Here is a 57,671-nt window from a genome sequence, read left to right on the forward strand (position 1 = left end):
CATATATACTCGCAACGACCATTATATTTGAGGAACTAGAATTCATAATTTGCTCAAAATTAAATCAATATTTTCTTAGGCACATAAAAAACAGACCTAAGTTACCCTAGGTCTGTTGCACAATCTTACCAAGTTTACTTCACAAGTTTACGAAGGTCTTGGCTAAGATCTAAATATTTATCTGCTTCAAATGCAGCTTGTTTGCTAATCAATTTTTTAAGATGACGCATTTCTTTAGCCGCATTTACTGTAATACCACCAACAATAATACCGTCAGTCACACCGAACAATACAAATGAAGATTCTGCGCGTAGCTCAGGATTGATTTCACCACGTACTAACCACTCAGCTGCTGCCATATCACCTACGAATTGGTAGTTAATGTCCAACTGATCTGTCCAAAACCATGCTGGATTAGGAGTAGGATGTTCTACACCCATCACATGGCGTGCAAAGATACCTGCTTGAAGATTAGCATTTTCCCAAGTCTCAACACGACGGTGGTTACCACAGTCACGAAGTTGAGTTGCCACATCACCTGCCGCATAAATATCAGCATTTGAGGTTTGGCAATTTTCGTTTACTTTGATCGCGAGATCAACGTCAAGACCAGCGTCAACTGCCAACTGCGCATTTGGCACAATACCGATACCATAAACCACAGCATCCGCACGAAGTTCTTGGCCATCGGCTAAAGTCACCACGATTTCTTCACCATCAAGCTTGCAGTCTGCAATTGAGGTTGAAAGACGGACATCCACACCTGCCAATTTTTGCTGTTCAAGCAAGAATTCACTCAAGATACGTGGCGATGAACGACCCATCACCATTGGACCCATTTCAATGACAGTGACTTCACACTCTTTGAAACGCGCAGATGATGCAAGCTCAAGACCGATTACACCACCACCAATCAGGATAATACGTTGACCTTTTTGTAACACTGGTACAAGGGCTTGTGAATCTTCAAGATTACGCAGCGTGTAAACATGTTTGCCAAGTGCATCGAAGTTTGGAAGACGACGTGCTGCACCGCCAGTTGCAATCAGCAATTTGTCATAAGCAACAACATCACCATTTTGAAGTTCGACAGTTTTGGCTTCAGCGTTGATTTTCACGACACCATTACCGCGAATTGCTGTCACACCAAGATCTGCTAATTTTTCTTCAGATAAAATTTCAATCTTGGTTTCTTCAGGTTTTAAAATCACGTCTTTAGACAGTGGTGGACGCTCATAAGGAAGATGCGTTTCATCACCAATTAATGTGATTTTACCTTCATATTTGTTTGCACGAAGCTCAAGGATCGCACTTGCGCCTGCTTGACCCGCACCAACGATGACGATGTTGTTTACATTGCTCATGGGATTAACCTTTTAATTCCGCAGATACGATACCGAAGCCCGCAATCCACTCACTAATATCTTCATAGCAGTGAGTTGTCATTTCATACTCACCAACTTCGCTCAGTGCAGCAAATGCTGCCATCCAGCAACGCACTTCTTGACCACCACGACCACCTTCGACACGAATTTCTGCCTCAGTCATCGCTTCCATTGCAGCAAAATCTGCTTGTTTAAATTTCTCAAGCAATGCGATATCCCACTCAGGGCTCAGCGGTACTGCAACTGATGTATCTCCAGCAGCAAGTTTCTGACCAACTGCAATAATTTTCGCTTGACGCGCATTACGTGCTTCTTCAGTTGGATTACGGCCAGCAATTAAAAACTCTTCAACTTCTGGTGGCACTGAACCCATTTGAGGTGTTGGTGGATCATGAGACAAACCACCTGTACCCAATACAAGTACACGCTCATTTTCAAGATTAAGTGACTTAATATATTGTCCAACCGCACGGCCTAAAGCAATGGTACGCTTTGTGGTTGGCATTGGTGCGGCAGCGCCATTAATAAATATTGGAATCGTTTTATAACGATCAAGTTTTCCATCACAAAGGAAGTGTAATGGTTGAGTCACACCATGGTCAGCCTGCATACGATATGAGTATGCAACATCAATACCTTCATCTAGAACTTGACGCACAAGTGCCAAAGCCTTGTCTTCAGGAACATCGATTTTATTGTCAATTTTACCGTAATCCCAGTCACCAGCAGCCGTAGCACGGATACCGACACAGAAACTTGGCATAAGGTCGTAGAAAAAACCGTTAAAATGGTCTGGACCAAAAGTAATGATCAGTGTTGGATCGTAAGCTTTTACTTCAGCAGATAATTGTTCAAAAGCAGCACGTACTTTTTGCTCTTTTGACTGATCTTGAGGTGAAGCAAATTCCATTAAAGGACTGTGCGAAGCACAAATAAGTTTAACGGCCATGAGAGACTCCTTAAAAGGAAGGCAGCCTTAGAACAGGCTGCCGATAAGTCCATTTTTTAGACTAGATTTTATTCGTCAAAGAAACCAGCACGTGGTTGACGTAGACCACGAATACCCAAACCACATTCTGCATTGATCAGAACACCAGTTAAAGGTCGGTTATTTTGACGAGATGCCAAGAGCACATAAGAACCTGTCATTTCTTCAGGCTCAGGTAAGAAGTTCAACGGCATACCACGCGCGATTTTCTCAGGATCACGCGCATCTAAAAGACCTAGATTTTCTTGGCCTAATGATGCAGCACCTTTAATGTTTACATTCATACCTGACGGCGCAACAGCATTCACACGAACTTTGGGTGCAAGCTCGTACGCCAATTCCTTCATGATGCCTACGCCAGCATGCTTAGATGCTGTGTAAACTGGACCACCACCCGCAGAATATAATGCTGAGTTAGATAGTGTGAAGATTATCGAACCTTCAGATTTTACTAACTCATCAAGTGCAGCTTTAGCACCTAGAATTAATGCTTTCGTATTAATTCCCATGATTTCGTCAAACGCTTTATCAAGTTGCTCACCTGAAGTATTGACGATATCTGCGTAGTGATCCCAGATTCCTGCATTACCAATAAAGCAATCAAGCTTACCAAAACGCTCAACAGTTGCTTTTACAGCACGGACATTGTCTTCATAGTTGGCAACATCACCAGCGATTGCAACAATTTGATCACCAAAGCGTTCTTTTAAAGCATCGACTTTAGATTGTGAACGTTGTAACACCCCAACGTGCGCACCTTCTTCAAGGAAGCGTTCAACTAAAGCCCAACCTAAACCAGAACCACCACCTGTGATCAGTGCAACTTCGCCTTTAAGCCAACCCATGATTACTCTCCTGCCATCTCAACGTATAACGCACCATCTTCAACAATCACTGGGAAAGTTTGAATTGGATCTGTCGCTGGTAAACATAATGCTTGACCGGTTTTTAAACAGAAGCGAGCTGAATGCAATGGACATTCGACAGTGCCATCATCTTCAAGATAACCTTCTGACATTGAAGCATTACCATGAGAACAACGGTCATTCATTGCGAAGAACTCACCACCATTGTTAAACACTGCAAGCGCATCGATACCGTTAACGCCGCAATCTACTTTCAACGCTTCGCCTTCGTCTAATTCGTCAACTTGGCAAACAAAAATCTTATTCATTAGAAGAACACACTCAGGTTGTGAGAGTTATAGGTAACTTGATCAAGCGTGATCTTACGGTTGAAAATTTGGAAGCCTAAGCCACCTTCAACTTTACGGATCTTGTCATGACGTTTACCACAGTAAATCGTGACATCTTTCTCTTTTTGTGTACGGTACAAAAGATATGTAACGTATACATCGTATTCGCCTTCCACTTCAGTAGCTTCTACGATCACGTTACTCACCATATGAGTTGTACGTGATGGAGGCTCTTCAGCCCAAGCCATACCTGTTTCAAGACGAGCAACACGACGCTCTAAAAGATCTTTCGTATCATTGAACACCCAAGTTGTAGGTGGTTCAATTGAACGACGACGGTCACGTGTTTGAGCATTTGGTGTTGTACGTAGCGTGTAAGAAATATCTTCAGCTAACGTATCTAACCAGTCGCGGAATTTCCAATCGTCAAGCAATTTCGCTTCACGATAGAGGAATTGGCTAATTTGATGGTGAAGTTCTAAACTCACTTGACTCATTTCATAAGCTCCTTCTCATATTCGTCAGCTGCTTTCTCAACATCTTCCCATTTTTCATGGATTAGCAAGTCTGCCCAACGACGGTACATGCCGCGTGCCGCAGTTTCTGAGAAAATATAGTTAGTGATACCAGGGATACCATCTTCACGAATTTTCTCGTTACCAAGACCCATTTCCATAATGAGTTTGTTTTGACGCGCTTTGTAACCACGTAAGACTTTTTGAATTTCGATCCAGTTTTCAGAGTCATCTTGCTCTAAGAAACCAGCTGGACCAAATGCACGTGTCGCAGAACGTTCAAACGCTTCTTTCACTTCTTGTGACGCTTCAGCATCCGCAATACAGAACGCCCATACTTCAGTTTTGTTTGGACCACGTGGATGCCATACGCGAAGTGTTGCTGTACCGTTTAACCAAGACAATGTTGGGAACATAGTGTTATGACCCGCAAGACGTAACGCACGGATTTCACCAAGACGCTCTTTAACTTCTTCGTAAGTTTCGCGGAAATAGTTTGCTACTTCACCATCAACCCATACGTTTGCATCTGGTTTCTCTGTAAAGAAGAAGCCTGAACCGTGACCACGTGAACCATATTGGATTGCGTCTTTCGCAGTTTCCCATACAGGACGTGCAGTTTGCGCAGCACCTAATTTCTTAGTAGATTCGTCATCAGGTTTAGCACCTAATACTTGAATCGCAGATGCGTGAGAGAACAATGCATGATATTGGTCAGATGCAAACTGTTCAGCCGCAAATTTCCAGTTACATTCGATTTCCCACTTATGAACACCACCGATGATCTCAGTACCACCTGGACGACGATCTAATACGCCATCTAAGTACCAAGCGATATCACCCATGTATTCTTCAAGGTCTGGAGTTGTTTCATCCCAACAACCGAAGATTAAGCCTTTATAAGACTTCACACGGTTTACTTCGATCAAACTCCACTTCTCTTTACATGCGCCTTGAGGGAATGCACGATCTTCAAGAGGAATATCTTTAAGAGAGCCGTCTACGCCATAAGACCAACCGTGGTATGGACATGTAAATGCACGAGTGTTACCGCAGTCAGCAAAGCTCACGCGCATTGAACGGTGACGACATTGGTTTAACAATGCTTTGATTGAACCGTCTTTTTGACGTACCACGATGATCGGATCTTCACCCATATAGGTATTGAAGAAATCACCAGCCTTTGGAATTTGGCTTTCATGGCAAAGGAATAACCATGTACGACCGAACACACGTTCAAGTTCTAGTTCATAGATATCTGGATCTGTATAAATAGATGGCGTGATACGTCCATTTTGTGCATCGACTAAAGCATCGATTTCGCGCACATCAATTTTCCCACTCATGAAAAGCTCTCCTGTGACTAAATTAGACACAAACTAATAGACTCAACTTTGCAGAGATAATGAGTTTTGAACGAGTTTTGGGGAAATATTTTTTTTGTTTGAATCAAGATGTTTTATCGATAAATTAATCAATCGCTCAATACGTGAATTTTACCACATTTTAATAATAACGTTGATATTTCAATATGCTCAGCCCCACTTCACCGAATATCCATTTGTGAACTATACTCGCACTTGATCATATTTAGACATTATATGAATCAATCTTTGGATGATTTTTTTATGGAACTACGACACCTACGATATTTCATTGCTGTGGCAGAAGAACTCAACTTCACCAAAGCAGCCTTGCGCCTTTATACTGCTCAGCCATCATTGAGCCAGCAGATTAAAGATCTTGAAGATGAAATTGGCGTCCCTTTGCTTTATCGTACAAAACGTAAGGTAGAACTCACTGAGGAGGGTCAAGTCTTCCTTGAACAAGCTCGCCTCACGATAGCCCAAGCAGACAAAGCAGTCGCAATGACTCGTCAGATTGCCAAATCTAAACAGCAATTGTTACGTATCGGCTTTGTTCCTGTAGTTGAAATGAAAATTTTTCCTTACGTTCTCCCTAATCTTCGTGTTCAAAACCGGGATTTAAAGATTGAATTGTTAAGCTTAAACAACTCCGATCAGTCAAAAATGTTAAAAAAAGGCGAAATTGATATCGCTTTTACTCGTCAAAATCTATTTAGTGATGAAATCGAAAGTCAATTTGTTTTACGAGAACCTTTGATTTTCTTACTCCCCAAAGATCATCCACTCGCTAAATACGATCGCATTCCAGTAAAAGAGCTCGATGGAATCGATTTCATTATTCCTTCTGAACAGCAATCTCAAACCCTAAATAAGATCATTCTAGATTTTGCAAAATACCATCAAATCAATTTAAATATTGTTCAAACTGCAGACAATATCCTCTTTAACATTAATTCTATTGGCATGAACCTGGGCTGTACTTTTCTACCTGGATATATCGCACCACTGACGATGAACAACACCGTGATTCGCCCGCTAGACGTGGAATTACCTTCAATCGATTTATTTGCAAGCTATAGAAAAAGTACTAACTCAGAAGGCGTCAAAAAATTTATGGACTTACTGAGCTCTGTTTTTTACCTTGATATTAATCGTCATTAATTAATTTTTTTTCAAATTAATGATCACCGTTAAACATAGCGGTGATTTTTATTTTTTATTTCAACCATCAGTCTTAGACTTTAGTCTAATAAAGTTTTACGAATATCATCATAAATTGTATGAATTCAGGCTTTAGAATAGACTAATTTTTAAACAACCCATTAACTAACTAGACTTGCTCTACCACTTAAGTCTAATGAATTAAAACAGATCAATGCTCAATATTGATTATCAATATGCAGATTTAAACGTATTAAACACATGTTCTGTATTTTCAGTTTTAAAAAAGAGGATGATTAAATCATCCTCTTTTTTAGTTTTTTAGGATCTGAAATTATTTAACACCATGAACTGCTAGATAATTTTTGATCACCGTATTAAATTCTTCTGCTTTTTCAACTTGTGACCAGTGACCGCACTGACTGAAAATATGTGCATCAGCATTAGGAACGATATTTAAAATGTCCCAAGTACGAGACACAGGAATCACCACATCTTGAGTACCATGAATCAATAATACAGGAACTGTAATATCTTTCATTTTTTCAAAGTCTAATGGGAACTCGAAACGATCACGGTCACGCGCACCCACAACATCCATTAAACGATCAGATGCATAGTCATTCGCCGCAGAATCAAAACGTACTTTTACCAGCTCATCTGTAATTAAGTCTTTATTTACAACGAACATTGAAAGTGTCTTACGAATACCTTCTTCTGTTAAAACTGGGTTTGCATGCGCTTTTAGGGCTGCAGTTTGTTTTGCACCACCTGTACCCATTGAAACAATACCGAGTACACGCTCTGGATAATCAAGTGCCAATTGGAATGCTAACCAACCACCTAGCGAATTACCTACTAACCATGTTTTTTCAATACCAAGTGCATCAAGAGTACGAATTGCATGATCAACCCATGCACGGATACCGTATTGAGTTCCTGGTGCAACGACAGTTTGACCATAACCAATGGTATCAATTGCGATACAACGCGCTTGCTCACCAATTGCAGGTAAATTCAACCACCAGTTAGCAGCTGCTGATACACCAGTACCAGAACCATGAAGGAATAAAATAGGCGTGCCTTCACCAATTTCATGATAATGGGTTAACTCACCTTCAGCAGTTTCGATCCATTTATCTTCTAAACCAAAGAATGAATCCGTTTTATATTCTGGAATTTGAACAGTGCTCATCATAGTCCTCTAACTGTCTATAACTGATCATATATTTGTGAAACAATCATCAGTTGATGTTTACAAATGATAGTTTTACAGTCTTATATTAACTGCTCTGTACCTTTCAACTGATACAAATTTACGATTGCATCCATCTTTTTACCAATTAAATAAATTACTGTTTTTTCTTATTTTTTTAAAATCAATATTCACCCTCTAATATGACTTGATAAGATCTCGATATGATCCTTGCTCATCATATCGAGATCAATTTCATTTTTTAGAATTTATAACTATAACTTAACGCCACACGATGCTCTTCTAAATCACTCAAGGTACCTGGAACATTGATGTTGTTATAATTAGTATCAATGAACATATAGTTGAAACCAAGACCTTTATACTTACCTTCTGGCACAACATAGTTCACGATGATGTTATTTTCATTCTCGCGACCTCGACCTGGTGTTGCCGTATCAATATTCCAACCTTGGAAATGACGTACAGTGGCAGATAATCCTGGTACACCCATTTCTTTAAAATTATAGGTATAACCTACACTCCAAGATTTCTCATCCTTACGGATAAAACTCGCGACTGACCAGTTATCTAAATAAGGTTGTGGCACCCAACCACCCAATGTTGGGAATAGTGTCGCTTTATCTCCATGCTCGCCAAACATCTCTTGATAACCCAATTGAACAGTATGCATACCATGATTGACTTTCGCCCCCATAGAAATTGCTTGGCTATCAATTTCACCAAAAAGTTTATCGCCAGTTTCACTGTTATCGAAGTAACGAATATGTGCATCTAAATTCGTTTTTTCATCAAGTTTAGTTTTATAGCTTGCAGCAACATAATGTTGCTTGAAGATGTCAGTTAAATCAGCGAACCAATAACTACCACCAATCTTTGATGTAAACTGGTGATCAACACCAACAATATACATTCCATCATCAGTTGTGAGACCTTGAGCTTCTGCCTTCGCAAAATCATTGTTTGGGAATAAGGTCAAATCTTGATACTGATTATCGTAACGCGCATTAATACCATCAATATAAGCTAAGGTTAATTTAGTATCCTGAATATCTTTCGACTCTAACCATGCACCACTATAAGTAGTTAATAATTGGCGTGATGGATCGAAGAAAATAACTGGTGACATCGGCAATAAATCACCTACTTTAAGTTCAGTTTCAGAAACTTTAACTTTTAAAGTCGCGCCGAATTTAGCATTATCGCGTTCTGTACGACTTTGACTGTTATCATATGGCATATGAATGTCATTTACAGAATCACGCGATTTCAATCCAATTGCATATTGAGCCAAGAGATCTGCACCAACTTGAATGCCTGCACCAATATCGTGATAACCCGATTTAGCATCTAAAGTGATTGCTTGCGTCCAGTTACCATAATCTAGATTTGGTGCTGTATCGTAATTACGTTCTAAATAGAAATTTTTAAATTTAAGCTGAACATTTGAATCAGCCACAAAATTCGCGTGAGCAGCAGTTGTCCCTAGAGTTGTTGCAGCAATCATTGCTAGCCATAATTTTTGATGACGCATGGCTTCATCCTATACTCAAATCAGCGTTGATGAGCATATTGCTAAATTGTGCACTCTGAAGAAATCAGACTAGAGTCTAAAAAAAATTTAGACTTTTCCGATGAAAAACAATACTTTAAAAACTCTCATTGTTATAAACAATTAATAATAGCTCAGTAACTAAGCAAATTAACTTTTACTATGGATAATTTATTATATTTTAATATCTTACAAATTAACCCAGAAGCATTTTGCCATTTTATTTAATAGTTTTTAAGTTTAACAATGACGATACGCTCTACACCAAATCACTCAATATAAGCACCCAAACATCTCACGCAATTGTTTTTTTATATGTATATTTTCTAAATTCATAAAAAAAGCACTCCTAAGAGTGCTCTTTCAAATCAATTTTAAATTATGCGTTAAGTTCTTTTGCTTTCGCCATAGTCAAAGCTAGATCTTCAATCATGTCTTCCTGACCACCAACCGTACCACGGCGACCAAGCTCCATTAAGATTTCACGCGCAGATACGCCATATTTCGCTTCAGCACGTTTAGCAAACAATAGGAATGAAGAGTAAACACCCGCATAACCCAAAGTTGCCGCATCACGGTCTGCACGAATTGGGTTGTGCATCATTGGAATCACGAGATCTTCAGCAACGTCTTGTACTTTGAACAAGTCAACGCCAGTGTCCATACCCATACGGTTAGCAACAGCAATAAACAATTCAAGTGGCGTGTTACCTGCACCAGCACCAAGACCAGCAGATGCTAAATCCACACGCACTGCACCAGCTTCAACAGCAGCAACAGTATTTGATACACCCATACCTAAGTTGTGGTGACCGTGGAAACCCAACTCAATGCTTGGGTCCAAGTGTTGACGTAAGTGACCAACGCGATCAATTACATCTTGAGGAAGCATGTAACCTGCTGAGTCAGTCACATAAATACAGTTTGCACCGTAAGACACCATCTTCTTCGCTTCTTCTAAAAGACGCTCTGGAGATGCCATGTGAGCCAACATTAAGAAGCCCACTGTGTCCATTTCTAATTTACGCGCAGCGGTGATGTGCTGTTCAGAACAGTCAGCTTCAGTACAGTGAGTTGCAACACGAATCGTTGATACACCGATTTCATGTGCCATTTTCAAGTGGTCAACCGTACCGATACCAGGAAGAAGAAGTGCAGAAACTTTTGCATTCTTCATACGCGGTACAACAGCAGACAAGTATTCTTCGTCAGTCGCTGCAGCAAAACCGTAGTTTACTGATGAACCACCAAGGCCGTCACCGTGAGTGACTTCAATTAATGGTACGCCTGCATCATCAAGTGCTGTTGAAATTGCAATCATTTGCTCAACAGTCGTTTGATGGCGCTGCGGATGCATACCATCACGTAAAGTCATATCATGAACAATAATCTTAGACATGCGGTTGCTCCTTAAGCTTCTTCTTTGTTGAATACGTGTTCAGCAAACATTTCTGCTGTACGAGCAGCTGCAGCTGTCATAATGTCGAGGTTACCTGCATATTTCGGCAAGAAATCACCCAAACCTTCTACTTCCAAGAAGATAGAAACACGGTTACCATCAAAAATTGGACCATTTACAAGTTTGTAACCTGGTACATATTTTTGCACTTCTTTAATCATCGCGTGAACTGATTCAGTGATCGCAGCTTGATCTGGCTCACCTTCAACAAGACAGTGTACTGTGTCACGCATCATAAGTGGTGGCTCAGCAGGGTTAATGATGATGATCGCTTTACCTTTTTTCGCACCACCAACTTTCTCAATAGCACCCGCAGTTGTACGTGTGAATTCGTCGATGTTTTTACGTGTACCAGGACCTACAGATTTTGTAGACACAGTCGCGATGATCTCACCATATTCAACAGGTTGAACACGTGAAACTGCTGCAACCATAGGAATTGTCGCCTGACCACCACACGTTACCATATTCACGTTAGGCACTTCACCTTCTGCAAGTAAAGCTTCTAAGTTCACAGGTGGAACACAGAAAGGACCAATTGCAGCAGGTGTTAAGTCAATCATCAGTACACCAAGTTCATTTAACTTGCGGCTGTTTTCAGCATGTACATATGCAGACGTTGCATCAAAAGCAATTTTGATATCATCTTCAATGACGTGAGGAAGAAGACCATCAACCCCTTCTGCAGTGGTTTTTAAACCCATTTTCGCAGCACGAGCAAGACCTTCAGAAGTAGGATCGATACCCACCATCCAAACTGGCTCTAACCATTCGCTACGTTGAAGTTTGTAAAGCAAATCAGTACCAATGTTACCTGGTCCGATCATTGCACATTTAATCTTTTTCATTAACGTACTCTCTCAAAATTCCGACTTATTCAGCAGCGAAAGCAGCAGTCACTGAACCAAAGCCTTCAATCTCAACTTTGAATTCATCACCTGGGTTTGCTACAACCATAGGGCCTAATGCACCTGTTAAAATAATGTCACCAGCTAACAATGGACGACCACGACGTACCATTTCATCAGCAAGCCAGACAGCTGCATTTAAAGGGTTTGCTAAGCAAGCCTTACCAACACCTTGAGACACGACTTCTTCACCACGTGTCATGATCATTTTACAATTCACTAGATCAAGGTTATCGAGTTTTACAGGACGTGAACCCAATACAAATGCAGCTGAAGATGCATTATCTGCGACAGTGTCAATCAAACTGATCTTCCAGTTTTCAATTCGACTATCCACCACCTCAACAGCAGGAAGTGCATAATCAGTCGCGCTGATAATGTCAGCATAAGTGTGTTTTTCTTTCGTTAAATCTTGTTTGATCACCAAAGCGATTTCCGCTTCTACTTTAGGTTGGATCAATAGACCTGCAGGAATCGCCTCTCCATCACCATAAGCCATGTCTGCAAACAGCATACCGAAGTCAGGTTGATCTACACCGAGTTGTGCTTGAACCACTTTTGATGTCAAACCGATTTTACGCCCAACTAAACGACGACCTTCTGATAAGGCACGCGCTGTATTCACTTCTTGTACAGCGTAAGCGATATCTACATCAGCAGCTTCACCACCCAACGTTGGGCGAATTGGTGCGATTGCACTTTGTGATAATTCAGCAGTTCGTAACGCTTGTGCTACTGATTCAACTACAGCAGAATTAGACATCAAGACTTCCTTCAACTTCATTCGATGATCTATTTGACCTTAGGAAATTGCTTGAAAACAACCTTCTAAAGGACAAATTCTTTTAGAGAGATACCTGCATCTCTGATGAGAGCTAGAATGGAAAAATCTTGACCTATATGCCAATACTTATTTTCTTTATGACAATAGTTTCAGACTATAAATAATTTATCAAATCAAGACACTATCTTATTGTTTTACATGTTTTTAAAATTTTATTATTTAAATATACAGAATGTTTAATCTATTTCTAATACTACTTATTAGACCATTGATAATAGAATTATCCATCAATTACAAATTATTAATGCACTAATCCAAAGACAAGTTATATTCTTTTATTGTTCAACTACAATTCAATTAAAATACATTTTAAAAGCCTTGTTAAGGCGACTTAAGTCGTAAAATCGGTGTTGAATATTACAATTGCTACTATCTCATCACCAAATAATCACATTTTCTCTCCATCAAAAAAGATTAGAATATTCTGTAGAATATTCATCAGGTGAAGATACAGAGATAACAATGAAATTATTAAAACTGCCACTATTGATCTTAGCTACCGGGATTAGCTTTTCGGTACTTGCTGACACAGAACCTAAAACTAATATTATTAATCTTCAAGCAGACGCTTCTAAACAAGTCTCTAATGATGAAATGCACGCCATTCTATTTATTGAAAAAAGTAATAAACAGCCTGCACAACTTTCAACACAAATGACCCAATTGATGAATCAGGCCATCAACATCAGTAAAAAATACCCCCAAGTTAAGGTCGAAACAGGTTCTCAGACCACTTACCCTGTCTATGACAACAACAATTCAACAAAACTGAAGGAATGGCGCGGCCGCGCTGAAGTGAATATTGAAAGCAAAGATTTTAAAGCAGCGAGCCAGTTAATTAGCGAGTTACAACAAGATTTTCAAACACAATCGATTAATTTCACTGTTTCCACTGAAAAACGAAAGCAGGTTGAAAATGAGTTATTGACAGAAGCCACGCAAAATTTCCAACAGCGCGCTCAGGTTCTCACTAAAGCTTGGAATCGTTCTAGTTATAACTTGGTTAACTTGAATATGAACACCAATAATTATTCACCAAGACCATTAGCCATGGCACGTGCCGCAATGGTTGTAGAGAGTGCACCCGCTGCAGACTCACAAAATATGGCTGCTGGAGAATCAACAATCACAGTCAATGCAAATGGATCAATTCAATTAAAATAGTTCGCTATTAAAGTTCAAAAAGCCACTCAATAAGTGGCTTTTTTTGTTTCTTACTTTTTAAATGGGAAGGCATATTTCACAATACGTCCCAAAACCTGACCATATTGTTTAAATAAACTCGCATTATTGTAATTCAAGCCGTATTTTTCACACACCGCTTTCACTTTAGGCCCCATTTGACGGTAACGTCGAGCAGGAATATCTGGATAAAGATGATGCTCAATCTGATGACTCAAATGCCCCGTCAAAATATGGAATCCTTCAGAACCTGTCAGGTTAGAAGACCCACGAATTTGACGCATATACCAATGGCCACGGCTTTCATTTTCTAAAACTGACTTCGGAAAAACTTCCACATCTTTGGTGAAGTGACCGCAGAAAATGATACTGAATGTCCAAATATTACGAATACCATTAGCGACTAAATTACCTGTGAAAACGGGTAATGCTGCAGGACCTGCAATGAGTGGGAAGAAAACATAATCTTTAAATAACTGTTTCCCCATTTTCTTTTTCATCGGGTTCAAACGTTGTTGAAATTCTTCTTTGGTCATGCGCCCTTTTAAGCGCTTACCAATTTCTAAGTTCTGAATCGCTACACCCCACTGGAATAACAAACAGAATGGAATACTGTAAAGTGGTTGTAATAAATATCCTTTTTTCCAGCGTTGCTCTGGGAACAAACGAAGAATTCCATAACCAATATCATCATCCATACCTTTAATATTGGTATAGGTATGGTGTTTGTAGTTGTGGGTTTGGCGCCAATCATCAGATGTGCCGACGATATCCCATTCGTAAGTTGTCCCTTTAAATTTAGGGTCGTTCATCCAATCATATTGACCATGCATCACATTATGGCCCAACTCCATGTTTTCCATGATTTTGGCAAAACCAAGCAAGCCTGTGCCTAAAAGCCATGCTGGAGGAAACCAGCCAGCAAATAAGCATGCACGTCCAAGGATTGAACTGTAGCGAATCGCTGCATACACTCGCTTAATATACTTTTCGTCTTTTTCACCTAAATCATCAAGAACTTCCTGCTTAATTGCATCAAGTTCACGTGCGAGTTCATCAAGTTGTGCATCAGTGAGTTCACGATTTTTTGGGTTTTTGAAATATTGTGCTTGAACTGGCATATTCATGATTATTCTCGCTTATAGGTCGATAGTGAGATCAGACTGAGCTGAATTGATACAGATTTTGAGCAGATTTCCAGGCTCAGTATTTTCTGCACCATTGACGAGGTTTTTAGTTGCACCTTGCGCTTTATGGCATGCACATTTATTACATACCCCCATGCGGCAACCGTGCTGTGGGCGAATATTTTGTTGCTCTAAACTTGCAAGTATTGATTGTCCCTTTGGAATCGTGACGACCTTATTTGATTTCGTAAGTGTGACCTGAACAAAACCAGTTTCATCACTAATGAATGGTTCAACACTGAATGCTTCACCTTTAAATTTATGAACACGAGTATCAGTTAGTTGTTCAGCAACTTGCACAAATCCTGCTGGACCGCATGCATAAACCGTATATTGATCTAAGGATTCGATAGCAGTTAAATGAGAATCTTCTAAACGGGAATCAGCCACTTCATCTTGAGTGGTAAAAAATTCAACATTAAAATTTGAGTGTTGATTCGCCAAAGCAATCAACTCTGTTTGAAATGCTAAATCTTCTGTTTTTTTTGCCCAGTACATCAATTTAACTGGCTGAACTAATTTTTTTTGTTGCTGCAATAATGCCTTGATTAAGCTGTACATTGGAGTAATACCACTCCCTGCGGCCAGCATTAATAGAGGTGTATTTACACTTCCAAGTGTCATATCTCCATAGGGTGCACCAAACTCAACAATATCGCCTACCTCAGCCATATCGTTAATCCAAGAACTGACTACACCCTGATCGACTTTCTTAGCAGTCAACAATACATGTTGAGTGTCGATTTTGGTCAAACTATAGGTACGTTCAAAACAACGACCTCGTGTCGTGACAATAACTGGATGATGTTGCCCTGCTTCACCAAACTGAAATTTTCGATTAACCGCAATTTTTAAGCTGACCGTATCATTTGCAACTTGTGTACGTTCAACAATTTTGCCTAATGATTGATTCACCGACCAAATTGGATCAATCTTTTGCAACCAAAAATTGGCAGCATTCGGATCAAATACAGCATTTACTGCGGATCTAATCAAATTTTTAGGTTGCTTAACTGCTTGCATTATGGGCTCATCACAGTGGGTTTAGAATTATTATACACATGTATATATATTTGTATAGACACTTGTATATCATCTATTGATTTCCATATCCTGACACAGAGCGATATAATGCAACTCTAACTGTAAACATCTGATATTTATGAGCAGCTCTACGATTCCCCTTTCTCCTCTGCATGCCAGTGAATCCGCATCCATTTTGGAGCATCCAACTGCACGTACAGTCGGAAGAAAAGCCACAATCACGAAAGAAGAATTATTCCAAGCTGCTCTCAACCTTATCGGACCTCAAAAAAGCATCGCATCTTTAAGCTTACGCGAAGTTGCTCGTGAAGCAGGAATCGCCCCCAACAGCTTTTATAGACATTTCAAAGATATCGATGAACTTGCCATTGAATTGATTGATCGCTCAGGTATTGTTTTACGTCAAATCTTGCATCAAGCCCGCTTAAAAGCAGTTCGTAATTCAAGTATTGTGCGTAGTTCAGTTGAAGTATTTATTGAACAGTTAGATGCTGACGAAGGTAATCTGAGCTTGTTGTTACGTGAAGGTTATACTGGTTCTGCCTCTTATAAAGAGGCGGTTGAAAAACAGCTCAATTACTTTCAGCAAGAACTCATGGATGATCTTGTTCGCCTTGAGCAAAATAACCCTCATAAAATCAAGCATCCAGAATTAGCTGCAAAAGCGATTACTCAATTGGTATTCACTATGGGTGCTAAATTAATCAACATGCCACACGATGAAAGAAAAGTTGTAGCTGAACAAACGATGACGATGATCCGAATGATTTTAGAAGGCGCACGTCATCTGAAAGAATGAATATTGAATGTAAAAAAGCCCTTCAGTTGAAGGGCTTTTTTATTACTTTTCCCAAATTACTTCTTTATTTTGAGCAACCCAAGTTGGAATAAATGCTTCGTACTTCGCCTCAATTTTATTACGCTTAATCTTCATAGTCGGCGTCAACATATCATTATCCATCGTCCACAAATCCATGATGACCACAAAGAATGCAATTTTTTCATGCGGTTCAAGCTTTTCATTAATTTCATTCTTCAACTCAATTAATTTTGCTTCGATATCATCACGTTTATTATCTTGCTGTAATTTATTGCGAATTTCTTCTGCCAACATCACAAAGGCGATCGGCTGTTTATGGCTTGCACCACCAACACAGACAGATTCAATCATTTGGTTATTACCAATCTTTTGTTCAATTGGTACAGGCATTACATACTTACCTTTCTGAGTTTTAAAGATGTCCTTTACACGTCCAGTAATTTTTAGACGGCCAGTCGCATCAATTTCACCCATGTCACCTGTTCTTAAATAACCATCCTCAGTCAAATCTTCAGCTGTTTTTTCTGGGTTTTTGTAATAACCCAACATTGTTCCTGGGCTTTTGACTAAAATCTCACCATTCTCATCAATCTTGCAGTCTACTCGTGCTTGAACATGTCCGACATATCCACTCATATATTCACCCATACGTGTGATATGCGAGTATCCACAGTTTTCTGTCATTCCATAAACTTCAAGCAACTCTAAGCCCAAATTACGATACCATTTAATAATATCTACGGGTAAAGGTGCAGAACCCGTTAAAGCATAACGAACATGATTCAAACCCAATTTTGCCAAGAGTTTTTGCTTAATCTTATTGCCCAAGAATGGGATTTTAAACAACACGTTTTGTACATTAAGTGGAATTTTTTCATTAATCCCCAAATAAAATTTAGTCCATAAACGTGGCACAGAAAAGAAGATCGTTGGTTTTGCACGATTAAGATCTTCAATAAATGTATCTAATGAATTGGCAAAATAAACGGTAAAACCACAAATCATCACCGATGATTGAATAAATACACGCTCTGCAACATGAGCTAGCGGCAAATAAGATAAAGCACGATCTTTTTCTGAAACACCAAACGTAGATTTCAGCTCACTCGCAGGTGAGAGTAAGGTCTTATAACTTTGCATAACGCCCTTAGGTAGACCTGTACTGCCCGAGGTATAAATAATGGTCGCAAGCTCATCCTCGTTTGGAAAATAAGGCTCACTGGTTGGTGCTGTTTTTGCAGTGATTTCATCCCATGTCGGCGCATTATAGTCAGGCGCCAATGGCAATTTAATACAATGCATATCTTGCGGGATGATTTGTTTTACATCGTTCCAACTATCTCCAATGCCATCCAACTTACCGATAAACAGAGCCTTAGTTTCACTATGATCTAGAACATATTTGGTGCCTTCACCATTGAGAGTCGTATATAAGGGAACCGACACGTGCCCTGCCATCCAAATGGCAAGATCTGCCATGATCCAGTGCGCACTATTTTTACCAAAAATTGCAATCTGTGAGCGGCCTGGCAAATTCAGAGATTGTAAATAAGCAGCCATTTTTTTGACTTGACTGGCCACTTCTCCCCAGGTGTATTTAATCACCTGACCATTTGGTAAAGGCTGAACCAAGAAATCTTGGTCTGGCGATTTATTTTCCCAATACATTAAGTAGTGAATATGAGTTGGTAAAAACTCAAATTGGTTGTTGTGCTGATTTACTTCCATGTGAAATGACTCCCAATAACGCATCATTGTTGTTATGTAATGACTCATAACCGAAAGCTGATTTAATCGTTTTAAACTCGTCCTGAGTTCCTGATTGCCGAGTAAAAACTACAGCTTTACGATTTAAATTTTCGAATTATTTTCTATTTTCTATCATGAATTCTGATCAAAATCCAACCATTATTTTGCTCAGTTTAATTGCGCTATATTTTTGATAAAATTGTAATTTAAGACCAATGTGTTGATGATTATCGCCAATGTACTTGGACAATGATTATCCTATAACTAAATCAAACTCATGGATAGAGATTGATCATTATGGCTCAGATTGCCACTATTTTACGTGCAAAAACTCAACTCATGGCTGTCAAAGCCCTCACCCTTGCAATTCCAGTATCACATCCTCTCGTATTTGCGGGTGAAGATTCATCAATGCAATTGTGTGGCAATATTGCTCAGCTCGGCATGAAAAAAGTGATGATTGTGACTGATGCAGTATTGGTCAAATTAGGTGTCATACAACCCATTCAAGATCAATTACAGCACAATGGGATTGAAGTTGTTATTTTCTCTGATGTAAAACCTGATCCAACTTGTGAAATTGTCGAAAAATCTCTAGCACTGTTTAAAAATACCGCATGCGATAGCGTATTGGGTATAGGGGGTGGTTCGACGATTGATACAGCAAAAGTATTAGCGCTCGCAGCCGCAAACCATAAATCGCCTAAACAACTTTTTGGAATTTTAAAAAGCCGTAAACCTGCATATCCATTGTTCGTGATTCCGACCACCGCAGGTACAGGTTCTGAAGTTACCATTGCCGCAGTTATTTCAGACAGTGAAACTCATATTAAAGGCTTAGTTATTGATCCCAAAGTCGTTCCATTAGCAACTGCTTTAGATCCCGTCATCATGAAAGGCATGCCACCTGCTATCACTGCTGACACTGGTATCGATGCCCTTACTCATGCAATTGAATCGTGGGTAAGCGGATTCGCCAACAAACAATCAGATTATTACGCCAGTGCAGCCATGAAATTGATCATGGAAAATTTAAAAACTGCATTTGAAGATGGTCAGAATATTGCAGCACGTGAAGCAATGGCGCTCGGTTCTCATTATGCTGGTTTGGCAATGAATAGCGCTGGAATTGGCTATGTACATGCTTTGGCGCATCAATTAGGGACTCAATATCAAATCCCACACGGACGCGCTAATGCCATTATCTTGCCTCATGTTCTAGAATTTAATCGTAAAGCATCAGAAAAACGCTTAGCACTAGCAGCGAAGAAAATTGGTTTAAGCTCGTCACACACTTCAGATGAACAAGCCGCAAATATATTCATTCAAAGCGTAAAGCAATTACTCAAAGATTTGAAAATCGATACTGAGATTCCGAATTTAAAAAAGCAAGATTTCCCAGAGATGATTAAATCTGCTTTTACTGAAGCCCATGGAATTTATGCCGTACCAAAATACATGAATTATTCAGATGCTGAGCAAATTTTAAATCGACTTTAATGCCAATAAGGCACGAATAAAAGCTCAGTATACAATCGTGTCTACTGAGCTTTTTTAATTTGCGACAAGGAATGCCGCCATGTTAAAAAATTTAGATTCACTAAACCCTTTTATTCATGTCACGATTGAGAATAGAATCCTGACCATCAAAATTGATCACCCCGAGCAAAAAAATGCTTTAACTGGGGAAATGTACAATGACATTGCAAAAATATTGGATGCAGCAGATCAATCTCAACAAGTGAATGTTGTGATTTTACAGGGTAACGAACATGATTTTACCGCAGGAAATGATCTGAAAGATTTTATGTCTGCCGCTCAAAAATATGTTGGTTTAGCCGCTGATGCTACACCACCCTTTGTCTTCCTAAAAGCGATCGCAAGATTTTCTAAACCTATTATTGCTGCGGTACGTGGCTGCACTATAGGCGTTGGCGTCACTATGCTATTTCACTGTGACATGGTATACGCTCACCCCGATACAGAATTTCAAATTCCATTTGTAAGTTTGGGATTATCTGTAGAAGGTGGCACCAGCCTTCTTTTCACTGAGTTGGCTGGTTATCATATGGCTGCCGAATTATTGCTCACAGGTCGAAAATTTTCAGCGGAAGAGGCGCTAAAATGTCGAATCATCAATCAGATTTGCGAGCAACCTGAACAATTAGCTTTGCAGCGAGCTCAACAGATGAGTCAACTGCCAATGACCACGCTAAAAATTATTAAAAAACAAATTCGACCCGAGCAAGATCAAATTCTGAATTGTATTGTTCAGGAAGCTGAGGTTGTTGCAGAACGTTTAACATCACCTGAAATGATTGAAGCCGTGATGGCTTTCTTACAAAAAAGAAAACCTGACTTCAATCAATTTCTGCAGTCCTAAAAAAAGCACCCTAGGGTGCTTTTTTTATTTTATGGCTTTACCACCACCAAGACTCGAATCGCTTCAGGCGTTACAGCTAAACCTTCTAAAAGGCTTAAGCCTTCTTTTTGAAGCTTCTGCAAACGTGCAATTTCATCTTCGCGAATACTTGGGTTAAATTGTTTCAAATAACTTAAACGATCAATTTCATATTGCCATTTATTGCTATAGATTTCTTTCGCTTGCTGTTTTAATTCAGGCAAAGCACCTTTTGCAATGTCTAAAGCTTGTGCATAACGTTGTTCAACGACATCACGACGTGCTTTCACCACTTGGCGACAACTATTACCGTCAAGATGATGTAAGTATGGTTTCAAAATATCTGGTGCAATTTTAGCTGATAAATCTTGGCCTTTTTCACTTAATAACACACGAATCAATTGTGTTGGTAAACTCGCTGGCAAGTTCAATGCTTTCGGTGCAATCACATCCACTTTGAACCACACCTCAACTAAAACTGAACCTTGTGGTAAAGCTGCAGATTTCAATAACGCCACATTGGTACTACCAAACGATTGCGTATTGATCATTTCCATGACACTTTCAGTGAAAGGATGCTCAAGCGTTATGTATTGCGCATCTTCACGGATCTGAGCCTGATCACGATAGAACGTCACGGTCATGCCTTCCTCATCCAAAGTCAGACCTTGGACTTGCATTTGATCAGTAGGCTTAATAATCACCGTGCCATTACTTTGCTCATCAAAATCAATATTGGTTGACGCCATGAAGCGTTTCATAAACATTGGCAAAGTCGTATTGTCATCATACTCTTCAAGCGCTTGCACAATTTCTTGCGCAACCATTGGGCGACAAGAATTGTATTCCAATAAACGATCACGTCCTGCTTGTAGCTCTTGCTCTAAAGCTTCACGTTGCACACTCACGGCTTCAAGCAAATCTTCAAAGGCTTGACCTTTATCAGCCAACAAGCAATCTTTAAGATCAACAATAAAATTTTCTTGTAAGGTTTGCGCAGTTGGAGAAATATTGCTGAAAATATTTAATGCTTCATTGTACCAACGGAACATACGCTCTTGTGCAGTGCCCACTAAATATGGCACATGAATCTGAATACGGTTTTCTTGACCAATACGATCAAGTCGACCAATACGCTGTTCAAGAACATCAGGGTTCGCTGGCAAATCAAATAGGATTAAATCTGAAGCAAACTGGAAGTTACGACCTTCTGAACCAATTTCTGAACACAATAAAATCTGAGCACCATATGAATCTTCTGCAAAATAAGCAGCTGCTTGGTCACGCTCTAATAGACTCATGCCTTCATGGAACATTGCTGTACGGATCCCTGCATGGATACGTAATGCATTTTCTAAAGCTTCAACTACTGGCCCACTACGTGCAATAAGTAAGACTTTTTTATGCTTTAACTGAGTACGGAGCATTTCCATAATCCACGTTACACGTGGGTCAGTTTCCATCCAAGCCCCGTCCAATTGCGCTTCTTCTGGCCACATTTGTTCACGAAGTTTACCATCCATCGACCATCCTTCTGGCGCAGGTAATGGTGCAGGCTGACAATCGCGACCAGGGAAGCCTTGTATCGCTTCACGTGTATTACGGAATAGTACACGCCCCGTACCGTGACGATCTAACAATTCATGAATTGCACGGAAACGCTGTTCTGGCTCATCTTCAATCTTGTGACCCAGTAACTGCTCAACTGCTTGGAAATGATCAGCTTCAAGGGGTTGATCCGACATCAGCACTTCCGCAATTTGAGCTGTTTGCTGATATTTTTCCTCTTCATCTAAGAAACGATCAAGTGAATTGAAACGTTGCGGATCGAGCAAACGTAAACGAGCAAAATGGGACTCAACACCTAACTGTTCCGGCGTTGCAGTCAGTAAAAGTACGCCTGCTGTTTTTTCAGCAAACTCTTCAACAAGATCATAGCGGTCATTACCACCTTCTTCTTCTGACCACATCAAGTGATGTGCTTCATCCACCACAAGCAAATCAAAACCTGCTTCGAGCGCTTGCTCACGTAAATCTTCATGGTCGATCATGAGATCAACAGACGCAATGATGCACTGTTCAGTTAAGAACGGATTCAATTCTGGATCATGTTCTTTGATCGAAGCAGTACGCGTTAAATCAAATAGGGAGAAATTCAAATTGAAACGGCGACGCATTTCAATCATCCACTGATATTGCAGTGAATCAGGAACTAAAACCAGGATGCGTTCAGAACGTCCTGTTTTAAGTTGCTGGTGTATGATTAAACCTGCTTCAATGGTTTTGCCTAGACCAACTTCATCCGCCAATAATACACGTGGGGCAAAGCGCTTACCTACTTCATGCGCGATATAAAATTGGTGAGGAATCAATCCAACACGAGCACCCACCATGCCACGTAATGGACTATTTTGCATATTAGCTTGCATTTGTAATGCTTCAATACGCAGGTCATACCATTCTTTATAATCAATTTGGCTTGCCAGTAAACGATCAAGTGGTTTAGACAACTGAATCGTCGCACCAACACGAGTTTCATTTAATGATTTACGTTCATCAGTACCATCTTGTAACTGACGAATGACGTTGTAACGAATAACGCCACCACGCTCTTCTAATGATTCGACTTTCCAGACGATGCCCTCTTGGTCTTGAAGCTCATCATTCACATTGAACACAATTCGAGATAAAGGTGCGTTACTACGTGCATAGACACGGGTTTCGTCACTTTTAGGAAAGAGGATGCTAATTGATCGTTCATTTACATCAATCAAAACCCCTAAACCTAACTCTGTCTCTGTGTCTGATAACCAACGTTGACCAATAGCAAACTGCTGCAATTTTTCCACCTTATCTCAAGTTAGGACTGAAAACTTATGCTCAAACAGGAGATGATTTGAGCAAAATTTAACGTCTATAAGCAATATATTTTGACATAAAGCCCACCAAAAAGTGAGCAATATTTAGCACCGATCTATTTAATTGATCATAACCAAGATTTCATCATGATCAGATCATAAAATATTCGTATGCTGATTTAAAAATGTGTTTTTAGAACGGCACTGGACAATGAAAATTCAGTCGTTCACCGGTAACAGGATGATTGAAACTTAACTGCTCTGCATGCAAACAGAGTCGATCTTTCAAAGCTTGTTGCGCTGGTGTTGCATACAAAGTATCCCCTACGATGGGATGCCCTAAATGCTGCATGTGAACGCGAAGTTGATGTGCTCGACCTGTGATTGGCGTTAATTTTACGCGTGTCACCCACTGATCTTGAATTTGAAATTGTTCAATTGCTTCCCAATGCGTTAACGCTGCTTTATTGTGATGCGCATCTACGATATGCAATGGCGGACGCGATGGGTCGTAAATCACAGGAATATCTACAGTTCCTTGACCTGTTACATATCCCGCGACTAGTGCTTGATAAGTTTTATCCGTTTCACGTTCTTGAAATTGGCGAGAGATCGATTTTTGACCTGTTTTACTGAGTCCAAACACCAATAAGCCGGATGTATCACGATCTAAACGATGAATCAAAAGCGTACGCGGTTCTTCTTGAAGAAGACGATTAATAACGCAATCTTGAAGATCAGGCGTTTTGCCCGGAACAGAAAGTAATCCAGCTGGTTTGTGAATCACCATAAAATCTTGATCACGATGAATGAGATGTTCCTGAAGAAAATGACTCAAATTTCTATTCCTAGCAGATCGTGAAAACAAGGCGGCAATAATAGAAAGCTTAGCGATAAATTACAATCTTGAAATGGACAAACAGTGATGATTTTTCCGATATCTGATAGAAATTAAATCAATCTAACGATTCAAATGTATTAAGTTTTATTTTTGACATCTAGCAGTCTTTTCTCAGGATAGGAAGCAATTGAGAAAGTGTGCAATTTTGCACAAATGATTCAAAATCTATATGTGCGCCATTGGCTCTCCACAAGCCAATCAAACTCACCATTGCGACTGAATCTAAGCCATAGCGCCTTAAATCTTGAAATGGATCAATTTCTAAAATATCGAATTCGAGGTATTCAGCAATAGACAGCAATATACCCTTTTCAGAAAGAATAAATGAGGACGGCGCACTCAATTCCAGCATTCGAATCATGGAAGATGTATTCATATGATGAATATCTTGTTCTACACAGTTCTCAATCCACTGTAAATGTTGGCTCTTCGTTTCTACATGAACAGCATCGTTCACCACACAAATTTGAGGAGTAATCGAAATGATATGCTGTAAAAGTTGCTTTATAGGTGAATTGATCATGCCAGACACAATCAGTTGTTTTTTTTCTGCCAGTAATTCACCCAACTGCGCTACTTTAGAAAATGATTGTTGCTCTTCAATTTCAATCACTTCAATATCTAAAGCCTGAGCTTTTTTAATTAAGCGATTTAAATGAATTAATAATTCTTGATGTTGGTCATTGCTATATTCAGCTAAACGTTGAAATCCAAAAACCACCAAGACGCATTGTTCAGCTTCAATGGACCACTTTGCCAAACTCGCGCTGAGTTCAATTTTTTTGGGTGGTGTATAAAAATATGACATTGCCACTCTAATCAGCTAAAGCCAAGAAAACTTCTATGGCATGCAGCGCAATTTCAGCATCTTCAAAAGATTTAGCACCTGAAACTCCCACGGCTCCCACCAATTGCCCTTGATAAATAATGGGTTCCGCACCTTCTAACATTCCCGACAATGAGTGAACAGTCAGAAAACCCAATTGCCCATCTTTGATCAGCTCTTCAAAAATTTGAGATGGGTGGCGGCTCAAAGCTGAACATTTTGCTTTTTCAGCTGACAAATTCGCAGTCATTGGAGAGGCACCATCCATGCGTTTCATTGCAAGTAAACTTCCAGTTTCATCTACAACAGAAATACTGACATTCAACTTTTTATCAATCGCATATTGTTGCGCACGCGTCAGTAAGAACTCCGCGTCTTCTAAAGTTAAATAATGTTTTAATTTCATTTCTATTTTAAGTCCGTGAATTTTATACGTGCAAAAAAGCCTACAGTATTTACTACTGTAGGCTTATGTTAATAGATTTTCAAAAAAATTCTATTTTAAACGCGCAAATACATTCTTAGCTGCTTGAATAGTGAACGCAATATCTTCATCGGAATGCGCACTTGAGATAAAGCCGGCTTCAAAAGCAGAAGGCGCTAAATTTACACCTTCATCCAACATGCCATGGAAGAATTTACGGAACATTTCAACATCGCATTTCAACATTGAATCAAAGCTTGTGATGTCTTCTTGATCAGTGAAATACAATCCAAACATACCTCCAACCTGTTGAGTCTTAAATGGTATACCTGCTTCATCTGCGGCAGTCTGTAAACCAACCAATAACTTTTCGAGCTGTGCAGTTAGATTTTCATAGAAACCTGGTTGACGAAGATGTTTAAACATCTCAATCCCAGCTCTCATTGCCAGCGGGTTACCTGACAAAGTTCCTGCTTGGTAAACTTTACCTAGAGGCGCAATACATTCCATCACCTCCCGCTTACCACCAAATGCACCTACAGGCAGACCTGCACCAATAATTTTACCTAGCGTAGTTAAATCAGGTGTAACGCCGTAGTGTGCTTGAGCTCCACCTAATCCCACACGGAATCCAGTCATCACTTCATCAATAATGAAGACTGAACCATGCTCATCACACACATCTCGAATGGCTTGCAAGAATCCATCAATTGGTTTAACCAAGTTCATGTTACCTGCAACAGGTTCAACAATAACACCCGCAATTTCGGAACCAAACTTAGCAAAGCATTCTTTTAAAGTCGCAATATCATTGTATGGAAGCGTCAAAGTATGTTTTGCAAAATCAGCAGGAACACCCGCTGATGTCGCCTCGCCTTCACCACTTGTGAGTAGACCAGAACCTGCTTTCACTAAAAGTGAGTCTGAGTGACCATGGTAACAGCCCTCAAACTTAACAATCTTGTCACGACCTGTATACCCACGTGCAAGACGAATCGCAGTCATTGTTGCTTCTGTCCCTGAGTTGGTCATACGTACCAATTCAATTGACGGCATAATTTCACAGATAATATCTGCCAATGTCGTTTCATGCACTGTAGGTGCACCAAAACTTAGACCATCAACAGCGGCTTCTTGAACAGCTTTAATGATCGCAGGGTGTGCATGTCCTAAAATCATTGGTCCCCATGAACCAACATAATCCACATAGCGTTTGCCATCTACATCGTACAGGTAGGCACCTTGAGCTTTTTCAATAAATACCGGCGTACCGCCTACACCATTAAAAGCACGTACTGGTGAATTCACACCACCAGGAATATGTTTGCTGGCTTGTTTAAATAATTGTTCTTGCTTAGGAGATAAACTCATGAAAATCACTCAACTCAAAAAAGTAAAAAATTTAAGCTTGTTTAGTAAATAGCTCTGACCAATCGTAAACACGTTGACCAACGGTTGACATAGACCGACCCAATACATCGCTAATAACAGCACAAAGATCTGCTCCGGCAGCAATCACTTCAGCACCATTTTCAACCGTCAAACCTCCAATCGCGCAAATAGGTACATTTAATTTTGCTTTTGCAGCTTTTAATGTTTCTAAACCAATATTACCTGCTTCAGGTTTGCTTTGTGTCGCATAAATTGCGCCAAATGCTACATAATTTGCGCCGTCTGCGATCGCTTGCTCAGCTAGTTCAATAGAATTATTACAACTACGTCCAATTAAGACGTTTTTTGGCAATCTTTCCACAGCCTCTTGGATTGAACCATCATCTTGACCAAGATGCACACCCACGCCATATTTGACTGCGGCCTCTAAATCATCATTAATGACAAAAGGAACCTTATATTGATTACACATATTCTTCATGTATTCAATTTCATAAGCTTGATCTTCTTTCGCAACGTTTTTACGACGATACTGAAGTACTGCAACTTCATAAGTTGCCATCGCTCCTTCAAGCTTTGCTAATAGAAGTTCAATAGGATCATCGTTGGTGATTAAATACAAACCGCGCATAAAGAATAACTCTAGGCAAATACTAAAAATTTAAAACATTATAGGACAAAGCCTTGGAAGAACACATTCATAATTAGTATGAAAACACCTTTTGGCATGTTATGTACAGTAAATGCATAAAGGATTCCCTCTTCCATTAAAGTACAGTCAATAATTTTGTATAATCTCAATTATATTAAATAGATGCGTTTAATTATTTGATTCAGTACTTAATTCATGATGTTTGATAACTTCATCAATAATCAATCGTAAAACTTGCCGGCAACTAATGGACTTAAATAGCTTCATCAGAAAGTTTTTTAAAATTAACAATTTGATTGTTTTCTCTTTCAGAGATCTACTGAGGGTAACTCAGATTAAGTCTTTAATTTTCCTAGTTTTATTAGTTTAGTTAAAGCGCTCGGATAGTATCAAAATGAGTGAAGCACCAATATTATCAATACATTTTCTTAATTCATTCAATTTTATAAAACGTTTTCATATAAATTAATTTTATCATTCATCATAAGCCCCCATTATTTATTCTATTGATGGCTCGCTCTAATTCATCATAATGATGAATACTCTCATCTGTAATTGCTTTTTTTAGTATTGTATTTGGGTGAAAAAAAATAGTTTTCATACCAACATTTTTTGCACCTTCTATATCAGCTTTAGGATTGTCACCAATAAAAATACAATCAGAAGGTGTACAATTTAACTGGTTACAAGCGTAAGCAAATATTTTTTTATCGGGCTTTCTCAAGCCAATCGCTTCTGAAACTATGATAGTCGAGAAATATTCGGTAAGACCTAAAGCATAAAAATTATGTTCCTGAAATGGGCTTTTTCCATTGGAGACTAACCCAATCTTATATCCCTTTTGATAAAGATCTGAAATGACTTTTTGGACGTCATCAAAACCAATTGAAAATTTATTGAAATCAGTAATGTAAGAATTAAGTAATTCATCAACAGTAAATTTTTTTATATTATAATCTTTGATTAATTGACTGTAAACTATATCTTTCCAAACATTTCCATTATCATCCAATTCAATAAATTTTTTTATAAATGCATCTTTTAGTTCTTGTGGTACTAATTGGAAAAAATTTACTTGCCAACTTATAAAACGAATAAGTGACTCATTCCTATTCAAAATAGTTTGATCCAAATCAAACAGAAGTATGTTTCGCATTAAAAATACTCACTCTCATAATAAAAGTTCTATATATAGTTCATCTTCTTTTTTTTCAGTATTATTTAAATTAACATAATATGTATTATATGCGGTTTATCAGAATAATACCGTTAACTCATCTAACTGAATACATTAATTTTTTTATTTAATCCCAATATTTATAATTTGGATTTATTCATTGGATGTTAAGCCTCTCCAGCTATCATATAATCATATTTTTGTGTAGCTTTCTTAAAACATTTCATGACAAAAAAAGCCCAGAATCTGCTGAGCTTTTTTAACAATATATAAATTTAGCTATCAATTTTATCAAATTTACGATCTTTCAAACTCAAGTTTCCGCGCAAAATATCCGATAACATTCTCCAGTCTGAAATAAAGCTATACAACGGTTGTTTAAAGCTTGCTGGCTTATTTTTTTCAAAAACAAAATGCCCCACCCACGCGCATGCGTAGCCTGAAACTAATCCGTAGACCAGATATTTAGCTTTACGCTGACGAATCGCTTGAGTAAAAAAATAAATACCGATTGAGCTACCTGCTGCATGTAAACGACGACTCATAATGCTGCGGTGTTCAGTCAAATAAAAACGATAAAATTCTGAGTAATTCTTGATGGGTAATTGAAATTTAGCTTCTTCTTGCGATGAAGATGGCTCTACATAAGCATTCATTGTTGTATTCCTGTCCTTTTTTTGACCACCATAATTCAAAAAATCGCACTTGAAAAGCTTATCTTACAAATATTGTGATTAATCATTCATTCAAGTAAATGTAAGTGAATTGTCAAGATTGTGGTTCTAACTGAATCAGTTACAATCCCCTTTAAATTAAAAGGCAATCAAATGTCTTACTTCTACGAAAATGATTGATAGATTAGGAAAATCACATGCTTGAAATTGAATTAAAGTTTCAGATCCCAGAAGCTCGACGGAATGCGATTTTAAAAGCAATCGATCCAAAAAAGTCTGAACTCATTCAAATGCAAGCAAAGTACTATGACACTCCAGATCGCCTACTCTCTCAGCATGGGATAGCCATTCGACAACGTCTTGAAAATACCAATTGGGTTCAAACCCTAAAAGCGACGAAAAGTAAAAGCCATTTACACCGTTTCGAACATAATCATGATTTAGGTAATCTTGAGGCTGCACCGAATTTAGATCTATCTATTTATTCAGATGATTCCGAAGCTTATGAGGTCTTAAATGACGCATTGAAAGGTGATTTTGACCAATTAGTCTTGCAGTTTGAAACAGACATTCAACGTACAGTTCGAGTGATTAGCTTTGAAGATGCCGAGATTGAAGTGAGTCTAGATATTGGCGTTGTACGATCAGATGATCGAGAACATGAGATTCATGAAGTAGAGTTTGAACTCAAACAAGGAAAAGTTGAAACATTACTAGCGTTTAGTTTTGAGTGGGTCAAAAAATATCAACTTTGGCTAGACGTTCGAAGTAAGGCTGAGTTTGGTAATTTATTGGTTTCAAATTTAGTTGTAAGCCCAGCGCGAACTGAAAAAGAATGGATCGTTGCAAAAAAAGAAAGCGCAGAAAAAACGATTCGAATGATGATCGGTCACCATATGCAACATTTGCTGCCGAATATTGCTGCGATTTCTGCGGAAGTGGCTGAACAGGAACACATCGAACAAGCACATATTGCTTTGAACTATTTGTTTTTAAGTCTATCTATTTTTAAAGACTGGACATCAAAGAGCACAGATAAATGGGCACATCAGTTATCTGCATTTAAAAGTCATTTTGAAAACCTAAAACATTATGAGCATATGCAACACACCTTAGGTGCTATTCTGCAAAACCCTAAAACTGCTGAAATGCTCAGCAAAGATGTGCTCTACGCCCGAGAAAAATTAAATAACTTAGTCAAATCTACCCAAAACGTTCAACACTATCTTGAACTTTTGAGTTTTAGTTTAGGCAATTCCAAGAAGGTGCAAACCCAAGACCTCAAAACCTATGCTCAAAATACGCTTCAACAGCAGTATAAAGTTTTACAGGAATGTCTGAATGAAGCTGATCCTTCTAACTTTGAAAGTCTTGACCAATTGGCAATACATTTAAGTGAATTAAAATTCAGTTTCCCAGTCTTAACACAAATTTTTGATGTGAAGAATTTACAAAAATACGGCAAGGCGCTTAATGATGCACATTATGCAGCTGAACAATATCAAGTATTGTCTTCCTCATCATCCTACTTACAGCAAACAGAATTAGAAGCCAGTGACTGGTTCGCCTTAGGTTGGTTGACGGCAAAGCAAGAAATTTACGCTGAAAAACTTTTGGAAGCGACTGAACAATTCTTAGTAAGCAGAAAATTTATCAAGTCATAAAATTCAAGTCAGAACTTTTCGTCAGTGAGAAGTTCTGACTTAAAAATGATCCCAAGTTTGCATCGCCATGTGTACAACGCTTTCCAATTGTTCAAAAGTTGCGCCATCACGTGCTTGTAAGCTTAGTCCTTGCAAAATCGTCATATAATAATCTGTCATTGCCTGAATATTAGTTTGTACACTAATTTCACCTGAAGCTTGGGCAGCTAATAATTTTTCTAGTAAATTCGATTTAGATAGCTGTCTTTTTTGCGAAATTGATTGTTGTATTTGTTGATTTTGAATCGAACAGTTCATTGTCGCCACGACCAACATACATCCTTTAGGTTTGTCTTCTTGCACCAGTCGTTTTAGATTTTCAATCAAATAGAGTTCCATTGCTAATTTTATGGAATGTGCCTGTTTAAAAATCATTTCCATCGAGCATGATTCGTGCCTGAGATAATAGTCAATGCAACGATTAAAGAGCTCAGATTTATCACCATACGTACTATAAAGACTAGGTGCAGTGATTCCCATGGCGAATGTTAAATCACTCATTGAAGTGGCTTCATAACCGTATTTCCAAAATAGTGTCATGGCTTTTTCAAGTGCTTGTTCTTCATTAAAACACTTAGGACGTCCACGCCCCTTTGATATTGATTTGGCACTATCCATTTGATTTATTGGCTTTGAACTTTCCTGCATATTCAACCCAATTAATTTTATAATGATCATTAATAAATTAATTGACCCAGATCTTAAATTCAAATATTTTATTTCTATAACAATCATTATGAAATTATTTTCAAGGAGCGTTGGTCAATGAAATCCGAATCTCATCTGACTGAAACCGCTGTTAATTCTCCATCTCCTACAAAAAATCAAGGAAATTGGTTTGCTGTTATAACACTTTCTATCACCGCTTTTATATTAGTGACCAGTGAGTTTCTCCCTATTGGTGTGCTCAATGCAATCGCACTAGATCTCAACATTTCAGTCGGTACTGCTGGCCTGTTCATTACCCTTCCAGGCGTGATGGGTGCTTTCGCAGCACCGCTTATCTCGGTCTGGGTGAAGCAACTTGATCGACGCTATTTATTAATCGCACTCACAGCGGTCATGGTCATTGCAAATTTCATTACGAGCTATTCAGAAAGTTTCACTTGGATTCTATTGAGTCGCTTTTTCTTGGGTATCGCGATAGGCGGATTCTGGGCAACTGCAATCGCCTTAAGTGGTCGTGTTGCACCTCCTCACCTACCCATCGCCAAAGCAACAGCTATCGTCATGGCTGGCGTGACTCTGGCAACTGTGCTGGGTGTTCCGGTTGGAACATGGCTAAGTGAAATTTACGGTTGGCGTAATGCCTTTATGATCACCTCGGTGATTGGTGCCATTATTCTGTTTTTTGAAATTAAATTCCTACCGAAATTACCGCCGACTTCAGCTATTCAATATAGCGATCTACCCGCATTGTTTCGAGATCCAAAAGCTCGTAAAGGGTTAATCATTGTTTTATTTATCGGATTAGCGCATTTTTCAACATACAGTTACTTGGCGCCTTTCTATAAAAATGAAGCAGGATTTGATGGTTCAACCATCAGTTCTTTACTTCTTATTTATGGAGCAGCAGGCTTCGTAGGCAATGCATTCTCCGGTTATAGCAGCAATATCAATGTCCGCTATACGCTTTTTGCTGTTGCATTGTGTTTAGCAATCGTATTCCTTACATTCCCTGTTTATGCCAAATTCTTAACTGGTGCATATATTCTTACAGCATTATGGGGTTTTGCTTTTGGTGCCTTTCCTACGACAGCCAATATCTGGATGTTTTTACATGCGCCACATGCGGTTGAAAAAGGGATGCCTCTTTTTGTCAGTATGTTCCAAATCATGATTGCAGCAGGCGCTTTATTTGGTGGTTTTATGGTAGATCACTTCAATACCAGTACCTTAATTTACAGTGTATTGATTTTTATTTCATTAGCTGTAATTGCTGTATTCACTCATAGTCGAGGATTGAATAATCCTAAAGCTCAGCAATGTACATCAATTAATTGAGTTGAGTTGAGTTGAGTTGAGTTGAGTTGAGTTGAGTTGAGTTGAGTTGAGTTGAGTTGAGTTGAGTTGAGTTGAGTTGAGTTGAGTGTAATTTTTTACGCTCAATTCTTAAATAATTCTATGAAATATAAACTCATTTCGTTGAGTGAAATCAATTTAAGAAATTAACGCGCTAAATTCTCAACCATCATTCAAATCGATCAATGCACCAATTCGGTGACATTTGCACAAAAATGATGAATTTTTTCATGAAAAATCCGTTAATCACTCCTCCATATTATTAATTATACCTAAATTATATATTTATCATTATTTATTAGTTGGCATACAAAATGCATTCATTATGATGAGTCTATCGTTTAACGCTAGTTATTCGATTTACTTGAAAATAAAATCAAACATGAATGGTGAATACAATGAATAATTCAAATCCAACAACTTTAAAAGAACTTACATTAGATGAAATTGAAGCAGTATCTGGTGCAGGTTTAGTGACTAATTTGCTTGGTACTGTCGGCTCTCTTGTAGGATTAAAAGATCCTTTAGTGAAAATTGGCACTGGCGTAAATGAAACACTTAATGGAACAATTGATTCACTAGGATTAGGTGTATTAAAAGGTGTTGTAGACACCTTGATTTAATTTTAAAAATCTTATGAACAATAGACTTTTTAATCTTTCAAATCACTCATCAAAAGGCTCATGAATGAGCCTTTTGATTGATATCCTACAAGATTTTGAACTAGAATGCTCTATACATGGATTGTTCAGCAATACAATAATTTTCCTCTATTTATGGCATCTAAGTTCGGGGTTAATGTGAATTCTTCCGATGAGAAGCTTACTCAACCATAAGATTGGTAAATTCTGCTGCTAAACTTATATACATTCATCCCCTAAAAATACACATCAAAAGCTGAACTTTTCTCACTTTGATTAAGTCATTATTTTAAAAAGTAGCAATTTCATACTCGATAATTTTCATTATATTGATAAATTAAATATTTAATTTTTAAAGGTGCGAACTTGAAGACAATTGGTTTATTAGGTGGAATGAGTTGGGAGTCGACTGATTTGTACTATCAACAAATCAATAAGATGGTTCAAACGAAACTTGGCAAGTTACACTCTGCTAAGGTTATTCTTATTAGCGTTGATTTCGCTGAAATTGAGGAGTTACAACGCAAAGGATTATGGGAAGATGCAGGAATCTATTTAAGAGATCAAGCCATACAATTAGAAAAAGCAGGTGCAGATGGCATAGTACTTTGTACAAATACAATGCACAAAGTAGCAACTTATATTGAGGAATCAACCAACATACCATTTATTCATATAGCAGATGCGACAGCCATGGAAATCATGAGCCAGAAAATTACAAAAATTGGGCTGCTTGGTACTGCATTTACGATGGAACAAGATTTTTATAAAAGCAGATTGGAGGAAAAAGGACTTAAAGTAATAACACCTAATAAAGCGAGTAGAAAAATTGTTCATGATATTATTTACAACGAATTATGTTTAGGCATAATTAGCGAAGCTTCGCAAAAGAAATATATTCATATTGTCGAAGAATTAATATCTTCTGGCGCTGAAGGAATCATTTTAGGATGCACTGAGATTTGTATGCTTATAGGAGATCTAAAATTCTCAGTCCCTCTATTTGATACAACTTCTATTCATGCGCAAGCAGCTGTAGATTTTGTATTATCATAAATATTTCATAGCATAAAAATCATTCAGATCATGCAAAAAAATATTTAACTGACATCAAAATCTATCATCAAGTACATGAATCGTTGCTCAAGACTAAATTTAATCAAATAAATACATATTTTAAAAAACGCTTTTTTTGATTGATATTCATGCCACAACAATCATCATTTAATCCTCATCGATAGAATTTAGAATGATGTTGAAATCAATAATTTCATCTGCGATTTCTGTCGCCATACGTTCATGAGAAATCATAATGACCGTTTCAACTCGCTCTTGAATAATTTTTAAAATTTTCGAACTTGTTTTCTCATCTAAGGCTGCTGTAGGTTCATCTAAGATCAGAAGCTCTGGTTTTTTTAATAATGCACGAATGATGTTTAATCGTTGTTTTTCACCACCAGAGAAGTTTTTATAAATTTCTTGTATATCATCGTCTAACTCAATTTGATTTTTTTCCAGCAAATGGAGTAAATCAAACTCTTTTAGCCAATGTTTAAGCTCCTCATCAGAATATTTGATCTCAGTATTTTGAATCAAATTTTGTCTTAATGAGGTTGAATATACGATCGGAGTTTGGCTGACCACAGCAATCTGATCAAATATCTTTTCTGAAAATACTGAAGTGATCTCTAAATTTCTAAAGAATAGCCGTCCAGATTTGATCTTTTCTATTCCCACCAAATAATTGAGGAAACTTGATTTTCCAATACCTGTTCGCCCCTGAATTAAATATATTTTTCCACACACGATGTCTAAATTAAAATTTTCAATCGTCTGCTGACCTAGATCAAATGACACATTTTGAAATGAATACGCCACCTCACTTTCTTTCTGTTCCTCAGCTGTTAGATCATTCGTACTGAATGACTCATGTTCCAATTCAAAATATTCTAGGTACTGATCAATAGCCACAATATGACCTTTCAAATGAATGATATTTTGAGACATCATCATTAAAGGAATGGTTAAACCTATAATATAGGTACTGACTAAAACAAAATCACCTGAACTAAAACTTTGATATTCAAACATATAGACTGATAAAACCATGAATACCAAAAGAAAAAATGACACAAATAACAGTTGATATATCATGAGATACTGAAGTTTTTTATAGGTAACCTGAGTCTTTATTTTATAGTCATCGATTCTGCGGCTAAACTCTTCAAATTCGTAATATTTCGAATGACTGAGTTTGATATCATAACTTTGTTGGAGTTTTTCAATCACAAATTGATTCAGTTGATTTCGAGCACCATACATAATCGTAAAGATATCTTGTGTCTTAAAGGTAATGATGAGCGATAAAGCAACTGTACAAGCTGAGAATACGAAAAAATACACACCAAATTCAAGATTGATCGTATTTCCGAGCACATACACCATACCTAAGATTTTAAATACCGTAGGTACAATGACAAAAAATATAGTAAAAATAATTGTACCAAGTGCTTCGCTGCCACGAATTAAATTGGCATTAAATACACCGATATCTTGTTGACGTTGATCTTTTAATTTCAAATCTAGAAAATTAAATACACCAGCTTTAAGCATGGATGCATCAACATTTCTGATCATCATAGACATGGCAAAATTATTTACATTCTTCATCCCTTCATTGATAAACCAAGCGAGTGCATAAGCCACGGCGAATAAATAGAGCAGATGAATTTGAAAAAAGTCTTGAATCGAATAGTAATGATCAGGCTCACTGGTCTGGTCAATCAGCAGCTTAAACAAATACGGTAAACCAACACTTGTACCAATAATTAAAATTTGAAGTATGGCTAAAACGAAGAACACACTTAATCCATTTTCATCATGTTGACGAAATAACATCCACGCCTTTTTAAATTGTTTAATCTTTTCAGTCATCATTCTTGAAATTAGTTATTTTTTGTGATGACTATTTTAAACAATACTAATCAATAAGTTTGGATATGGATCGTAGAAGCTTTGTTCTTATATGGTAGCTAATCGTTGATTCTAATGTCTAAACTAAGTTCAATCAGTCCAACTAACGATATTTACCATAAATACGCCACGTGTTGTTATCCGCCAATGGATCGCTATATGAGTCATTTCGTTGCTTACGTGGTTTATCGCGAGCATCAACCAACTCGAAATGAGGCTCAACACTTAAGACAATACCATTTACATAAAAACGTGTTCTCGTATATTCACTTTGCCCATGCTGAAATACATAAGTTCTTAAATCTATAAATTCGCGATGCGCAACTAATGCAGCAGTGTCATCATGATCCAACCAACGACTCATTGCCAAAACTTGTTCAGGTTCAAACTGTCCACACTTCTCTAATACACTAGCAATACCACGAAAAGTCTTTGATTCCTTTGCACGTGTTTTGTTAATGCGAATTCGGTCTACATGAAAATAAAACAGCGGTAAATTTAGATGACTCGGTAAATGAATGGCATCTAAAACCTCATCTTCCATAAAAGGTTGAAATAAATCTTGTGCCCTTTCGATTAGACCTGTCCACTGCTGGTAATAAGCAGCTACTTGCTCTTTGCTTCCATAATAAATGGGAAGACCTTCGACATTCGCAAGATCAACAGGTGGCCAAATATTCTGTCTCAGTAACGCAATATCACTTTTTAAACTTTGAACTGCGATAGCATCTTGCATAGAAAAGCTCATAAAAAAATTACTTAGGCTATTTTTAGATTAAGTGAAAGGTTTAGTTTATGCAAGCCTTTGCCTATAATAGTGCTTGAATTAAGTTATTTATTAGGAACAATTCATGGTTCAAAAGATTCAAGCGACTGATGTCACTGAAGAAGAAGCATTGAATGCGATTTTCTTCGAACGTGCTGATGAATTTATTAAGCAAGCCAATGAATTTTGCCGTGTTGAAAAAGGTTCTACTGTTAAACCAGCTGATGCTCGTGGTCAAGTCAGTGCTGCGATGCTATTTGGTACTGCTCGTTTTAATACATGGGTTGCTGCCAATAACTTTAAAGATGGCAATGAAATGCGTGATGCTAAAGAACAAGTGATGTCTTATATCATGCAACAGTTTCATATGATGCTTGAAGATAATTATGACGAATACTGCGAACAGTTTGAGAACTACCTTCGCTTCCGTCGTAATGAAGAGTTTCATGCAAATAAACATGACCACGAACATTAAATAGATTTGCATTGTGTGCATTGGGCCTCCTTTAGGGGGCTTTTTTAATGCTTAAACTCTAATATTCAAACGAAAATGCAATTCAAAAATTGATCAATTTCTCGTATGTTATTCTTATTGATGACTCAACTAAGGATAGCGATGAATCAACTCAACTTTCCCATCGTCGATGCTCATATCCATCAATGGGATCCTTATCACACACCGCATGCTGCCGCTTTAGCTGTTAAGCTTTTTGGAAAACATCCAAAAATCTTGGATAAAGTCGTTCGTCTCGTAAAACCTAAAGATTTAATAGAGACAGTAGGACTTACAGATTACATCACAGCACCCTATTTACCAGCGGATTACCACAAAGACATTGGACACTATACTGTGAGCCGTGTTGTACATGTCGAAGCCAGCTGGCATCATCAAAAAGGGACTGGCGTTGTAGAAGAAACGCAATTTATTCAACAGCTTCCTTTTTCTCAAGAAAACATCAAATTGGCTGGAATCGTTGCAACAGCTGATCCTCGTGAAAGTAATTTCAAAAAAATTCTTAAAATGCATAAAAAGGCATCTCGGCATTTTCGTGGTATTCGAAAAATGGCTGCACATCATGAAGATCCTGGAATTCATGCATGGAACGATGATCCCCAACTCTACACTGATCGAAAATTTTTAAAAGGTTTTGAAGCCTTAGCCCAGTACAATTTAAGCTTTGATGCTTGGGTTTATTCTAGCCAGCTTAAAGATGTTATTGCTTTGGCAAAACGTTTTCCTGAGACTTCGATTGTCTTAGACCATTTGGGCACACCAGCAGGTTTATTCGGCCCAGTAGGTAAACACACAGGAATCACCCAAACTGCGCGAGACAATATCTATTTCCACTGGAAAGAAGATCTTGCAGAATTAGCTCAATGTCCGAATGTATATACAAAAATGTCTGGACTCTTCATGCCTGTTTTAGGTCATCAATTTCATACACGACGAACACTAGCATCTAAACAACAAATCATTGAATTGGTCTCTCCTATGATTATTCATGCTTTACAATGTTTTGGGCCTTATCGTGTCATGTTTGCATCCAACTTCCCGATGGATAAAGTGAGCACATCACTCACAAATATCATTGATGCCTTTAGCGACATTGTCGCTACCTATAATTCAGATGTTGTTGAACAGATATTTTGTAAAAATGCGCAGCAATTTTATAAGCTTTAAAAAAGGCTCATTCACAATCGAATGAGCCTTTTTGAATCGTACATTGTGGTTCTAAGTTTTAGGCTTTGAAATCATTTCAGGTTGTGGTTTACCATACTGATCTGCCATAACTTCAACCAAAAACTCAGGCTTAATATATTTTTTGATCACTGCATCTATATCTTGCTTCGTCAGTTTTGCAAATGCCTGATCTCGCTCTAGTCTTGAAAGCTGTGTTTTATTTTGTTCAAGCTGGCTGTTCAATCCACGATGAATACGGCGCTCATCCTCTAAATTCGTGACACGCTGTTTCATAATATTGGCTTTAGCCGCTTCAAGCTCTTGCTCCGTCACACCATTCTTTAATAAGTCAGTGAATACTTTATGCACACCTTGAGAAACTTGAGCTGATTTTCCTACTGCATAATTAGCACTTACACCTAGAGCACCAGCATTGATAAAATTATCCAAACTCAAACTACTTCCAAAGCTGTAAACCAACGCATTTTTTTCACGTAACTCCATGGCAAGGCGTGATGATAATTGTGACTCGCCTAGAATATGGCTCAACACATATAATGCTTCTGCATCAGGATGATTATTACCCACTGGAATGGCAATAACCGCTTGATAATTACCAAATTGACGCTGTTCAGCCAGCGCATGAACTTTTTGAGCAGGATAATCTATATGACTGCCCTGCAAACGTTGGTATGGTTCTTTTGTCTTAGACTGACCTAAAGATGAATTCAAATATTTCAGAATGGCTTTGTCATCAAAATCACCAGTCACCGATATTTGACCATTTTGAGTTGTAAAATACTTTTGGTACAAAGCTTTAATTTGATCATTGGTGATGGTTTCAATTTGCTGCTTTGCCAGCTTAGGTTCAAAATGATATCGCAAATCACCTGGTTCATATCGCTCTACGATTCTAGCGATAGTCAGTCCTGCAACAGTTTCAGGCTCTGTATATGGTCGATTTAATGACGACAATGTTTGCGATTTGATGAGGTCAAACTGACTTTGCTCAAATTTAGGATTATTCATAACGTCGACAATAAACTTGAAGAATTCTGTAAATTTTTCTTTCTTCGCAGATACGTTAATCACAATACCATTATCAACAGCTGAAGCAGATGCTCGACCACCCGCCTCGATTGATTTGTCTGCAATATCTTGCAGGCTATACTGCTCAGATGCTCTCAATAGCAAATAAGACATAAAGCCTAGTGCTTCACCTTGATGCTTGAGTGATTGTGCTGTCCCGAAATTTAAAGATATCGATGCGTAAGTTTTGTCATCGCGTGTTGACGTTGGGAATAGTGCATACTGCATCCCATTTTTCAAAGTACCACGCTTGATTTTTTTCTCTAACTTTTCAACATACTGTTTTGAATTTTTTAAGTGCTCAGCCACTTCAGCTTTATACACAGCTGGGTCTTTTAAAGGCTCTTCTTGAGTTGTCACTTGATCTAAAGTTTTTGATTCTTGCTCATGAGCGTCTAGCTCGAGTGCCTTTTTTTTATCCTCAGGCGTAGGTTGTATGTCTCCCGAAATACGATGCTCAGCAACCAAGAATTGATTTATTGCCTGATTAACCTGATCGACATTTAAACTTTGTATCTCTGCTTGGTCTTTAAAATATTTTGTCCAATCCCCATTGGATGAAACCACATAATCACTAATGAAACCACCCACAGAAGAGGCATTGGTCATCATGCTCTCTTGACCATTTTTAATCATGTTTTTGACACGATTTAATTCTGTTTCATTAAATTGATGCTTTTTCTCAATTCCTTTCTCTAGAGAAAGGGCAACTTTTTTCTCATCATGATTAGGAGCATACACTGCCCCCATAAAAACAAGATTAAAATCTGGTGTTAACCATGTCGTCGATTGAACCTGTGTAGCCGTACCTGTTTCTACAATATCTTTGTACAAGTGACCACTAGGTTGCATTGTAAATAAATAAGGTGCTAAAGCGAGTGCAGTCTGTGTTTTTTGCTGGGCGCCATTGAGATAAATATTGTATTTGCCTAAATCACTTCCCTTTTGCACGATAAATTGACGATCTTTGATCTTGGTCGAATCAAGCATTGGAACTTTGGTTGACTCAGGAATTTGACGCGCAGGAATTTGATTAAAATTTTTATCCACTGCTTTCAGGATATCCGTTTTATTAAATTTACCTGCAATCACTAGAACTGCATTATTCGGTGCATACCATTGTCGGTAAAATTGATTCAGTTCCTTCATGTTGATTGACTGAAGCTCAGTTAAATCACCAATCGGTAGACGACCTAGATACTGATTTCCGTAAGCAGATTTCCAAATTTGATCCATCAATACTGAAAAAGGTTGATCCATTCGAACCTCACGCTCTCGTTTTACGATTGCGATTTCTGACGGAACAAATTTTTCCTGAAGTACGAGCTTATCCATTCGCTCTGCCTCCAGATACAACATTTCATCAATGGCTTTTTTTTCTGGACGGATGACACTCATATACTGGGTAGAATAGTAGTCAGTCATCGCATTACTCATGAGCGTATGCTGATCTAGACGACGTTGAAACTCATCTCCTTTTACATTTTCTGTGCCTTTAAACGCGAGATGCTCAAGTAAATGTGCTAAACCACCTTTACCTTGTGGGTCATTCAAAGCTCCCGTTAAATACACCATATTCATAAAAATTTTATTTTCTTTAGGTATTGGTGCCAAAATTACCCGTAAACCATTTTCTAGTTTGTATTCTTCAATATTTTGTTCAGTCTTGACCAAAACAGGTTGTGCTAAACCGCTAGAACTGACCGCAACGATCATTAAAGTAAGTGAAAGTTTTTTAAAACGAGTTAGCATTGTTCTTCCAATTATTGATATAAAAAAATTGATCACACGCCTGACAAGGGTATGATCAATAGGGTTTATGCTTTAAAGGTAAATTTCAGCTTTCATATAAAGTTTGGCATAGCCAGAAATTTCAATTCTTTGATTCTCTTTAAGTTGGCAATACAACACGCCACCTCGTTCTGAGCTTTGAAAAGCAATAAGTTCTGTTTTATTCAATTTCTCAGCCCACAAGGGTGCTAATCCTGTATGCATAGAACCTGTTACAGGATCTTCATTGATGCCTTTATGTGGTGCAAAATAACGTGCCACATAATCATATTGTTCTGATGCTGCAGTTATAGCAATATCGGGATGATCGGATGCTGTAATACAAGTACTAACCTCATATGCTTCAGCAATTGCATTAATATTGGCAAAATTAGGTTTGGCATCAAGCACATCTTGTTCACTTTCCAAGACTAAAATATAAGCTTGTTGATTTAGATAAATTTCCTTGATTGGACGATCAACCACTTCTTTTAATAACTCAGGAAACTCTTCAGTTAAATGAGGGATTCGAACAGGGAAATTCATTGTAATTTTTCCATCATCTTGTCGAGTGATGGTAAAAATTCCTAAATCTTTGACATGAAATTTAATTTTTTTCGCTTGAGTATACTCATTAAAAAGTACATAACTGCTCGCTAAAGTGGCATGACCACAAAAATCGACTTCAACTTTAGGTGTAAACCAACGGATTTCATAATTTTCATCATCAATAATTTTAACAAAAGCCGTTTCAGCCAAATTATTTTCAAATGCAATATTTTGCATGAGTGATGTATCAAGCCATTCTTCACTGACCACTACAGCTGCAGGATTCCCCTTAAACAACGCTGTAGTAAAGGCATCAACTTGATACATTTTCATAAATACACCCTAATATTTCCAAACTTCTAATTGAGAATAATAATCTTTTATCATTTCAAATCATAGATTAATTTCAATCTTGACTATAAATTATTGCTTCACAAAGATTCGTTCATAAACTGTATATTTCTAATGATCTTCCATAAAAAAACCCTCACATGAGGGTCTTTTGCTATTTACGCTTTTTGAGCGCTTTCTTTAAATCTTTTAACTTAGATTCATGCTTAGAAATTTTCTTAAGTCTCGATTTAATTTGATCTTTTAAATCTTTAATTTTTAACTTGGACTTATTCGCCATATCTTATCTTCCTCGTGTCATTCACTTTAAATTGTTAATGCTTGAATTTACTGACAAGAATGGGCATTCATCCCTAAATTCCCATTCAATTCATGATTAATGGATTAACGATTTTGTTGATCTAAATCAGATTGCTGTTGTGATTGTTGACGGGACTGTTGCTGATTCTGCTGCTGTTGATCTTGTTGCTGTTGCTGCTGATTGGGTTGCTGTTGATGTTGCTGTTGACCTTGTTGACGTTGCTGGTGATTTTGTTGCTGTTGCTCATTTTGATCTTGATTGTATTGATTACTCATTTCATATCTCCATGATTATCAGATTTTGATACTGATCTTGAATTCTTTTTCACTTGAATTAGACCAATACAAATAACCATAACCCTTTTGCACGAAACTGCGAGCATAGAGCTGTATCAAAATACTGCATCGTAACTTCCATTGTGTAAGCTATTTAAATTTCAGAGGATTAAAATTGATATATGTTACGAGGCTTACAAGGCTCTCTCATTTGTTTACTTGTATTAACGAGACTTATTCCTCTGGTTTTAAATCTGGTTTTAAATATGGATATGGATTTGTAGCACCACTCGTTAAATAAATCCCATAATGTAAATGTGGAGGTGTATTGATCGCATTGCCAGTATTTCCCACATATCCTAATACTTCACCGACTTCAACCCAGTCACCTTCTTGGATGTGTGCTGCATATTCATCTAAATGTGCATAGTAATGGCGACTTAACTGAGGTCCTACCACCCAGATGACTTTACCTCCCAAACTATTTGTGCCGATACGACTTACAATACCTTGTGTTGTACTCAATACAGGCGTACCTCGTTTGGCAAAAATATCAATTCCTTGATGTGTACGACCATTTGAACGTGCTGCCCCCCAAGTATCTGCTATTTGAGTTACTTTGACTCCTTCAACGGGTATCGCCAACGGCTCTGTCAACGCTTGCTGTTGAAGTTTCCAGTATAAATATGGATATTGTATTCCTGCTGTTGCGCCTGAATTTGGGGGCTGACAAGCAGTAAGCATCCAACTGATTGCAATGAGTGATCCGATAATCCTTTTTTTCATATACAACCTAACATCTTAAATTGAGTTAAATTTTAGCGTCTGATCGACGTTTGCATTGTATTGTTTAAATTAAAAGCACTTGTCAGAAACCAATAAAAGCCTGCTTATACCGATTAAATCGTCAGAATTACATATTTTTTTTGATCAATACGATACTTTCTTTTTTGAATCACGCATAATAGTCACCAATTCCCCGATTTATTTTGTTTGACTTCAATGATCGAATCCTCAGATCAATTCAGGATGTTCATAAATTCTTGATAAGTCAGACCTTTCACTATTTGCACATTATTGAAGTTTTTATATGAAAATCGTCATTCTCAATAAACCTTATGGCGTTCTCTCCCAGTTTCGTAAAGACGAAGCGCATATGACAATGTCTGATTTCGTTGACGATCCGACTTTACGTCTTGCTGGACGTTTAGACATGGACTCTGAAGGTCTAGTGTTTTTAACCGACCATGGTGGTTTAAATCAGTACATTACCAACCCTGCCAATAAGAAATTTAAAACTTATTTGGTTCAAGTTGATGGTGATGTGACTGAAGAGGCTTTAGAACAGCTTCGTAAAGGTGTAGAGCTTAAAGACGGTATAACTCTACCCGCAAAAGCTGTAAAAGTTGAACAGCCTGAGTGGTTATGGGATCGTGATCCTCCTGTTCGTTTCCGTGCTTCTGTACCTACTTCTTGGGTTGAAATTTCGATTTGCGAAGGTCGTAACCGCCAAGTTCGACGTATGACTGCAGCAGTGGGTTTCCCAACTTTACGTCTTATTCGCACTAAAATTGGATCAATCGACTTAGTACAGATGGGTCTTGAATCTGGCGAAACTAGAGAAATTGAACCATTACTTTATCCTGACTTTCAAAATGTTCCTGCAGAAGAGCCATACCGCTCACGCTCTTATGTGAAGAAACCAGGCGGTACAGGTGGCAAGCCGATTAATAAGAAAGTCAATAAAGATGGTACTAAGAAAAAATCGGGTACTAAACGTATTTGGCAAATGGAAGAACATGAGAAACCACGTCGTAAGACCAATGGTACTACTCGCCCAAATACAAAAGCTCCACGTGGACGCGCACGCTAAGCTCAAGCTATTGTAAAAAAAGTAAAAAGGATGCGATTGCATCCTTTTTTTATACATAAATTAACTTAAATAATCTCTCATTTTAAGTACACTTTTTCGATTATTTGCTTATTGTGAGTTGATACTTATGAAAAAATTTACGCTTGCTCTTTCAGGTTTTGCATTTTCAACATTCACTTTGGCAAATCCTTTAAGTGTTCATGTGCTTAATCAAGAAACTGGTCTTCCGTCTTCTAATATTGCAGTTACACTTGAAGCGCAGCAGGGTGAAAAATGGGTAAAGCTCAACGAAGCTAAAACGGATGAAAATGGTCGTATCAAGGCTCTATATCCAGCCGAAACAGATCTTCAAAAAGGTGTTTACAGAGTAACTTTTAAAACTGGCGACTGGTTTAAAGCAAACAACAAGCGTACTTTCTTCCCAGAAGTGCCAGTGGTTTTTGTGATTGATGGTAGTTTAGATCATTACCATATTCCGTTGTTATTAAGTTCATATGGTTATTCAACCTATCGGGGGAATTAACCTAGATGTATTATGTGTGTTTCCCATACTTCACCATCAAATTCATCTGTTGTAAAAACTGCATTAATTTTCATTTCTTGAGTATGTTGCTCTCCAAAAATGTCAAAAAAAATACAATTTATATGAGCCTCTAAACAAGATTCAATCATTGCAAACTCATCTTCATTTATACGAAATTGAACATCAATTGAGTCGTTTTTCTCAATTTTTTTTATTAGTTCTACAGTTCTATTTTTTGAAGACAAAATCGTTAAATCTGTCAAATCGCCTTTCCCGACATTTAAAATATTTGCCTTAATCCAAAAATGATAAAGCTTTAAATCAGCTATTTGACGATCTAATAAATCACCTTGACAATTTTTGAAATTAATTTCCGGTTTAACTGACTGCAATGTACTTTGAAATTCCTTTGTTTGTATTGAAACCATTTGTCTATGCTGATTTGTAGTTTCCCTCATCTCATCAATTTGAAGCTGTAATGCTTTTTCTTGTTGTTCTAAGGCTTTGGTATTTTGTTCAAGCTGTTTACCTTGCTGAACATAACCAAGAACAAGCCAAAGAAAAGCAATAGGTGCAAAAATTCCAGCAAGTGCATCCCCCAATTCATTGAGAGATACTGGACTTTGTAAGTTAGCAAAAAACCAAATCAGCGCAATGACTAAAAGCCATATGACTGTAATTACAATACCCCACACCAAACTTTTCTGATTCATCTTCTGACAATAAAAAACCCATAGCTAAGTATGGGTTTTACATGAATTTTATAACCTAGGCAAATTAAGCTTTAAGCCATTTATCAACTTTAGATTGATCTGCAACCTTAAGTTCCACTTCAGTGAGTTCACTACCACCTGATTGAATTTCAAATTGCATTAATTCATCACGACGGAAAGCATGCACATTAAAAGTACCTTCCAATTTTGCATACTTGTCGAGTTGTTTAGTGGTCGCCTTTAAACCATCAACTGCGATGATAATATCATGAGCAGAAAGCCCAGCTTTAACACCAGCGCCATCACGACGAGCAGACTGAATTAATACGCCTTCAGGTTTATCTAGAAGTTTTAAACCAAATGGTAAAGATTTATCATGCTTTAAAACATAGTCTAAGCCAAATTCAGGGAACAATTGATCAAGCGGTAACTCATCCGTGGTATTAATCAAATGATTAATTTGTTCAGACCAATCATCACCTGTTAATTCTTGGCATAATTCATAGATGGTACGTTCATGAACCTGTATACCCTTTTGCGCATTTTCATACAGCTTACGCATCAATGCATCAAGACTTGAACCTCTTAAACGTAAACCTAAATCTAAACACAGTGCTACTAAGCAACCCTTGTTATAGTAACTTGTGCCAGCATTGTTAGAGTTTTCATCTTGACGATAGAATTTGACCCATGCATCAAAACTTGACTCTGCAACAGTTTGAACAAAACGACCTGGATTTTGCAAATAACGATCGATCTGCGCCTTTAACAACTTCAAGTAAGATTCCTGAGAAATCACACCACTACGCAGTAGAATCAAATCATCATAGTAGGACGTAAAGCCTTCAAAAATCCACAGCAAAGAGGTATAGCCCTCTTTGTCTAAATCATAATTCACAAAATTTTCAGGGCGAATAAATTTCACCAACCATGAATGAAAATATTCATGGCTACACAACCCTAAGAAACGCTGATAATCAGCGGAAGGTTCAACAGGCTCATTGGACTTAGGTAGATCATCACGTGGAGAAATCAAACTGGTTGAGTTCGGATGCTCTAAACCACCATAACTATTACCCGTCGCGATGGTCATAAAGGTGTAGTTTTCGAAAGGTGCCGAACCAAACATCGATATTTCTGTCGCACAGATTTTCTCAATGTCTTGTTTCATACGTTCGATATTCATCGCATGTTTGCCAGAGATCACAAACTCATGCGGAATACCATTTGCTTCAAAAGCAAAACGAGTTTGATCTGCAAGCTCAAATGGTGCATCAATCAATTCAGCGTAGTTTTTTGCCTTAAGCGTATAGCGACCACGCACTAAACTTTTAGATGCCAATCCTGTAGCGAGTTGGAAATGTTTCAATTCATCTGGCAAAAATAACTCAACTTCTACCGCTTTATCTTCTTGTCCTTCTAAACCTAAACATGCACAAGCAGGATTCACATATAAGCGTGTTTCATCAACATAAGCACCACGTACTGAGAGGTCGTATGCATAGACGTCGTACTCAACCGTAATCAGCTCAAAATCAGTATTAAATAACTGCCACTTATTTTTTTCATTTTTACGAATCTTGAGTATTCGACCATCTTCATCATAGGCACGAACAGACTCAATATGTTTTGAAAACTCTCGAATGAGATAACTTCCTGGAATCCAAGTTGGCAAGCTCAATACTTGAGTTGGCTGAGCAACGAAACGAACAGTAACGTGAATGAGATGCTGACGAAAGTCGTCAAATTCGATCTGATAATGCAACATAATGTCTTAATTGAGAAACTATAGAACCAACTTGTATTTAGAGTAGCATTTTTTTACTTGGAGTTGCGCGATTCGTATTAATTGTCTACAAATCTGACTAGAGTTTCAGAAAAAAAAGGCATAGCATGCGGTGTGCTTGATGATCTATGCCATTGGATTGGCTTATATAGGTAAACCCGTTGAAACTCTACTCTGCTCTACTCATAATTTTTAGTTTTTTTATTGTAAATATCACACATGCTTCCTTGTTCGAAGTTGCACCAGAAAGTTTAGAAGCTGAAGCATGGACTGTTTTAGATCCACAATCAGGTCAAGTCATTACTGAACACAATAGCCATGTCCAACGTGCACCAGCTTCGTTAACCAAAATGATGGTGGCATACATCGTTCTGAAAGACATTCAAGCAGGTAAAATTAACAAAAATGAAGTTATTACTGCCACACCAGTTGTCAATGTAGTTCAATGGGATGAGTCTCAGATGTATCTGAAGCCAACTCAACAAATTACGATTGATCAGCTTTTGGCAGGCTTAATTATCATGTCTGCCAACGATGCTGCTGTCACATTGGCTGAACGAATTTCAGGATCAGTGCCTGCATTTGTTCAACGCATGAATCAAGAAGCCAAAGCACTTGGCATGAAAGATACAAACTTTGCCAATCCCGCGGGCATTACAATGGATATGCACTATTCAACAGCGCATGATTTAGCCGTGCTCGCACAAGCACTCACCAATGAAACACCCGATTACCTTGACTACTCGAAACAGCAAAGTTTTACTTACAATCAGCATTTTCACCGTGCAACGAATATCTTACTTAAACAAGATGCTACTGTTGATGGTTTAAAAACAGGGTTTACTCGTGCTGCAGGCTATAACCTTGCACTTACAGCCAACCGACCAACTCAACAATTTGACCTCAATCAAAGGAGACTTATTGTTGTGGTACTCGGTGCTCAAAGTGGCTTTAAACGCGCTGAAATCGCACATCAACTTTTAAACCTATCCTATGCTTATACACGCAATGAAATTGCAATTAAAAATAAGCAACTAATTGCTGAACTCCCTGTAGTCGCATCTACCTTAAAAATGTTCAGAGTCGAAACTAAAAAGCCAAGTATCGTGACGACCTCTTTGTATAACGCGAATCAAATGATTGATATGCGTAATTTTGACAATCAAACTCATCGTTTGATTCAAGCAGATGCTTTTGGATTCACTTCAGCTCTTGAGCCTTTACAGCAAACTCAAACGCATATGAACGTCGAGCTACTAACACAATCATTAACCGCACCTATCGCGCAAATTCAGCAGTTGGCACGTATTCATATCTATCAAAATAACAGACTCATTCAAACGGTATTGATTGAAGATGAACTTCAAATTGATGAAGCATCATGGTTTGAAAGTATTTTGAATTGGTTTAAACAATTATTTAGTTTTGGATCTGGCAGTACAAATCAAGCAAAAATCTATCCTTTAAACTGATTGCAGTTTTTTATTGTAAATCTGTAACTTGTAATACAAAAAGAACAATTCTTTTAAAAAAGAGATGGCATATTAACCCCATCTCTTTTTTATTTATGACGCTATAAAAATAGGAATATTAAATGTCGAATCTTCATCATATTGTCATTGTGGGTGGTGGTGCTGGTGGCTTAGAACTAGCAACACAACTGGGTGACACGCTGGGCAAATCGAAAAAAGCAAAAATTACATTAGTGGACCAAAAGCTCACACATATCTGGAAACCACTTTTACACGAAATTGCAGCAGGTACGTTGAGCCCTAGTGATGAAGAAACAAATTATTTTGGTCATGCTGCGAAGCATCATTATGAGTTTGTATTGGGTAAATTCGAACAATTAGATCGTGAAGCCAAGACCATTCAATTGCTCAAACCTGTTGCATCAACCTATGACCAATCGACTGATCATTTAACGCTAAGTTATGACACTCTTATTCTGGCGGTTGGTTCGGTTTCCAATGATTTCAATACTTCAGGTGTGCAAGAACATTGTCACTATTTAGATAATCCAAAACAGGCTGAACAGTTCCAGCAGCATCTACTTCATCTTTATATCGAAGCTCAAAATAATAATGACCATCGTGAGCTGCATATTGGCATTATAGGTGCAGGTGCAACTGGCGTTGAGCTTGCAGCTGAATTAGTTCAAGCCAAACAAAACTTCTTTAAATACGGTCTTAATAAAATTGACCCTAAAAACGTCAAAATTTCGTTAATCGAAGGCGCTGATCGTATTTTACCGGCTCTTTCTGAAAAAATGTCAGACCACAGCACTAAGCAGCTTAAGCGCATGAATGTGGATATTTTAACGTCTAAGCGTGTCGAAAAAGTGGATGCTGATCAAATTTACTTTAATGATGGAAGTTCAATTCCAGCACAATTAAAAGTTTGGGCTGCAGGCATTAAAACTCCAGCAGTGATTCAAAACCTAGAAGGCTTCGAAAAAGATCGTATGGGTCGCTTACACGTATTTGCAACACTCCAAACAAAAGCAGATCCGAATGTTTTTGCTTTCGGTGATTGCGCATACTGTATTTTAGATGCCCGTGAAACAGCTTTAGGACCGCGTGCGCAAGTAGCAAGTCAACAGGCTGCTTTCCTCGTTGATGCAATGAAAGCGCGAATTTCAGGAAGATCACAACCGATGTTCAATTTTTCTGACAAAGGTTCACTTGTGTCTTTAAGTGAGAATAAAGCAGTCGGCGAATTACTAGGTCAGGTCAATGTCCAAGGATTTGTGGCGAAGTCGATGTATGTATCGCTTTACCGACTGCATCAAGCCACGATTTATGGTTATGCACAGGCAGGATTACTCACAGCCAAAGATTTTGTGACCAGAAAAATAGCACCTAAAATCAAATTGCATTGAAAAATCTAAAAGACGCCCCAATGTAATATTTAAGCGTTATAAATTATCGAAACTGCATTTTTTTTAGAAAATTGTCTACAAAAATTGGTTTTCACTTTATGATGTACCCTTAAAATATTTGAATGGATCATTAACATGACAGTTATTGCAAATGACCTTGTGGTTTTATTTAACTATAAATTGACTAATGCAGAGGGTGAAACTCTCGATCAATCTCAAGGTGAACCACTTGCATATTTGCAAGGCGCTGGCAACATTATCCCTGGCTTAGAGAAAGCAATGTTAGGTAAAACGACTGGTGACAAATTCACAGTAACGATTCCTGCTGCTGAAGCTTATGGTGAGTACAACACTGATTTAGTTCAAGAAGTACCTAAACAAATGTTCCAAGGCGTAGACAACATCGAAGCTGGTATGCAATTCCAAGCGCAAACTGATGATGGCGTTCAAATTGTGACTGTTAAAGCTGTTGAAGGCGAAAACGTAATCGTTGATGCTAACTTCCCGCTTGCTGGTCAAGACTTAACATTTGATGTTGAAATCGTTGAAATCCGTGAAGCTACTCAAGAAGAGTTAGATCACGGTCACGTTCACGGTGTAGGTGGTCACCACCACTAAGATCTACGGATTTTAGGACAAAAAGGTGAAGCTCCTGCTTCGCCTTTTTTTTATGCAAAAAATTACAATGCTTAACGATTTAAATGATTCAAATTCTTATAATTTCCTGAGGATATTTGGATATTAATCATATGAATCTCATTTGGTTTCGTCAGGATTTAAGAGTTAGGGACAACACGGCGTTAATGGAGGCAAACCGGCATGGGAATACTTGTGCATTGGTGATACTTTCACCTGAACAATGGAAATTGCATGATGATGCAGTGATTAAAATTGACTTTTATCTTCGCCAACTTAAATCACTTGAAAGTGAGTTAAAGCAATTCAATATCCCACTTGTAGTGGAAATCGTTCCCCAATGGGATGATGTACCAGCTAGATTATTAACTTTCGCAAATAAATATCAAATTACTGCGATACACGCCAACATTGAAATCGGCGTGAATGAGTTACATCGTGATGCACAAGTCCAGACCTTATTAGAATCGCATCAAGTAACTGTCGAGTATTATCATGACCGCACAATTTTCCCACTTGGATCAATTCGTAATAAGACGCACCAGCCTTACCAAGTTTTTGGTGCTTATAAACGTGCATGCTATGAGATCTTGAATATCTCTGTTCCTCAACCACTCCCTGTACCGAAAGTACAGCCTCATGAGCTTATACAACGCTTTCATACCTCCAAAATTCCATCGATACATGATTTTTATCCTGATGCTCAGATTAAATATCAATGGCCTGTTGGAGAGTCATTTGCACTACAAATGCTCGAGAAATTTGTTGACGAGAATTTAGAGCCCTACAAACAACAACGCGACTTTCCAAACATTGATGCTACCAGTCAATTATCACCGTATTTAAATCTAGGAATTATTTCGATTCGACAATGTTTGGCTGCAATTTTTAGTCGCTCAAATGGCAATTTTCATCTCTACTCTGATGGTCAACAAACTTGGTTAGATGAGTTATTATGGCGAGAATTTTATCAACACATCCTATTTGATTTTCCAAGATTATCGAAATATCAACCATTCAATTTAAATACGTCTAATGTGCCATGGCGTGATGCACCCGATGAATTAAATACTTGGAAATTTGGACAAACGGGTATTCCAATTGTGGACGCTGGAATCCGTCAAATGCTTCAAACAGGTTGGATGCACAATCGTGTCAGAATGATTGTCGCCATGTTCCTTAGTAAGAATTTGCTCATCGACTGGCGTAAAGGCGAACAATGGTTTATGCAACATTTGATAGATGGGGATTTAGCGGCAAATAATGGTGGCTGGCAATGGTGTGCTTCAACAGGTACAGATGCTGTACCTTATTTCCGTATTTTTAACCCCATTAGTCAATCACAAAAATTTGATAGTCAAGGTGATTATATTCGCAAATGGATACCCGAATTAGCTCATCTTGATGCGAAAATCATTCATGAGCCTTATGCTAAATATCCGAATCTTAAACTCAATTATCCAAAACCTATTGTTGATTTAAAGATGAGTCGACAGCGCGCATTAGCTGCTTTCAAATCAGCCTAACGAATGCTCGCTCAAAATTTTGTTTGGCTTGATTTTCTTAAGTGTCATGAAAATATGCTGTTTTATAAATGGATTCCATTTGATAAAAGCTATTAAGAACTTCATTTCGTTTTAGTGTAGAAATTTCAGAGGGTACCCAACTGAATTCTTGATGAATTTGCTGCTGATATTCTTCAAAACGTTTGGCGGTTGAACCAAGAATTGCAAGATCAATATCAAGTAAATAGTTAAGGTCTGAATCAACTGAAGCACGATGCTCTTTGGTCGCTAATATCCACTGATAAATTTTCTCATATCTCCTCATCTCCATGTGGGGAGATATGATGTTCAGCATCAGATCAGCACTTTGTTGTTCATTATCGTGTGCCTTAGGCTCATATATGACATCATGAAACCAAAGAGCTATAGAGACTGATAAAGGATCTTTTAAATTTGGTAGAACCAATTGTAAGTGATCCATACATTCAACGATATGCTGCACTGTATGATAATGCCGATGAGGCTCACTGTAATGAACTTCTAATCTATCAAGAATAGATATGGAATCCTCTGAGGATAGTTCAAGCTGTTGTGCAGTAGCGGCCCAGTATCTTCTCAACTGTTTTAAATATGAATCAATCATCAGACACCTTGCCCAGCTACCGCCTATTTATTTTCAAGCAGCCTGCTCATCACGTTTAAATACGAGCTCACCTTTCAAAGAACTTTCAGCATCGAAATAATAGCCGTCTGTATTGAATGATTTAAGATCATCCACAGTATTAGGTTTATTTTCGATAATATAACGTGCCATCAATCCACGCGCTTTTTTAGCATAGAAGCTTATCACTTTATATTTCCCATTTTTCTGGTCTAAAAACACGGGCTTGATAATTTCAGCTTCAATTTTGCTTTCTTTCACCGATTTATAATATTCATCGGATGCGATATTGACCAATAAATCACTCTTGGCTTCTGATAAATCTTGGTTGATCAATTGGGTAATTTCATCTCCCCAAAATTCGTAAAGATTGTGACCGCGTGGATTTGCTAATTTCGTGCCCATTTCTAAACGATAAGGCATCATTAAATCCAGTGGTCGAAGTAATCCATAGAGACCTGATAGCATTCTTAAATGGCGTTGAGCATATTCTAAATCAGCTTGCGTAAGCGAATACGCATCCAGACCTGTATAAACATCGCCCTTAAAGGCAAATATTGCTTGGCGTGCATTTGATAAATCAAAATCTGATTGCCAATCTCTAAAACGCTCCACGTTAACATTCGCAATCTTTTCACTCACACTCATTAACTTGGCGATTTCTGAAGCAGACAATTTACGACTTACGTCTATAAGCTGTTGTGAGTGGTCAAGCAATCTTGGTAAAGTATGCTCATCAGTTGGAAATGTAGATTCATAATCTAATGTCTTAGCAGGAGAAATTAAGGCAAACATAGAAACCTGATCAAAAAACAATTAATCAAACTATAACAGTAGACTTATTTTATTTCCAATTGTGTTTTTTTTAATTATTGACGTTAAAATATACGATTCTCCTGCACGTTAATCGGTATTTTTATGTCTGAACAAATGTTCATTCAAGGCCCTGTTGGCAAAATTGAGGTTTTTGTAGATTTTCCTCAGTCTGAAGTAAAAGGATTTGCGGTCGTTTGTCACCCTCACCCGCTTCAAGGTGGTACTCCTCAGCACAAAGTTCCCACTCTGCTAGCTCAAATGTTCCTTGAGCGTGGTTATATCGTTTATCGTCCAAGTTTCCGTGGATCAGGTCAAAGTGAAGGGGTTCACGATGAAGGATTTGGTGAAACAGAAGATATTTTAGAAGTCATTCGTCAAGTACGTGCAAAACACCTTACATTGCCTTTTTATGTTGGAGGCTTTAGTTTTGGTGCACATGTTATGGCGAAGGCATATCATGCACTACCTCAAGAAATTCAACCTGAACAAGTCATTCTATGCGGTTTACCAACAGCCACAGTTGCTGGTATCCGTCACTATGTTACTCCAGCAATTAAAGGCGATATTCTGTTTATTCATGGTGAGGCAGATGAAGTCACTTTATTGTCCGATTTAATTGAATGGGCAAAGCCTCAACGCCATATTATTACAGTGCTACCTGGTGCTAATCACTTTTTCACAGGTTATTTGAAGCAACTTCGCGTCGCGATCACTCGCTTCCTTACGGCTTAATATAAATATTACGTGTTTCAGAAAAACCCAGTGTAGATTCTTTACATTGGGTTTGTTTTATTCCTCGTTAGGATTTCCACTCTAGCGATTGGAACGACTCATCTTCTCTTAATGTCTGCTCTACTGCTTGCGCAAGTTGTTTAATCACACTCTGCGTCTCAATTTTTTGGAACCAATCCTGTTCCTCATCTGCATGCGCACTTATTTCACATACAAAATGTCCTTCGCCATCTGGTTGATTACAGTTCACCCCTAAAGCGATTGGGTGATCAGAGACACTGACTTCCAATTCATGCGGATTCGTATTTTGAGTGTGAAATCCATGTTGCACCAACTGTTCAGATAACAATGCTGTAACGTAAGTTTGTGCATTATCATGAGAATGACTTGAATGAGCCTTAGCGTATTTCGTTTGATCAACTAAAAATTGTAATTTTTTCATTTCCTCGTCCAAAGGCTTTTTAATTATATAGAATTAGAATAAGCAATATAATCAAAACAGCCAAGCTTTTGCTTGGCTGTTTGAAAAGAAATATACAAATCTTTGGTCGTATTATTCACTAACTTGAATAGATAAACCCGCTTGTTCAGTGAGTTGAGTAAATGTTGGGAAACTTGTTGCAACGGTTTCAGTTCCCACAATTTTAATTGCGCCTGAAGTACGCAGACCCGCAATGGAGAAACTCATGGCAATACGATGATCATGATGTGACTCAATTTCACCACCTGTAAAGATAGCAGACCAATCACCAGACTTACCTTTACCTTCAATAATAATACCATCATCCGTAGGCGTACAATCAACACCCATTGTTTTCAATCCATCAGCCATCACTTGGATTCGATCAGACTCTTTTACACGAAGTTCAGCTGCACCAGTTAACACTGTTTGACCTTCAGCACAAGCTGCAGCAATAAATAATGCTGGGAATTCATCAATCGCTAAAGGTACTTGATCTTCAGGCATGTGGATGCCTTTCAAAGTACGAGTGCCACGAATTCGAATATCAGCGATTGGTTCACCACCTGCAATTCGTTCATTCTCAACTGAAATATCAGCCCCCATTTGCTTCAAAATTTCGATCACACCAGTACGAGTAGGGTTAATACCCACTGCCTCAAGTGTTACATCTGAATTTTCAGTAATGGCAGCACCCACCATAAAGAACGCAGCAGATGAAATATCTGAAGGCACTTGAATATTCGTGCCAACTAACTTACCACCACCTTTTAAAGAAATACGGTTACCTTCAGTTTTCACATCATAACCAAATGCACGTAACATACGCTCAGAGTGATCACGTGTCGGTTCTGGCTCAGTCACCGACGTTACACCTTCTGCCCATAAACCAGCGAGCAGAATGCCAGACTTCACTTGTGCAGAAGCCATCGGTAAATCGTAATGAATACCTTTAAGTTGCTGATTACCTGTGATCGATACTGGCGGTGTGCCACGCTCACCTGTTGTTTGAATTTGAGCACCCATTTCACGGAGTGGCTTTGCAATACGTTCCATAGGACGTTTGCTCAACGATGCATCACCAGTC

General features: G+C 38.1%; 55 protein-coding genes (2 of these 55 running past the window's edge). 18 read left to right on the forward strand and 37 right to left on the reverse strand.

The window, feature by feature from the left end; genetic code table 11:
• The 7 genes from AC1M9J_RS06765 to hcaE form a co-directional block, all read right to left on the reverse strand.
• A protein-coding gene (locus AC1M9J_RS06765; protein ID WP_481952058.1) for a DMT family transporter crosses the window boundary here: on the reverse strand, nt 1–46 show its beginning. The gene continues 860 nt to the left of window position 1, outside the view; only the first 46 of its 906 coding nucleotides appear in the window; the start codon lies at nt 44–46; its stop codon lies off the left edge, out of view.
• An 88-nt stretch (nt 47–134) separates the two neighbouring features.
• Nucleotides 135–1,364 carry a 3-phenylpropionate/cinnamic acid dioxygenase ferredoxin--NAD(+) reductase subunit gene (hcaD, locus tag AC1M9J_RS06770; RefSeq protein ID WP_481595947.1) on the reverse strand — a complete coding sequence of 410 codons (1,230 nt, stop codon included), beginning with the start codon at nt 1,362–1,364 and terminating at the stop codon, nt 135–137.
• A 4-nt stretch (nt 1,365–1,368) separates the two neighbouring features.
• A complete protein-coding gene (locus AC1M9J_RS06775; RefSeq protein ID WP_481595946.1) occupies nt 1,369–2,334 on the reverse strand; it encodes a 3-carboxyethylcatechol 2,3-dioxygenase in 966 nt (321 codons plus the stop codon).
• Between the two features lie 68 nt (nt 2,335–2,402).
• Nucleotides 2,403–3,218, reverse strand: a complete 816-nt coding sequence (gene hcaB, locus AC1M9J_RS06780) for a 3-phenylpropionate-dihydrodiol/cinnamic acid-dihydrodiol dehydrogenase (RefSeq protein WP_035267124.1) — start codon at nt 3,216–3,218, stop codon at nt 2,403–2,405.
• A 2-nt stretch (nt 3,219–3,220) separates the two neighbouring features.
• On the reverse strand, nt 3,221–3,547 hold the full coding sequence (gene hcaC / locus AC1M9J_RS06785) for a 3-phenylpropionate/cinnamic acid dioxygenase ferredoxin subunit (protein WP_005181999.1): 327 nt from the start codon (nt 3,545–3,547) through the stop codon (nt 3,221–3,223).
• Nucleotides 3,547–4,065, reverse strand: coding sequence for a 3-phenylpropionate/cinnamic acid dioxygenase subunit beta (hcaF, locus tag AC1M9J_RS06790; protein WP_035267127.1), 519 nt, complete (start codon nt 4,063–4,065; stop codon nt 3,547–3,549). Before hcaF ends, hcaC begins: the two co-directional genes overlap by 1 nt.
• Nucleotides 4,062–5,429: a 3-phenylpropionate/cinnamic acid dioxygenase subunit alpha gene (hcaE, locus tag AC1M9J_RS06795; protein ID WP_092767097.1), complete on the reverse strand. Its 1,368-nt coding sequence runs from the start codon at nt 5,427–5,429 to the stop codon at nt 4,062–4,064. Before hcaE ends, hcaF begins: the two co-directional genes overlap by 4 nt.
• Before the next feature lie 282 nt (nt 5,430–5,711).
• Here hcaE and hcaR point away from each other — a divergent pair, with 282 nt between their 5' ends.
• On the forward strand, nt 5,712–6,611 hold the full coding sequence (gene hcaR, locus AC1M9J_RS06800) for a DNA-binding transcriptional regulator HcaR (RefSeq protein WP_481595945.1): 900 nt from the start codon (nt 5,712–5,714) through the stop codon (nt 6,609–6,611).
• A 334-nt stretch (nt 6,612–6,945) separates the two neighbouring features.
• On the opposite strand, the gene AC1M9J_RS06805 is transcribed toward hcaR, so the two are convergent.
• The 5 genes from AC1M9J_RS06805 to AC1M9J_RS06825 form a co-directional block, all read right to left on the reverse strand.
• Nucleotides 6,946–7,806 carry an alpha/beta fold hydrolase gene (locus AC1M9J_RS06805; RefSeq protein ID WP_035267132.1) on the reverse strand — a complete coding sequence of 287 codons (861 nt, stop codon included), beginning with the start codon at nt 7,804–7,806 and terminating at the stop codon, nt 6,946–6,948.
• Between the two features lie 262 nt (nt 7,807–8,068).
• On the reverse strand, nt 8,069–9,361 hold the full coding sequence (locus tag AC1M9J_RS06810) for an OprD family outer membrane porin (RefSeq protein ID WP_481609898.1): 1,293 nt from the start codon (nt 9,359–9,361) through the stop codon (nt 8,069–8,071).
• A gap of 397 nt (nt 9,362–9,758) precedes the next feature.
• Nucleotides 9,759–10,778, reverse strand: coding sequence for a 4-hydroxy-2-oxovalerate aldolase (dmpG, locus tag AC1M9J_RS06815; RefSeq protein WP_092767099.1), 1,020 nt, complete (start codon nt 10,776–10,778; stop codon nt 9,759–9,761).
• Between the two features lie 11 nt (nt 10,779–10,789).
• Nucleotides 10,790–11,686 carry an acetaldehyde dehydrogenase (acetylating) gene (locus AC1M9J_RS06820; protein WP_035267137.1) on the reverse strand — a complete coding sequence of 299 codons (897 nt, stop codon included), beginning with the start codon at nt 11,684–11,686 and terminating at the stop codon, nt 10,790–10,792.
• A 25-nt stretch (nt 11,687–11,711) separates the two neighbouring features.
• Nucleotides 11,712–12,509, reverse strand: coding sequence for a 2-keto-4-pentenoate hydratase (locus AC1M9J_RS06825; protein WP_180028836.1), 798 nt, complete (start codon nt 12,507–12,509; stop codon nt 11,712–11,714).
• A gap of 543 nt (nt 12,510–13,052) precedes the next feature.
• Here AC1M9J_RS06825 and AC1M9J_RS06830 point away from each other — a divergent pair.
• Nucleotides 13,053–13,754, forward strand: coding sequence for an SIMPL domain-containing protein (locus AC1M9J_RS06830; protein ID WP_180028835.1), 702 nt, complete (start codon nt 13,053–13,055; stop codon nt 13,752–13,754).
• 50 nt (nt 13,755–13,804) lie between these two features.
• Here the strand turns inward: AC1M9J_RS06830 and AC1M9J_RS06835 are convergent, their stop codons facing one another.
• Nucleotides 13,805–14,899, reverse strand: a complete 1,095-nt coding sequence (locus AC1M9J_RS06835) for a fatty acid desaturase family protein (RefSeq protein WP_035267144.1) — start codon at nt 14,897–14,899, stop codon at nt 13,805–13,807.
• 12 nt (nt 14,900–14,911) lie between these two features.
• Nucleotides 14,912–15,982 carry a flavin reductase family protein gene (locus AC1M9J_RS06840; protein WP_481595943.1) on the reverse strand — a complete coding sequence of 357 codons (1,071 nt, stop codon included), beginning with the start codon at nt 15,980–15,982 and terminating at the stop codon, nt 14,912–14,914.
• Between the two features lie 139 nt (nt 15,983–16,121).
• Here AC1M9J_RS06840 and fabR point away from each other — a divergent pair, with 139 nt between their 5' ends.
• Nucleotides 16,122–16,802: an HTH-type transcriptional repressor FabR gene (gene fabR / locus AC1M9J_RS06845; protein ID WP_481595942.1), complete on the forward strand. Its 681-nt coding sequence runs from the start codon at nt 16,122–16,124 to the stop codon at nt 16,800–16,802.
• A 42-nt stretch (nt 16,803–16,844) separates the two neighbouring features.
• Here fabR and AC1M9J_RS06850 read toward each other — a convergent pair whose 3' ends face one another.
• Entirely contained in the window at nt 16,845–18,551 is a 1,707-nt protein-coding gene (locus tag AC1M9J_RS06850; protein ID WP_481952059.1) for an AMP-binding protein, read from the reverse strand.
• A gap of 318 nt (nt 18,552–18,869) precedes the next feature.
• Here AC1M9J_RS06850 and AC1M9J_RS06855 point away from each other — a divergent pair, with 318 nt between their 5' ends.
• Together AC1M9J_RS06855 and AC1M9J_RS06860 are read left to right on the forward strand one after the other, a co-directional pair.
• Entirely contained in the window at nt 18,870–20,072 is a 1,203-nt protein-coding gene (locus AC1M9J_RS06855) for an iron-containing alcohol dehydrogenase (protein ID WP_481952060.1), read from the forward strand.
• 79 nt (nt 20,073–20,151) lie between these two features.
• A complete protein-coding gene (locus AC1M9J_RS06860) occupies nt 20,152–20,955 on the forward strand; it encodes an enoyl-CoA hydratase-related protein (protein WP_481597388.1) in 804 nt (267 codons plus the stop codon).
• Between the two features lie 29 nt (nt 20,956–20,984).
• On the opposite strand, the gene rapA is transcribed toward AC1M9J_RS06860, so the two are convergent.
• From rapA to AC1M9J_RS06900, 8 genes are all read right to left on the reverse strand, one after another.
• The gene (gene rapA / locus AC1M9J_RS06865) at nt 20,985–23,822 is read right to left on the reverse strand and encodes an RNA polymerase-associated protein RapA (protein ID WP_481952061.1); all 2,838 of its coding nucleotides are present in this window, start codon (nt 23,820–23,822) and stop codon (nt 20,985–20,987) included.
• 202 nt (nt 23,823–24,024) lie between these two features.
• The gene (locus tag AC1M9J_RS06870) at nt 24,025–24,669 is read right to left on the reverse strand and encodes an RluA family pseudouridine synthase (RefSeq protein WP_481590280.1); all 645 of its coding nucleotides are present in this window, start codon (nt 24,667–24,669) and stop codon (nt 24,025–24,027) included.
• A gap of 160 nt (nt 24,670–24,829) precedes the next feature.
• A complete protein-coding gene (locus AC1M9J_RS06875; RefSeq protein WP_481952062.1) occupies nt 24,830–25,540 on the reverse strand; it encodes a phosphopantetheine-binding protein in 711 nt (236 codons plus the stop codon).
• Between the two features lie 7 nt (nt 25,541–25,547).
• Complete coding sequence (locus AC1M9J_RS06880) at nt 25,548–25,964, reverse strand: GlcG/HbpS family heme-binding protein (protein WP_035267160.1); 417 nt, start codon at nt 25,962–25,964, stop codon at nt 25,548–25,550.
• 90 nt (nt 25,965–26,054) lie between these two features.
• Nucleotides 26,055–27,353 (reverse strand): glutamate-1-semialdehyde 2,1-aminomutase, encoded by a 1,299-nt coding sequence (gene hemL, locus AC1M9J_RS06885; protein WP_481613045.1) that lies wholly within the window; start codon nt 27,351–27,353, stop codon nt 26,055–26,057.
• Nucleotides 27,354–27,384: 31 nt separating this feature from the next.
• Entirely contained in the window at nt 27,385–28,005 is a 621-nt protein-coding gene (thiE, locus tag AC1M9J_RS06890; RefSeq protein ID WP_481952063.1) for a thiamine phosphate synthase, read from the reverse strand.
• 502 nt (nt 28,006–28,507) lie between these two features.
• Nucleotides 28,508–29,182: an HAD family hydrolase gene (locus tag AC1M9J_RS06895; RefSeq protein WP_481952064.1), complete on the reverse strand. Its 675-nt coding sequence runs from the start codon at nt 29,180–29,182 to the stop codon at nt 28,508–28,510.
• A 296-nt stretch (nt 29,183–29,478) separates the two neighbouring features.
• The gene (locus AC1M9J_RS06900; protein ID WP_180028595.1) at nt 29,479–29,859 is read right to left on the reverse strand and encodes an Mpo1-like protein; all 381 of its coding nucleotides are present in this window, start codon (nt 29,857–29,859) and stop codon (nt 29,479–29,481) included.
• Between the two features lie 215 nt (nt 29,860–30,074).
• Between AC1M9J_RS06900 and AC1M9J_RS06905 the strand changes: the two genes are divergently transcribed.
• On the forward strand, nt 30,075–31,541 hold the full coding sequence (locus AC1M9J_RS06905) for a CYTH domain-containing protein (RefSeq protein ID WP_481608815.1): 1,467 nt from the start codon (nt 30,075–30,077) through the stop codon (nt 31,539–31,541).
• A gap of 39 nt (nt 31,542–31,580) precedes the next feature.
• Here AC1M9J_RS06905 and AC1M9J_RS06910 read toward each other — a convergent pair whose 3' ends face one another.
• Complete coding sequence (locus tag AC1M9J_RS06910; protein ID WP_481952065.1) at nt 31,581–32,228, reverse strand: TetR/AcrR family transcriptional regulator; 648 nt, start codon at nt 32,226–32,228, stop codon at nt 31,581–31,583.
• A 117-nt stretch (nt 32,229–32,345) separates the two neighbouring features.
• Between AC1M9J_RS06910 and AC1M9J_RS06915 the strand changes: the two genes are divergently transcribed.
• From AC1M9J_RS06915 to AC1M9J_RS06925, 3 genes are all read left to right on the forward strand, one after another.
• A complete protein-coding gene (locus AC1M9J_RS06915) occupies nt 32,346–33,584 on the forward strand; it encodes an MFS transporter (RefSeq protein ID WP_481597396.1) in 1,239 nt (412 codons plus the stop codon).
• A gap of 416 nt (nt 33,585–34,000) precedes the next feature.
• On the forward strand, nt 34,001–34,225 hold the full coding sequence (locus tag AC1M9J_RS06920) for a hypothetical protein (protein WP_180028591.1): 225 nt from the start codon (nt 34,001–34,003) through the stop codon (nt 34,223–34,225).
• Between the two features lie 384 nt (nt 34,226–34,609).
• On the forward strand, nt 34,610–35,299 hold the full coding sequence (locus AC1M9J_RS06925; protein WP_092767123.1) for an aspartate/glutamate racemase family protein: 690 nt from the start codon (nt 34,610–34,612) through the stop codon (nt 35,297–35,299).
• Nucleotides 35,300–35,467: 168 nt separating this feature from the next.
• Here the strand turns inward: AC1M9J_RS06925 and AC1M9J_RS06930 are convergent, their stop codons facing one another.
• Both AC1M9J_RS06930 and AC1M9J_RS06935 read right to left on the reverse strand, forming a co-directional pair.
• Nucleotides 35,468–37,177: an ATP-binding cassette domain-containing protein gene (locus AC1M9J_RS06930; RefSeq protein ID WP_481952066.1), complete on the reverse strand. Its 1,710-nt coding sequence runs from the start codon at nt 37,175–37,177 to the stop codon at nt 35,468–35,470.
• 142 nt (nt 37,178–37,319) lie between these two features.
• Entirely contained in the window at nt 37,320–37,952 is a 633-nt protein-coding gene (locus AC1M9J_RS06935; protein WP_035268706.1) for a hypothetical protein, read from the reverse strand.
• A gap of 115 nt (nt 37,953–38,067) precedes the next feature.
• On the opposite strand from AC1M9J_RS06935, the gene AC1M9J_RS06940 reads away from it, so the two are divergent.
• Nucleotides 38,068–38,457 (forward strand): DUF3144 domain-containing protein, encoded by a 390-nt coding sequence (locus AC1M9J_RS06940; protein WP_092767127.1) that lies wholly within the window; start codon nt 38,068–38,070, stop codon nt 38,455–38,457.
• A 141-nt stretch (nt 38,458–38,598) separates the two neighbouring features.
• The gene (locus AC1M9J_RS06945) at nt 38,599–39,663 is read left to right on the forward strand and encodes an amidohydrolase family protein (protein ID WP_481952067.1); all 1,065 of its coding nucleotides are present in this window, start codon (nt 38,599–38,601) and stop codon (nt 39,661–39,663) included.
• A 51-nt stretch (nt 39,664–39,714) separates the two neighbouring features.
• Here the strand turns inward: AC1M9J_RS06945 and AC1M9J_RS06950 are convergent, their stop codons facing one another.
• The 5 genes from AC1M9J_RS06950 to AC1M9J_RS06970 form a co-directional block, all read right to left on the reverse strand.
• Nucleotides 39,715–42,504, reverse strand: coding sequence for a M16 family metallopeptidase (locus tag AC1M9J_RS06950; RefSeq protein ID WP_481952068.1), 2,790 nt, complete (start codon nt 42,502–42,504; stop codon nt 39,715–39,717).
• Between the two features lie 72 nt (nt 42,505–42,576).
• The gene (locus AC1M9J_RS06955) at nt 42,577–43,404 is read right to left on the reverse strand and encodes a PhzF family phenazine biosynthesis protein (RefSeq protein WP_092767133.1); all 828 of its coding nucleotides are present in this window, start codon (nt 43,402–43,404) and stop codon (nt 42,577–42,579) included.
• Nucleotides 43,405–43,576: 172 nt separating this feature from the next.
• Nucleotides 43,577–43,702 carry a hypothetical protein gene (locus tag AC1M9J_RS06960; RefSeq protein ID WP_257219857.1) on the reverse strand — a complete coding sequence of 42 codons (126 nt, stop codon included), beginning with the start codon at nt 43,700–43,702 and terminating at the stop codon, nt 43,577–43,579.
• Nucleotides 43,703–43,806: 104 nt separating this feature from the next.
• On the reverse strand, nt 43,807–43,998 hold the full coding sequence (locus AC1M9J_RS06965; RefSeq protein ID WP_481952069.1) for a hypothetical protein: 192 nt from the start codon (nt 43,996–43,998) through the stop codon (nt 43,807–43,809).
• Between the two features lie 234 nt (nt 43,999–44,232).
• Nucleotides 44,233–44,784 (reverse strand): M23 family metallopeptidase, encoded by a 552-nt coding sequence (locus tag AC1M9J_RS06970; RefSeq protein WP_035268718.1) that lies wholly within the window; start codon nt 44,782–44,784, stop codon nt 44,233–44,235.
• A gap of 304 nt (nt 44,785–45,088) precedes the next feature.
• Here AC1M9J_RS06970 and AC1M9J_RS06975 point away from each other — a divergent pair, with 304 nt between their 5' ends.
• Nucleotides 45,089–45,871: an rRNA large subunit pseudouridine synthase E gene (locus AC1M9J_RS06975; RefSeq protein ID WP_180028582.1), complete on the forward strand. Its 783-nt coding sequence runs from the start codon at nt 45,089–45,091 to the stop codon at nt 45,869–45,871.
• Between the two features lie 127 nt (nt 45,872–45,998).
• The gene (uraH, locus tag AC1M9J_RS06980) at nt 45,999–46,394 is read left to right on the forward strand and encodes a hydroxyisourate hydrolase (RefSeq protein ID WP_481591371.1); all 396 of its coding nucleotides are present in this window, start codon (nt 45,999–46,001) and stop codon (nt 46,392–46,394) included.
• Here uraH and AC1M9J_RS06985 read toward each other — a convergent pair.
• Both AC1M9J_RS06985 and AC1M9J_RS06990 read right to left on the reverse strand, forming a co-directional pair.
• A complete protein-coding gene (locus AC1M9J_RS06985) occupies nt 46,391–47,107 on the reverse strand; it encodes a hypothetical protein (RefSeq protein WP_481952070.1) in 717 nt (238 codons plus the stop codon). The genes uraH and AC1M9J_RS06985 overlap by 4 nt on opposite strands.
• Before the next feature lie 64 nt (nt 47,108–47,171).
• Nucleotides 47,172–48,875, reverse strand: coding sequence for a M61 family metallopeptidase (locus AC1M9J_RS06990; protein ID WP_481952071.1), 1,704 nt, complete (start codon nt 48,873–48,875; stop codon nt 47,172–47,174).
• Between the two features lie 179 nt (nt 48,876–49,054).
• Between AC1M9J_RS06990 and AC1M9J_RS06995 the strand changes: the two genes are divergently transcribed.
• The 4 genes from AC1M9J_RS06995 to AC1M9J_RS07010 all read left to right on the forward strand — a co-directional run bounded on the left by AC1M9J_RS06995 (nt 49,055) and on the right by AC1M9J_RS07010 (nt 53,936).
• Nucleotides 49,055–50,365 (forward strand): D-alanyl-D-alanine carboxypeptidase family protein, encoded by a 1,311-nt coding sequence (locus tag AC1M9J_RS06995; RefSeq protein ID WP_481952072.1) that lies wholly within the window; start codon nt 49,055–49,057, stop codon nt 50,363–50,365.
• A gap of 122 nt (nt 50,366–50,487) precedes the next feature.
• The gene (locus tag AC1M9J_RS07000) at nt 50,488–51,774 is read left to right on the forward strand and encodes an NAD(P)/FAD-dependent oxidoreductase (protein ID WP_481586420.1); all 1,287 of its coding nucleotides are present in this window, start codon (nt 50,488–50,490) and stop codon (nt 51,772–51,774) included.
• A gap of 135 nt (nt 51,775–51,909) precedes the next feature.
• Complete coding sequence (locus AC1M9J_RS07005) at nt 51,910–52,392, forward strand: FKBP-type peptidyl-prolyl cis-trans isomerase (protein WP_092767151.1); 483 nt, start codon at nt 51,910–51,912, stop codon at nt 52,390–52,392.
• A gap of 131 nt (nt 52,393–52,523) precedes the next feature.
• On the forward strand, nt 52,524–53,936 hold the full coding sequence (locus AC1M9J_RS07010) for a cryptochrome/photolyase family protein (protein ID WP_481952073.1): 1,413 nt from the start codon (nt 52,524–52,526) through the stop codon (nt 53,934–53,936).
• A gap of 37 nt (nt 53,937–53,973) precedes the next feature.
• Here AC1M9J_RS07010 and AC1M9J_RS07015 read toward each other — a convergent pair whose 3' ends face one another.
• Both AC1M9J_RS07015 and yaaA read right to left on the reverse strand, forming a co-directional pair.
• The gene (locus AC1M9J_RS07015) at nt 53,974–54,558 is read right to left on the reverse strand and encodes an HD domain-containing protein (protein WP_481591365.1); all 585 of its coding nucleotides are present in this window, start codon (nt 54,556–54,558) and stop codon (nt 53,974–53,976) included.
• A gap of 33 nt (nt 54,559–54,591) precedes the next feature.
• The gene (gene yaaA, locus AC1M9J_RS07020) at nt 54,592–55,371 is read right to left on the reverse strand and encodes a peroxide stress protein YaaA (protein ID WP_481952074.1); all 780 of its coding nucleotides are present in this window, start codon (nt 55,369–55,371) and stop codon (nt 54,592–54,594) included.
• A gap of 123 nt (nt 55,372–55,494) precedes the next feature.
• Between yaaA and AC1M9J_RS07025 the strand changes: the two genes are divergently transcribed.
• The gene (locus tag AC1M9J_RS07025) at nt 55,495–56,124 is read left to right on the forward strand and encodes an alpha/beta hydrolase (RefSeq protein ID WP_481591363.1); all 630 of its coding nucleotides are present in this window, start codon (nt 55,495–55,497) and stop codon (nt 56,122–56,124) included.
• A 67-nt stretch (nt 56,125–56,191) separates the two neighbouring features.
• Here AC1M9J_RS07025 and AC1M9J_RS07030 read toward each other — a convergent pair whose 3' ends face one another.
• Both AC1M9J_RS07030 and AC1M9J_RS07035 read right to left on the reverse strand, forming a co-directional pair.
• A complete protein-coding gene (locus tag AC1M9J_RS07030) occupies nt 56,192–56,566 on the reverse strand; it encodes a hypothetical protein (RefSeq protein WP_481610807.1) in 375 nt (124 codons plus the stop codon).
• 111 nt (nt 56,567–56,677) lie between these two features.
• Nucleotides 56,678–57,671 carry the 3' portion of a bifunctional prephenate dehydrogenase/3-phosphoshikimate 1-carboxyvinyltransferase gene (locus AC1M9J_RS07035; protein WP_481952075.1) on the reverse strand. Its footprint extends 1,253 nt past the window's final position, so only the last 994 of its 2,247 coding nucleotides appear in the window; its start codon lies beyond the right edge, outside the window — the gene reads right to left on this strand; the stop codon is at nt 56,678–56,680.

The organism is Acinetobacter sp. ANC_7588 (assembly GCF_056783995.1).

Coding starts and splice junctions, on each gene's coding strand:
- AC1M9J_RS06880 (WP_035267160.1), bottom strand. CDS start 25,964: ATGAAATTAAAACATTATTTAACTTTAGAAGACGCGGAGTTCTTACTG.
- AC1M9J_RS07000 (WP_481586420.1), top strand. CDS start 50,488: ATGTCGAATCTTCATCATATTGTCATTGTGGGTGGTGGTGCTGGTGGC.
- AC1M9J_RS06990 (WP_481952071.1), bottom strand. CDS start 48,875: ATGTTGCATTATCAGATCGAATTTGACGACTTTCGTCAGCATCTCATT.
- AC1M9J_RS06835 (WP_035267144.1), bottom strand. CDS start 14,899: ATGAATATGCCAGTTCAAGCACAATATTTCAAAAACCCAAAAAATCGT.
- AC1M9J_RS06950 (WP_481952068.1), bottom strand. CDS start 42,504: ATGCTAACTCGTTTTAAAAAACTTTCACTTACTTTAATGATCGTTGCG.
- AC1M9J_RS06895 (WP_481952064.1), bottom strand. CDS start 29,182: ATGCGAAACATACTTCTGTTTGATTTGGATCAAACTATTTTGAATAGG.
- AC1M9J_RS06905 (WP_481608815.1), top strand. CDS start 30,075: ATGCTTGAAATTGAATTAAAGTTTCAGATCCCAGAAGCTCGACGGAAT.
- hcaC (WP_005181999.1), bottom strand. CDS start 3,547: ATGAATAAGATTTTTGTTTGCCAAGTTGACGAATTAGACGAAGGCGAA.
- AC1M9J_RS06810 (WP_481609898.1), bottom strand. CDS start 9,361: ATGCGTCATCAAAAATTATGGCTAGCAATGATTGCTGCAACAACTCTA.
- fabR (WP_481595942.1), top strand. CDS start 16,122: ATGAGCAGCTCTACGATTCCCCTTTCTCCTCTGCATGCCAGTGAATCC.
- AC1M9J_RS06960 (WP_257219857.1), bottom strand. CDS start 43,702: ATGGCGAATAAGTCCAAGTTAAAAATTAAAGATTTAAAAGATCAAATT.
- AC1M9J_RS06860 (WP_481597388.1), top strand. CDS start 20,152: ATGTTAAAAAATTTAGATTCACTAAACCCTTTTATTCATGTCACGATT.
- AC1M9J_RS06825 (WP_180028836.1), bottom strand. CDS start 12,509: ATGTCTAATTCTGCTGTAGTTGAATCAGTAGCACAAGCGTTACGAACT.
- AC1M9J_RS07030 (WP_481610807.1), bottom strand. CDS start 56,566: ATGAAAAAATTACAATTTTTAGTTGATCAAACGAAATACGCTAAGGCT.
- AC1M9J_RS06840 (WP_481595943.1), bottom strand. CDS start 15,982: ATGCAAGCAGTTAAGCAACCTAAAAATTTGATTAGATCCGCAGTAAAT.
- AC1M9J_RS06955 (WP_092767133.1), bottom strand. CDS start 43,404: ATGAAAATGTATCAAGTTGATGCCTTTACTACAGCGTTGTTTAAGGGG.
- hemL (WP_481613045.1), bottom strand. CDS start 27,353: ATGAGTTTATCTCCTAAGCAAGAACAATTATTTAAACAAGCCAGCAAA.
- AC1M9J_RS06910 (WP_481952065.1), bottom strand. CDS start 32,228: ATGCAGGAAAGTTCAAAGCCAATAAATCAAATGGATAGTGCCAAATCA.
- AC1M9J_RS06915 (WP_481597396.1), top strand. CDS start 32,346: ATGAAATCCGAATCTCATCTGACTGAAACCGCTGTTAATTCTCCATCT.
- dmpG (WP_092767099.1), bottom strand. CDS start 10,778: ATGTCTAAGATTATTGTTCATGATATGACTTTACGTGATGGTATGCAT.
- hcaR (WP_481595945.1), top strand. CDS start 5,712: ATGGAACTACGACACCTACGATATTTCATTGCTGTGGCAGAAGAACTC.
- yaaA (WP_481952074.1), bottom strand. CDS start 55,371: ATGTTTGCCTTAATTTCTCCTGCTAAGACATTAGATTATGAATCTACA.
- AC1M9J_RS06935 (WP_035268706.1), bottom strand. CDS start 37,952: ATGCAAGATGCTATCGCAGTTCAAAGTTTAAAAAGTGATATTGCGTTA.
- hcaB (WP_035267124.1), bottom strand. CDS start 3,218: ATGGGTTGGCTTAAAGGCGAAGTTGCACTGATCACAGGTGGTGGTTCT.
- AC1M9J_RS06965 (WP_481952069.1), bottom strand. CDS start 43,998: ATGAGTAATCAATACAATCAAGATCAAAATGAGCAACAGCAACAAAAT.
- AC1M9J_RS06940 (WP_092767127.1), top strand. CDS start 38,068: ATGGTTCAAAAGATTCAAGCGACTGATGTCACTGAAGAAGAAGCATTG.
- AC1M9J_RS06920 (WP_180028591.1), top strand. CDS start 34,001: ATGAATAATTCAAATCCAACAACTTTAAAAGAACTTACATTAGATGAA.
- AC1M9J_RS06820 (WP_035267137.1), bottom strand. CDS start 11,686: ATGAAAAAGATTAAATGTGCAATGATCGGACCAGGTAACATTGGTACT.
- AC1M9J_RS07025 (WP_481591363.1), top strand. CDS start 55,495: ATGTCTGAACAAATGTTCATTCAAGGCCCTGTTGGCAAAATTGAGGTT.
- AC1M9J_RS07010 (WP_481952073.1), top strand. CDS start 52,524: ATGAATCTCATTTGGTTTCGTCAGGATTTAAGAGTTAGGGACAACACG.
- AC1M9J_RS06975 (WP_180028582.1), top strand. CDS start 45,089: ATGAAAATCGTCATTCTCAATAAACCTTATGGCGTTCTCTCCCAGTTT.
- AC1M9J_RS06900 (WP_180028595.1), bottom strand. CDS start 29,859: ATGAATGCTTATGTAGAGCCATCTTCATCGCAAGAAGAAGCTAAATTT.
- AC1M9J_RS06830 (WP_180028835.1), top strand. CDS start 13,053: ATGAAATTATTAAAACTGCCACTATTGATCTTAGCTACCGGGATTAGC.
- AC1M9J_RS07015 (WP_481591365.1), bottom strand. CDS start 54,558: ATGATTGATTCATATTTAAAACAGTTGAGAAGATACTGGGCCGCTACT.
- AC1M9J_RS06945 (WP_481952067.1), top strand. CDS start 38,599: ATGAATCAACTCAACTTTCCCATCGTCGATGCTCATATCCATCAATGG.
- AC1M9J_RS07005 (WP_092767151.1), top strand. CDS start 51,910: ATGACAGTTATTGCAAATGACCTTGTGGTTTTATTTAACTATAAATTG.
- AC1M9J_RS06875 (WP_481952062.1), bottom strand. CDS start 25,540: ATGTCATATTTTTATACACCACCCAAAAAAATTGAACTCAGCGCGAGT.
- hcaE (WP_092767097.1), bottom strand. CDS start 5,429: ATGAGTGGGAAAATTGATGTGCGCGAAATCGATGCTTTAGTCGATGCA.
- AC1M9J_RS06985 (WP_481952070.1), bottom strand. CDS start 47,107: ATGAATCAGAAAAGTTTGGTGTGGGGTATTGTAATTACAGTCATATGG.
- AC1M9J_RS06850 (WP_481952059.1), bottom strand. CDS start 18,551: ATGGAAGTAAATCAGCACAACAACCAATTTGAGTTTTTACCAACTCAT.
- AC1M9J_RS06930 (WP_481952066.1), bottom strand. CDS start 37,177: ATGACTGAAAAGATTAAACAATTTAAAAAGGCGTGGATGTTATTTCGT.
- uraH (WP_481591371.1), top strand. CDS start 45,999: ATGAAAAAATTTACGCTTGCTCTTTCAGGTTTTGCATTTTCAACATTC.
- AC1M9J_RS06775 (WP_481595946.1), bottom strand. CDS start 2,334: ATGGCCGTTAAACTTATTTGTGCTTCGCACAGTCCTTTAATGGAATTT.
- AC1M9J_RS06805 (WP_035267132.1), bottom strand. CDS start 7,806: ATGAGCACTGTTCAAATTCCAGAATATAAAACGGATTCATTCTTTGGT.
- hcaD (WP_481595947.1), bottom strand. CDS start 1,364: ATGAGCAATGTAAACAACATCGTCATCGTTGGTGCGGGTCAAGCAGGC.
- AC1M9J_RS06855 (WP_481952060.1), top strand. CDS start 18,870: ATGGCTCAGATTGCCACTATTTTACGTGCAAAAACTCAACTCATGGCT.
- hcaF (WP_035267127.1), bottom strand. CDS start 4,065: ATGAGTCAAGTGAGTTTAGAACTTCACCATCAAATTAGCCAATTCCTC.
- AC1M9J_RS06970 (WP_035268718.1), bottom strand. CDS start 44,784: ATGAAAAAAAGGATTATCGGATCACTCATTGCAATCAGTTGGATGCTT.
- thiE (WP_481952063.1), bottom strand. CDS start 28,005: ATGCGCGGTTTGTATTTAATCACCAACGATGATCCTATTGAACTTCTA.